The sequence below is a fragment of the Flavobacterium sp. genome (assembly GCF_036782315.1).
In the GTDB taxonomy this organism is placed as follows: domain Bacteria; phylum Bacteroidota; class Bacteroidia; order Flavobacteriales; family Flavobacteriaceae; genus Flavobacterium.
Map to the genome: position 1 here is coordinate 215,162 of NZ_DAIPZK010000002.1, position 57,671 is coordinate 272,832.

Annotated in this window: 55 protein-coding genes and 1 tRNA gene (2 of these 56 running past the window's edge); 24 read left to right on the forward strand and 32 right to left on the reverse strand. The window is 31.3% G+C overall.

Translation table 11 applies throughout. The annotated features are described in order from the left end of the window. From V7P59_RS02810 to V7P59_RS02820, 3 genes are all read left to right on the forward strand, one after another. Positions 1–18: the final stretch of an SRPBCC domain-containing protein gene (locus V7P59_RS02810; RefSeq protein WP_333808601.1), read on the forward strand. 420 nt of this gene lie to the left of the window's left edge; 18 of the gene's 438 nt are visible here — the last part of the coding sequence; its start codon lies beyond the left edge, outside the window; the stop codon is at positions 16–18. Between the two features lie 6 nt (positions 19–24). Further along, complete coding sequence (locus tag V7P59_RS02815) at positions 25–432, forward strand: DUF2721 domain-containing protein (RefSeq protein WP_333808603.1); 408 nt, start codon at positions 25–27, stop codon at positions 430–432. A gap of 139 nt (positions 433–571) precedes the next feature. Beyond that, a complete protein-coding gene (locus V7P59_RS02820) occupies positions 572–1,390 on the forward strand; it encodes a hypothetical protein (RefSeq protein ID WP_333808605.1) in 819 nt (272 codons plus the stop codon). A gap of 39 nt (positions 1,391–1,429) precedes the next feature. On the opposite strand, the gene V7P59_RS02825 is transcribed toward V7P59_RS02820, so the two are convergent. Then, positions 1,430–2,026 (reverse strand): murein L,D-transpeptidase catalytic domain-containing protein, encoded by a 597-nt coding sequence (locus V7P59_RS02825; protein WP_333808607.1) that lies wholly within the window; start codon positions 2,024–2,026, stop codon positions 1,430–1,432. Positions 2,027–2,170: 144 nt separating this feature from the next. Between V7P59_RS02825 and V7P59_RS02830 the strand changes: the two genes are divergently transcribed. The 6 genes from V7P59_RS02830 (at position 2,171) to V7P59_RS02855 (ending at position 7,247) form a co-directional block, all read left to right on the forward strand. Next, complete coding sequence (locus V7P59_RS02830) at positions 2,171–3,076, forward strand: DMT family transporter (protein WP_333808609.1); 906 nt, start codon at positions 2,171–2,173, stop codon at positions 3,074–3,076. A 33-nt stretch (positions 3,077–3,109) separates the two neighbouring features. After that, positions 3,110–3,712 carry an alpha-ketoglutarate-dependent dioxygenase AlkB family protein gene (locus V7P59_RS02835; RefSeq protein WP_333808611.1) on the forward strand — a complete coding sequence of 201 codons (603 nt, stop codon included), beginning with the start codon at positions 3,110–3,112 and terminating at the stop codon, positions 3,710–3,712. 138 nt (positions 3,713–3,850) lie between these two features. Next, positions 3,851–4,132: a TIGR03643 family protein gene (locus tag V7P59_RS02840; RefSeq protein ID WP_194094952.1), complete on the forward strand. Its 282-nt coding sequence runs from the start codon at positions 3,851–3,853 to the stop codon at positions 4,130–4,132. 56 nt (positions 4,133–4,188) lie between these two features. Then, complete coding sequence (locus tag V7P59_RS02845) at positions 4,189–4,470, forward strand: TIGR03643 family protein (protein WP_333808615.1); 282 nt, start codon at positions 4,189–4,191, stop codon at positions 4,468–4,470. 49 nt (positions 4,471–4,519) lie between these two features. After that, entirely contained in the window at positions 4,520–6,379 is a 1,860-nt protein-coding gene (locus tag V7P59_RS02850; RefSeq protein ID WP_333808617.1) for a M61 family metallopeptidase, read from the forward strand. A gap of 151 nt (positions 6,380–6,530) precedes the next feature. Beyond that, on the forward strand, positions 6,531–7,247 hold the full coding sequence (locus V7P59_RS02855) for a DUF4369 domain-containing protein (protein WP_333808619.1): 717 nt from the start codon (positions 6,531–6,533) through the stop codon (positions 7,245–7,247). Positions 7,248–7,420: 173 nt separating this feature from the next. Here the strand turns inward: V7P59_RS02855 and V7P59_RS02860 are convergent, their stop codons facing one another. The 7 genes from V7P59_RS02860 to idi form a co-directional block, all read right to left on the reverse strand. Continuing rightward, entirely contained in the window at positions 7,421–7,819 is a 399-nt protein-coding gene (locus V7P59_RS02860) for a GNAT family N-acetyltransferase (RefSeq protein ID WP_231836282.1), read from the reverse strand. A 264-nt stretch (positions 7,820–8,083) separates the two neighbouring features. Further along, positions 8,084–8,157 (reverse strand) — tRNA-Thr (locus V7P59_RS02865). Between the two features lie 75 nt (positions 8,158–8,232). Further along, positions 8,233–8,502, reverse strand: a complete 270-nt coding sequence (locus tag V7P59_RS02870; protein WP_026724519.1) for a hypothetical protein — start codon at positions 8,500–8,502, stop codon at positions 8,233–8,235. Between the two features lie 57 nt (positions 8,503–8,559). Then, the gene (locus V7P59_RS02875; protein ID WP_442902411.1) at positions 8,560–9,525 is read right to left on the reverse strand and encodes a type I phosphomannose isomerase catalytic subunit; all 966 of its coding nucleotides are present in this window, start codon (positions 9,523–9,525) and stop codon (positions 8,560–8,562) included. A gap of 63 nt (positions 9,526–9,588) precedes the next feature. Continuing rightward, positions 9,589–10,041 carry a peroxiredoxin gene (locus V7P59_RS02880; RefSeq protein WP_333808631.1) on the reverse strand — a complete coding sequence of 151 codons (453 nt, stop codon included), beginning with the start codon at positions 10,039–10,041 and terminating at the stop codon, positions 9,589–9,591. Between the two features lie 2 nt (positions 10,042–10,043). Beyond that, a complete protein-coding gene (locus tag V7P59_RS02885; protein ID WP_231836277.1) occupies positions 10,044–10,454 on the reverse strand; it encodes a 6-pyruvoyl trahydropterin synthase family protein in 411 nt (136 codons plus the stop codon). 91 nt (positions 10,455–10,545) lie between these two features. Then, positions 10,546–11,073, reverse strand: coding sequence for an isopentenyl-diphosphate Delta-isomerase (gene idi / locus V7P59_RS02890; protein ID WP_333808635.1), 528 nt, complete (start codon positions 11,071–11,073; stop codon positions 10,546–10,548). Between the two features lie 295 nt (positions 11,074–11,368). Between idi and V7P59_RS02895 the strand changes: the two genes are divergently transcribed. Then, positions 11,369–11,815 carry a cold-shock protein gene (locus tag V7P59_RS02895; protein ID WP_333808637.1) on the forward strand — a complete coding sequence of 149 codons (447 nt, stop codon included), beginning with the start codon at positions 11,369–11,371 and terminating at the stop codon, positions 11,813–11,815. A 97-nt stretch (positions 11,816–11,912) separates the two neighbouring features. Here V7P59_RS02895 and V7P59_RS02900 read toward each other — a convergent pair whose 3' ends face one another. Continuing rightward, a complete protein-coding gene (locus V7P59_RS02900; protein ID WP_333808639.1) occupies positions 11,913–13,475 on the reverse strand; it encodes an NAD(P)/FAD-dependent oxidoreductase in 1,563 nt (520 codons plus the stop codon). Between the two features lie 80 nt (positions 13,476–13,555). Here V7P59_RS02900 and V7P59_RS02905 point away from each other — a divergent pair, with 80 nt between their 5' ends. Together V7P59_RS02905 and V7P59_RS02910 are read left to right on the forward strand one after the other, a co-directional pair. Then, complete coding sequence (locus V7P59_RS02905) at positions 13,556–13,795, forward strand: hypothetical protein (protein ID WP_333808641.1); 240 nt, start codon at positions 13,556–13,558, stop codon at positions 13,793–13,795. 3 nt (positions 13,796–13,798) lie between these two features. Further along, entirely contained in the window at positions 13,799–14,161 is a 363-nt protein-coding gene (locus tag V7P59_RS02910) for a DUF983 domain-containing protein (RefSeq protein WP_333808643.1), read from the forward strand. A gap of 99 nt (positions 14,162–14,260) precedes the next feature. Here the strand turns inward: V7P59_RS02910 and recQ are convergent, their stop codons facing one another. After that, positions 14,261–16,456, reverse strand: a complete 2,196-nt coding sequence (recQ, locus tag V7P59_RS02915) for a DNA helicase RecQ (RefSeq protein WP_333808645.1) — start codon at positions 16,454–16,456, stop codon at positions 14,261–14,263. An 85-nt stretch (positions 16,457–16,541) separates the two neighbouring features. Between recQ and V7P59_RS02920 the strand changes: the two genes are divergently transcribed. From V7P59_RS02920 to lptB, 4 genes are all read left to right on the forward strand, one after another. Beyond that, positions 16,542–17,507: a KpsF/GutQ family sugar-phosphate isomerase gene (locus V7P59_RS02920; RefSeq protein WP_333808647.1), complete on the forward strand. Its 966-nt coding sequence runs from the start codon at positions 16,542–16,544 to the stop codon at positions 17,505–17,507. Next, on the forward strand, positions 17,507–18,328 hold the full coding sequence (gene tatC, locus V7P59_RS02925) for a twin-arginine translocase subunit TatC (RefSeq protein WP_333808649.1): 822 nt from the start codon (positions 17,507–17,509) through the stop codon (positions 18,326–18,328). Before V7P59_RS02920 ends, tatC begins: the two co-directional genes overlap by 1 nt. A 5-nt stretch (positions 18,329–18,333) precedes the next feature. Next, a complete protein-coding gene (locus tag V7P59_RS02930) occupies positions 18,334–18,687 on the forward strand; it encodes a carboxymuconolactone decarboxylase family protein (RefSeq protein WP_333808650.1) in 354 nt (117 codons plus the stop codon). Positions 18,688–18,797: 110 nt separating this feature from the next. Then, positions 18,798–19,595, forward strand: a complete 798-nt coding sequence (lptB, locus tag V7P59_RS02935; protein ID WP_333808652.1) for an LPS export ABC transporter ATP-binding protein — start codon at positions 18,798–18,800, stop codon at positions 19,593–19,595. A gap of 235 nt (positions 19,596–19,830) precedes the next feature. Here lptB and V7P59_RS02940 read toward each other — a convergent pair whose 3' ends face one another. After that, positions 19,831–20,682: a glycoside hydrolase family 25 protein gene (locus V7P59_RS02940; protein ID WP_333808654.1), complete on the reverse strand. Its 852-nt coding sequence runs from the start codon at positions 20,680–20,682 to the stop codon at positions 19,831–19,833. Next, positions 20,682–21,425: a CDP-alcohol phosphatidyltransferase family protein gene (locus V7P59_RS02945; protein WP_333808656.1), complete on the reverse strand. Its 744-nt coding sequence runs from the start codon at positions 21,423–21,425 to the stop codon at positions 20,682–20,684. The genes V7P59_RS02940 and V7P59_RS02945 overlap by 1 nt, the downstream gene beginning before the upstream one ends. A 167-nt stretch (positions 21,426–21,592) precedes the next feature. On the opposite strand from V7P59_RS02945, the gene V7P59_RS02950 reads away from it, so the two are divergent. Both V7P59_RS02950 and V7P59_RS02955 read left to right on the forward strand, forming a co-directional pair. Further along, a complete protein-coding gene (locus tag V7P59_RS02950) occupies positions 21,593–22,624 on the forward strand; it encodes a PorV/PorQ family protein (protein ID WP_333808825.1) in 1,032 nt (343 codons plus the stop codon). 65 nt (positions 22,625–22,689) lie between these two features. Beyond that, positions 22,690–23,808 carry a lipoprotein N-acyltransferase Lnb domain-containing protein gene (locus V7P59_RS02955; protein WP_333808658.1) on the forward strand — a complete coding sequence of 373 codons (1,119 nt, stop codon included), beginning with the start codon at positions 22,690–22,692 and terminating at the stop codon, positions 23,806–23,808. 125 nt (positions 23,809–23,933) lie between these two features. Here the strand turns inward: V7P59_RS02955 and V7P59_RS02960 are convergent, their stop codons facing one another. The 10 genes from V7P59_RS02960 to V7P59_RS03005 all read right to left on the reverse strand — a co-directional run bounded on the left by V7P59_RS02960 (position 23,934) and on the right by V7P59_RS03005 (position 38,169). Next, positions 23,934–25,316, reverse strand: coding sequence for an exopolysaccharide biosynthesis polyprenyl glycosylphosphotransferase (locus tag V7P59_RS02960; protein ID WP_333808660.1), 1,383 nt, complete (start codon positions 25,314–25,316; stop codon positions 23,934–23,936). A gap of 315 nt (positions 25,317–25,631) precedes the next feature. Beyond that, positions 25,632–26,648 carry a glycosyltransferase family 4 protein gene (locus V7P59_RS02965; protein ID WP_333808662.1) on the reverse strand — a complete coding sequence of 339 codons (1,017 nt, stop codon included), beginning with the start codon at positions 26,646–26,648 and terminating at the stop codon, positions 25,632–25,634. Beyond that, a complete protein-coding gene (locus V7P59_RS02970; protein ID WP_333808664.1) occupies positions 26,638–27,966 on the reverse strand; it encodes an O-antigen ligase family protein in 1,329 nt (442 codons plus the stop codon). Before V7P59_RS02970 ends, V7P59_RS02965 begins: the two co-directional genes overlap by 11 nt. Further along, the gene (locus V7P59_RS02975) at positions 27,956–29,050 is read right to left on the reverse strand and encodes a glycosyltransferase (RefSeq protein WP_333808666.1); all 1,095 of its coding nucleotides are present in this window, start codon (positions 29,048–29,050) and stop codon (positions 27,956–27,958) included. The genes V7P59_RS02970 and V7P59_RS02975 overlap by 11 nt, the downstream gene beginning before the upstream one ends. A 207-nt stretch (positions 29,051–29,257) precedes the next feature. After that, positions 29,258–30,430: a glycosyltransferase family 4 protein gene (locus tag V7P59_RS02980; RefSeq protein WP_333808668.1), complete on the reverse strand. Its 1,173-nt coding sequence runs from the start codon at positions 30,428–30,430 to the stop codon at positions 29,258–29,260. A gap of 66 nt (positions 30,431–30,496) precedes the next feature. After that, the gene (locus tag V7P59_RS02985; RefSeq protein ID WP_333808670.1) at positions 30,497–30,889 is read right to left on the reverse strand and encodes a response regulator; all 393 of its coding nucleotides are present in this window, start codon (positions 30,887–30,889) and stop codon (positions 30,497–30,499) included. 17 nt (positions 30,890–30,906) lie between these two features. Next, positions 30,907–31,662: a LytR/AlgR family response regulator transcription factor gene (locus tag V7P59_RS02990; protein WP_333808672.1), complete on the reverse strand. Its 756-nt coding sequence runs from the start codon at positions 31,660–31,662 to the stop codon at positions 30,907–30,909. 60 nt (positions 31,663–31,722) lie between these two features. Then, complete coding sequence (locus tag V7P59_RS02995; protein ID WP_333808674.1) at positions 31,723–32,916, reverse strand: GAF domain-containing sensor histidine kinase; 1,194 nt, start codon at positions 32,914–32,916, stop codon at positions 31,723–31,725. 170 nt (positions 32,917–33,086) lie between these two features. Continuing rightward, positions 33,087–34,019 (reverse strand): PorP/SprF family type IX secretion system membrane protein, encoded by a 933-nt coding sequence (locus V7P59_RS03000; RefSeq protein WP_333808675.1) that lies wholly within the window; start codon positions 34,017–34,019, stop codon positions 33,087–33,089. Positions 34,020–34,155: 136 nt separating this feature from the next. Next, on the reverse strand, positions 34,156–38,169 hold the full coding sequence (locus tag V7P59_RS03005) for a gliding motility-associated C-terminal domain-containing protein (RefSeq protein WP_333808676.1): 4,014 nt from the start codon (positions 38,167–38,169) through the stop codon (positions 34,156–34,158). A 291-nt stretch (positions 38,170–38,460) separates the two neighbouring features. On the opposite strand from V7P59_RS03005, the gene V7P59_RS03010 reads away from it, so the two are divergent. From V7P59_RS03010 to V7P59_RS03035, 6 genes are all read left to right on the forward strand, one after another. Next, positions 38,461–42,498, forward strand: a complete 4,038-nt coding sequence (locus V7P59_RS03010; RefSeq protein ID WP_333808677.1) for a PAS domain-containing protein — start codon at positions 38,461–38,463, stop codon at positions 42,496–42,498. Beyond that, positions 42,476–44,080, forward strand: coding sequence for an ATP-binding protein (locus V7P59_RS03015; protein ID WP_333808679.1), 1,605 nt, complete (start codon positions 42,476–42,478; stop codon positions 44,078–44,080). Before V7P59_RS03010 ends, V7P59_RS03015 begins: the two co-directional genes overlap by 23 nt. Positions 44,081–44,083: 3 nt before the next feature. Further along, positions 44,084–45,025, forward strand: a complete 942-nt coding sequence (locus V7P59_RS03020) for a sensor histidine kinase (RefSeq protein ID WP_333808681.1) — start codon at positions 44,084–44,086, stop codon at positions 45,023–45,025. A gap of 120 nt (positions 45,026–45,145) precedes the next feature. After that, positions 45,146–45,571 carry a response regulator gene (locus V7P59_RS03025; RefSeq protein WP_333808683.1) on the forward strand — a complete coding sequence of 142 codons (426 nt, stop codon included), beginning with the start codon at positions 45,146–45,148 and terminating at the stop codon, positions 45,569–45,571. 1 nt (position 45,572) lies between these two features. Further along, positions 45,573–46,535: a response regulator gene (locus V7P59_RS03030; RefSeq protein ID WP_333808685.1), complete on the forward strand. Its 963-nt coding sequence runs from the start codon at positions 45,573–45,575 to the stop codon at positions 46,533–46,535. A 17-nt stretch (positions 46,536–46,552) separates the two neighbouring features. Beyond that, positions 46,553–46,936, forward strand: a complete 384-nt coding sequence (locus V7P59_RS03035; protein ID WP_333808687.1) for a response regulator — start codon at positions 46,553–46,555, stop codon at positions 46,934–46,936. 9 nt (positions 46,937–46,945) lie between these two features. Here the strand turns inward: V7P59_RS03035 and V7P59_RS03040 are convergent, their stop codons facing one another. From V7P59_RS03040 to V7P59_RS03085, 10 genes are all read right to left on the reverse strand, one after another. Continuing rightward, on the reverse strand, positions 46,946–47,665 hold the full coding sequence (locus tag V7P59_RS03040) for an FkbM family methyltransferase (protein ID WP_333808689.1): 720 nt from the start codon (positions 47,663–47,665) through the stop codon (positions 46,946–46,948). A 133-nt stretch (positions 47,666–47,798) separates the two neighbouring features. Further along, the gene (locus V7P59_RS03045; protein WP_333808691.1) at positions 47,799–48,815 is read right to left on the reverse strand and encodes an ATPase; all 1,017 of its coding nucleotides are present in this window, start codon (positions 48,813–48,815) and stop codon (positions 47,799–47,801) included. Next, a complete protein-coding gene (locus V7P59_RS03050; RefSeq protein ID WP_333808693.1) occupies positions 48,815–49,807 on the reverse strand; it encodes a glycosyltransferase family 2 protein in 993 nt (330 codons plus the stop codon). Before V7P59_RS03050 ends, V7P59_RS03045 begins: the two co-directional genes overlap by 1 nt. A 1-nt stretch (position 49,808) precedes the next feature. Then, complete coding sequence (locus tag V7P59_RS03055) at positions 49,809–51,350, reverse strand: glycosyltransferase family 2 protein (protein WP_333808695.1); 1,542 nt, start codon at positions 51,348–51,350, stop codon at positions 49,809–49,811. A 4-nt stretch (positions 51,351–51,354) separates the two neighbouring features. Next, the gene (locus V7P59_RS03060; RefSeq protein WP_333808697.1) at positions 51,355–52,500 is read right to left on the reverse strand and encodes a glycosyltransferase family 4 protein; all 1,146 of its coding nucleotides are present in this window, start codon (positions 52,498–52,500) and stop codon (positions 51,355–51,357) included. 3 nt (positions 52,501–52,503) lie between these two features. Beyond that, a complete protein-coding gene (locus V7P59_RS03065; RefSeq protein WP_333808699.1) occupies positions 52,504–53,385 on the reverse strand; it encodes a hypothetical protein in 882 nt (293 codons plus the stop codon). Beyond that, on the reverse strand, positions 53,385–54,812 hold the full coding sequence (locus V7P59_RS03070; protein WP_333808701.1) for an MBOAT family O-acyltransferase: 1,428 nt from the start codon (positions 54,810–54,812) through the stop codon (positions 53,385–53,387). Before V7P59_RS03070 ends, V7P59_RS03065 begins: the two co-directional genes overlap by 1 nt. 3 nt (positions 54,813–54,815) lie before the next feature. Next, positions 54,816–55,694: a hypothetical protein gene (locus tag V7P59_RS03075; RefSeq protein ID WP_333808703.1), complete on the reverse strand. Its 879-nt coding sequence runs from the start codon at positions 55,692–55,694 to the stop codon at positions 54,816–54,818. Further along, positions 55,694–57,127: an MBOAT family O-acyltransferase gene (locus V7P59_RS03080; protein WP_333808705.1), complete on the reverse strand. Its 1,434-nt coding sequence runs from the start codon at positions 57,125–57,127 to the stop codon at positions 55,694–55,696. Before V7P59_RS03080 ends, V7P59_RS03075 begins: the two co-directional genes overlap by 1 nt. Position 57,128: 1 nt before the next feature. Then, positions 57,129–57,671, reverse strand: partial view of a UDP-glycosyltransferase gene (locus V7P59_RS03085; RefSeq protein WP_333808708.1) — the end only. 855 nt of this gene lie beyond the right edge of the window; 543 of the gene's 1,398 nt are visible here — the last part of the coding sequence; its start codon lies beyond the right edge, outside the window — the gene reads right to left on this strand; its stop codon occupies positions 57,129–57,131.

Here is a 57,671-nt window from a genome sequence, read left to right on the forward strand (position 1 = left end):
GAAATTGCTGAAAATTAAAATCTCATGACATTATCTATTGAAACTCCCGCTTTATTATTCTCAGCAACTTCGTTAATACTATTGGCTTATACAAACCGATTTTTAACAATTGCTCAAATCATCCGAAACCTAAAGAAAAACTACGACGATAATCATAACAAAAGCATTCTTTTAGAAATTAAAAATTTGAATTTACGATTAACATTAATTCGTTACATGCAACTTTTTGGAGTAATGTGTTTGTTCTTATCTGTTTTTGCCATGTTGCTACTTTATGTCAATAAAGAAAATTTAGGTATCTATTTATTTGGAGCAAGTTTACTTTGTTTATTGATTTCTCTAGGAATTTCATTTTGGGAAATTAGTATTTCAGTAAATGCCCTTCGAGTACATTTAAAAGATTTATCTGAAGAAAGTAAAGAGGAAGATTAAACTATTTTGTTTATCTTTAGTCTAATATTCAAAACTTAAATAAATATGAAATCGCCATTAATAAAAAGTTTGCGTACGCAAATACAAATATTAAAAAGGCGATACCATATATTAACCCTAAAAAATAAAATTTAAACATATGAAACTATTTAAAATTTGTTGCTTAATCATAGGTGTCCAACTTGCTTTTGTTTCTTGTAATAAAGAAGAAAACTTGGCAATGGATAGAGAATTAGTAAATGCTTCTGCAATGGTTGACTATTCTAACGAAATAGATTTTAAAACAGGTGTAGATGTTACTAGTGATAATGCGGTTTATTCGGATAGAAATCCAAACACTAACATTATTAATAGTTGTCCAACTGTGACCGTTAACAATACAACTCCTGGAGTTTTTCCTAAAGTATTTACTCTTAATTTTGGAACAGGTTGTATGATTAATGGTGTCAATCGTTCTGGAATATTAACTGTAACGGTTAGTAACTATGTAATGAATTATGGAAGTACCATGACCATTGAAAGAAATAATTACTATATCAATGGAGTAAAAGTTGAAGGTACTGTAGTATATGAAAATACAACAACAAATGCTGCTATCCCACAATGGAATAGAACGATTACAAATGGAAGAATAACAGCTTTAGACGGCACGATTTATAATCATTATGGTACAAGAACCGTAAAACAAATTGCAGGTGTTGCTACATTGGCATTGTTGGATAATATTTACGAAATATCATCAGGAAATCATACCATAGTAAAACCTAATGGAGCTACATTAACCCTTACTGTGGTTACTCCACTAATCAAAAAATATGCTTGTGGTTATATTTCTCAAGGTCAATTGAACTTACAAGGTCAGGTACTTGATGGGATTTTAGACTATGGCGATAATACTTGCGATAACTTAGCAACCTACACCCATTCAAACGGACAAGTTTATAATATCACTCTATAAAATTTAAATCCCGCTCCAAATTAAACGAGCGGGATTTTTTTATTCTATAATCCACAACAAAACAGGTTTTTCCGATTGCTGTAATCGCTCATCTAACTTTTCCATAAAAGCGTCAGAAACTGCAGGACAACCCCAACTTAACGGACTGTATCGTGGATAAATTTCTTGGTTTTTAACAGCACTCCACGAATGTAATACTACTACCCTCTTTACAGCATTTTTGTTGGAAGGCTCTAATCCGTGGAGCCAGTATTTTACATTAATTCCCCATGAACTATAATCGCGATTTCCAATTTTGTATTTGCCTTTCATAGAGCAATGACTATTTACCCGATGATCGAATTTAACTTTTTCCCATTTTTTAGGATTTTCCTCAAACTGATCACAACTTCCGTGAGTAACCAAATTTTTATCCACAACTTTATTCGTTTCAAAATCATAAATAAAAAATCGATTTTTTCCAGAATGCACACTCAAATCAATTAAAAAATAATAGTCTTCGTTATATTGATTTTCTTTACAAAAATCAGAAGCTTCTTTGTGAAATGAATTATAATTTTTAATCGCTACTGTTTCAACCTCCGAATTAGTACTACATAAAAATCCAACTACAATTGATAGTAAAAAATGTTTCATTGAAATGGGTTTTAAAATGATATAACTCCACTTTTGAACTTTTATTTAAAACGAGGATGTTAAATTCTTACTAAAGTTCCGAATTCTAAATTCTGAATTCTAAATTCAAATTCCCTATCTTTGCGCCCCTTAAAAATTTAGGACATGTCAAATAACAATATAATTAAAGGTGTTTTTTTAGTTGCATTAGGTGCTACGAGTTACGGAATGTTAGCGACTTTCGTGAAATTAGCATACAAAGAAAATTTCACAACAGCCGAGGTAACTTCTTCTCAATTCATTTATGGAATCCTTGGTATTTTAATCATCAACTTGTTTCAACGTACAAAAAATAAGAATAAAACGGTGAAAGCATCTCCAAAAAACATTTTACATTTAATGTTAGCAGGAACTTCTTTAGGAATGACCAGTGTTTTCTACTATTTAGCTGTAAAGTACATACCTGTTTCTATTGGAATTGTATTATTAATGCAAACTGTTTGGATGGGCGTTTTATTAGAATGGTTTTTAGATAAAAAAGCACCTTCTTTTCAAAAAATTATATCCGTAATTATTGTTTTAATCGGAACGGCTTTGGCCATTAATATTTTCAAAATCAACTTTAATGATCCAAACATTGATTGGGCAAACGGATTATTTTGGGGATTATTAGCTGCCGCTTCATTCACAACAACGATGTTTACAGCAAACAAAGTAGCGTTAGGAATTTCGTCTGCGCAAAGAAGTTTGTATATGTTATTAGGCGGAGCTGTCATAGTTTTTGGTTTCAGCTTATTCACTCAAGTTACGCCTTTCAACTTTGAAATTTTTGCGAAATGGGGAATTGTACTGGCATTATTCGGAACCATAATTCCACCTATGTTATTAAACGCAGGATTTCCTCATACTGGAATTGGATTAGGAAGTATTGTATCTTCTTTAGAATTACCTGTTTCAGTAATGATGGCCTTTTTTCTTTTAAACGAACAAGTTTTATTCATCCAATGGATTGGAATTATACTGATAATTACAGCAATTGTGATTATGAATATTCAATTCAAGAAAAAATAAAGTAAATTAGCGATGTAATTCATCGCTTTTTTTATGCTCGATTTATTCCCAAAAGAAAAAATAGTTTTACCATTACCTGATGCGGTTTTCGAATTCTACCCTAATTTCTTCAACAAAGATGAAGCGGATGAGTTATTTGAAAAATTATTAAACGAAACACCTTGGCAACAAGATGATATCATCATTTTTGGAAAGAAAATTGCACAACCCAGATTAACTTGTTTATTTGGAAATGAAGGAAAACCATATTCTTATTCAGGTTTGACTATGCAACCTCATAATTGGAACCCAACATTAATATTCATTAAAGATAAGATTGAACAAGAAGCAAATCAATACTTTACCACCGTTTTAGCCAATTTATACCGAAACGAAAAAGACAGTAACGGTTGGCATTCCGATAATGAAAAAGAATTGGGTAGAAATCCAACTATTGCCTCTATTAGTTTTGGTGAAGAACGCAAATTTCAACTGAAACACAATACAATTTCTGAGGCAAGAATAAACTTAAATCTCAACCATGGGAGTTTATTATTGATGAAAGAAGGCAGCCAAATTTACTACAAACATCAAATCCCAAAAGCAGTACAACCTAAAAACGCAAGAATAAATTTAACATTTAGAACAATTCTGTAAATATTTCTCAAAAACTAGGACCTACTTTAGAAAATTTTTAAAAATTTCAGAAAAAGTATTTGGCTTACTTTTTGAATTTATTTTTTTACTAATATTGAATTATTAACCAATAAACTAGACAGAAATAGTATTTACTTCATGAAAAAGAAGAAAATTTCAGAATTCGACAACGAAACATTAGATAGAGTTGTTGCTATGGCGCAAGAGGAAAAAAAACCTTTTGAAGTTTTAAAAGAGGAATTCGGAGTAACAGAAAACGAAGTTACCGAATTAATGCGAAAAAGATTGTCCAAAGATAATTTTGAACTTTGGAAAAAGAAAGTGACTGCTAGTAAGCCAAAACCGAAACCAATAAAATATAACGAATTGGAAGACGAAGACTTAGACAGCAAATATTATTTCAAAAATAAATTCGACTAAAAAAATTTAACTCTTGTTCAACAAGAGTTTTTTTATTTTATATAGAAATTTGTTTCATGGAAAAGAAACAATTTACCGACTCAGAAATCGATCGTATCATTGAGATGGCTTGGGAAGACCGAACTCCTTTTGAAGCCATTACATTTCAATTTGGAATTTCAGAGCAAGACACCATTGAAATTATGCGTCGCGAAATGAAACCATCAAGTTTCAGAATGTGGCGCGAACGTGTACAAGGTAGAACAACCAAACACGCAAAACTCCGTGTAAATGGTATCGATCGTTTTAAATGTAAACTACAAAGACAAATTACCGGTAACAAAATTTCTAAACGATGATGTAACATTTTATTAGTTTTACCTACTTATGTTTATAAACTAGAGTAAAATGAAAAAAATAATTCTTTCCCTTGCTTTTGTGGGATTTTTATGGAGTTGTAGCCCAACTCAAACAACAACGCAACAAAATGATGTAGCAGTTACTATTGATTTAATTAATGTAAAAGATGATAAAGTAATGGTTACCGTTACACCTCCAACTTTTACAAGCGAAACGGTTACTTTCCATTTCCCAAAAACAGTTCCAGGAACCTATTCTGAAGACGATTATGGCCGTTTTATCGAAAACGTTAAGGCTTTTGACGCAAAAGGAAATCCAATTAAAGTAGCTAAAATCGATGAGAATTCATATTCTATTTCAAACGCAACTAAATTGTCAAAAATCACATATTTAGTGAATGATACATTTGATACGGAAGGTGGTGCTGGCTTTGGAGAAAGCGAAGACGTATTCTCACCTGCTGGAACCAATATAAATGCTGGAGTTAACTTCATGTTGAACACACATGGATTTATTGGTTACTTCAAAGGAAAAGAAGAAACTCCATACAAATTAACAGTAACTCACCCTGAAAGTTTAATGGGTATTTCTGCCATGACAGATATGGATACAAGTGCCACATCAGATGTGTTTTACATGCCAAAATATGCCAACTTGGTAGAAATGCCAATCATGTATTCAAAACCAGATTATACTTCATTCATGGTAGATGATATGGAAATTATCATCAGTGTATATTCGCCAACAGGGAAATATACAGCGAAACAAATTACTCCTAATATGGAAACGATGATGAAAGCTCAAAAACGTTTCTTAGGACCAATCAACACTACAAAAAAATACGCCATCTTATTGTACTTATCAGACATGGCTGCAAAAGATGCTAAAGGTTTTGGAGCATTAGAACACCCAACATCTACAACAGTTGTAATGCCAGAAATGATGGGATTAGAAATGTTACAAGAGCAATTAAAAGATGTCGTTTCTCATGAATTCTTCCACATTGTTACGCCATTGACTATTCACTCAACCGAAATCCAATATTTCGATTTCAACAATCCTCAAATGTCTGAGCATTTATGGATGTATGAAGGAGTTACAGAATATTTCGCTAACTTATTCCAAGTAAATCAAGGCTTAATTGATGAAAAAGAATTTTTTGAAAGAATGGCTGGCAAAATTGCACAATCACGCCAAATGAATGACAATATGAGTTTTACAAAAATGAGTAAAAACGTATTGAATCCACCTTACAAAGACCAATACTTAAACGTATATCAAAAAGGAGCTTTAATTGCGATGTGTATCGATATTTTAATTAGAGAAAATAGCAATGGTCAAAAAGGAATTTTAAACCTAATGCAAGAATTATCTAAAGAATACGGAACTACAAAAGCCTTTAAAGACGACGAGTTATTTGCAAAAATCACAGCATTAACTTATCCTGCTGTTGGAGAATTCTTAAAAAACCACGTTGCAGGTGAAACTCCTATTCCTTACGAAAAATATTTTGCTAAAATGGGAGTTACTGAAGCATCTATCGAAGTAGCAGGAAATCCATTTTTAAAAGGTCAAAGAGAGCCTTATATTACTGTAAATCCAAGCACAAAAGAAATCATGATTTTACCTGAAATCGAATTAAATGTATTTATGAAAACCTTAGGTTTAAAAAATAATGATACACTTTTAGCTTTTAACGACAAAAATTACAATTTAGACAACATCTACGATTTAATTATGGCAAGCATGACTTGGAAAGATGGCGATGCTATTTCAGTTAAAATCAAAAGAGATGGTAAAGAACAAACTGTAAAAGGAAAAGTAGTAATGCCAAAAGAAAAACAAGACGGCTACCAATCTACTGACAATACTAAAAAAGCAGTTCGTGAAGCTTGGTTAAGAGGTTAAAATTTGAAATTGAATTTTGCAATTGACATTGCACTTGAAAATCCTCAAAGTACTTAGTATTTTGAGGATTTTTTTATTTACTTTGCGAACATAAATTAAATTCACAATAAAATCAAAGATTCACGAAATTCAAAATTCAACAAATAATATAATGAGTAAGAAAATATTTTTAGCCGTAATTGCCGTTATCACATTAATAGCTTGTAACAATAAGGAAACTGACGGAAACGTTCACATCACAGGAAATATAAAAGGATTAAGTCAAGGAAAACTATATTTACAAAGAATACAAGATTCAACATTAGTAACAATAGACAGTATTACTATCAATGGTGATTCAAAGTTTGAAAGTCATATTAATTTAGATAGTCCCGAAATGCTATACTTAATATTAGACCGTGGACAAACTAAATCAATAGACGATAATTTACCTTTTTTTGCTGAACCAGGAAATATTCATATAGAAACAACTTTAAAACACTTTTTTTCTGATGCCAAAGTTACAGGTTCAAAGAATCATGATTTATGGGTAAAGTTTGATAGTTTAAACAGTAAATTCAGAGATCAAAACTTAGCCATAATGGCAAAACGTTTAAAAAACGAATTAAAACCAAACCCAACCACAACAGATAGCATTGATAAAGCCTATAAAAACTTATTAACTAGAAAATATCGTTACACTGCTCATTTTGCAGTAACAAATGGAGACAAAGAAATTGCGCCTTATTTAGCACTTTCAGAAATTGCCGATATCAACACGGCTTATTTAGACACTATTCAAAAAAGTATGACGCCAGAAGTTGCAAAATCAAAATATGGAAAAATGCTGAATGAATATATTAAAGAAAGAAAAGCGATTGAAAAATAATAAAGTAAAAACATAAGGAACCACACACTAAAAGTTGTGGTTTTTTTATATCTGTTAATGAACCATTGCTATTAACAATAACGTTAAAGTAATAATTAAGTCGTTATAAGAACAACAAAATAACTATCAAACAAAAGAATAAAAACGTGTTAGAGGTAAAATAATTCGTAATATTATTTTGTCCTTAGTATCGAAAAAGCTCTTTCTTCTTTCTTCATCCCTATTTTCGGGTAATATTCCATTGCTGTTGGAACTGAAAGCAAAAGTATCATTGATTCTTCTCCTAATTTTTCTTTTGTCAAATAAACAAGTTTTTTACCAATTCCACCTTTTTTATAATCTGGATGAACAGCAAGATCGGCCAGATAACAGCTCCAAACCCAATCTGTAATTGAACGTGCAACTCCTACCAATACGTTTTTATCCCAAGCAGTAACTATTAAATTTGAACTATCATACATTTTTTGAATTCTATCTTTATCATTTGTTGGTCTTGGTAAACCAGCTTTATCATATAGATCAATTATTTGTTCTACCGAAGGTCGTTTGTCAAAACTAAATTCTAAAATCATATTTAAGTTCTTTTATTAATATCTACTACAAAAATACTTACTAAGAAGTATTAAACCCTTATCAAATAAATAAAAATTTCAACGATTAAGACGTAGTTAGCGGAAGCATCTTGCTCGTGACAACATATTTCAAACTTTTAAAAATCTTATTAAACTTTATGTGTACAAGCTTGACGTTTGTGCTAGCATTTAAAAATTCTGAAATAAACTCAAAATGGTATAAAACAAAAAACCACCACATTACTGTGATGGTTTCTACTTTAGAGCCGATGGAGGGACTCGAACCCACGACCTGCTGATTACAAATCAGCTGCTCTAGCCAGCTGAGCTACACCGGCAACTCTATTGCGGTGCAAATATACTTCTGAAAATTAAATTTCCAAAAAAAATATGCACTTTTTTATCGCAATTTTTTAGTTTAATTCGTTTATTTTCGCAACAAATTGATTTGCAGCCGCTTCGTAATCCTTACGGATTTGTTTAAAATGCGCTTTTTTGTTTTCAACGTCTTTTTGATTTGCTCTAGTCATTAAAGTATCAAAAGTTTCGTAGATTTCATCAACTAATTTATCAGATGCTTCAGTTGGTTTTCCAGCTGTAGACATTTCCCAAATGTAAACGATGTTTACAATATCCCCTAAAACGTAGTTGATTTCTTTTTTCAAGTTTTTAACGCTTGCCATTTTGTATAAATTTAAAATTTGAAGCAAAATTACATAATATATTTTGTTCTCAATACACTATATAGAAATTTCTAACAAAGTAGCCTTTCCTCTCAAAGTTAGATTTTCTATACAAGCCGGAATCAAAATTGTATCGCCCATTCGGTATCGTAAGATTTCGCCATTTACTATCATTTCAAATTGACCGTTAGTACACATGAAAACCGTGAAAGCTTCTTTGACTTTTTTCCAAATATAAGTTTCTTGTAAGGCAATGATATTCGTAACAAAGTAGTGGCAATTTACAACAGCTGCACTTTTATTTACTTCTTCTTTGTAGTCAATTTTAGAATGTGTTGTTTGGTAATTTATAGCATCTAAAGCTAATTCTGTATGCAATTCTCTTCCATTTCCATTAGCATCTACTCTATCCCAATCGTAAATACGATACGTAACATCACTAGTCTGCTGAATTTCTGCCACTACTACTCCTGCTCCAATGGCATGAATCGTTCCAGTTTCCAAAAAGAAAACATCACCTTTTGAAACGGGATATTCATTTAGCAAATCAATTAGATTTTTATTTTCTAAATACGCTAAATATTCTTCCTTATTGGAATCTTTTTTAAATCCAACAACCAAACGTGCTGATTCATCTGCTTGCATCACATACCACATTTCAGTTTTCCCGAAAGAATTATGACGTTCTTTAGCTAAAGTATCATTGGGATGTAATTGAATGGATAAATCCTCCTTAGCATCAATAAATTTAAAAAGTAAAGGAAATTGTTTTCCAAAACGACTAATGACCAATTTTCCTAAAATTTCTTCGGGATATAAATCGATAATTTCATTAATGTTCTTCCCTTTTAAAACACCATTATTAACCACACTAATATCACCAGGAACAGTTGAAATTTCCCAACTCTCGCCCGTAGTTTCAGAAACTATAGGTTTGTTGAGATAAGTTTTCAACTTGGTTCCGCCCCAAATGCGGTCTTTAAGTATTGGTGTAAACGTTAATGGATAAAACTTCATAGTCAAATAGTGAAGTACAAAGATGCGAAAAAAGTATTAAAATCCTAAAATTTAGATTTTTTGGATGATTTATTTCGCTTTCTGAATGGCTTTCAAAGCTCTTTCAATATGATTTTTCGCACTCATGCTATCAAAAATATAAATACAATAACCTTTTGCATCAAAAACATATGTTACACGTCCAGGCAACAACCCAAAAAGTGCAGTTGGAACTCCAAACAAACGTCGTAGTTTTCTATCTGAATCTGATAACAAAATAAAAGGCAATTTATATTTCTGTTGAAAATTCTGATGAGAAGTAGCTGAATCACCACTTACACCAATCACTTCAGCGCCTAAATCTTGAAAATCTTGATAAGCATCTCTAAAATTGCAAGCTTGAGTAGTACAGCCTGGTGTAAAATCCTTTGGATAGAAGTAAATCACAACAGGTTTCTGATGAATTTCATGACTATCAAAAGCAGTTCCATCCTGCTTAGTAGCTTTAAAACTTGGTAATTTATCTCCTATTTGAATCGCCATAATTAGTTTCCTTTATAAGTTACAAAATTTCTAGGTGTTTCGTATAAAGTAATTTCCAACTCTTTATCAGCAGCAATCAAAACGCGAAGTTTGTTCCAGATAATATAAGCGATATGTTCCGCTGTTGGATTCAAATCTTGGAATTCTGGAACATCTTCGTTTAAATTTTTATGATCAAATGCTTCTTCAATATGTTCTTTAATTAAATCAGATAAGATTTTAGTATCAATTACATAACCTGTTTCCTTATCTACTTCACCTGTTACCGAAACAATCAGTTCGTAGTTGTGCCCATGAAAGTTGGGATTATTACATTTTCCAAAAACTTCCTGATTTTTTTCCATAGACCAATCCTTGCGATACAAACGATGCGCTGCATTAAAATGGGCTTTTCTTGAAACAGTTACTCTCATAATTTGGGTTTTAGGTAATGGGTAAAAGGCTTTGGGTTTTAATTTTTTAAAATTTATCCAATTTTATCAATCTGTGTTCCTGAAATAAAATTTACAATTTATGATCTTCTAGATAATGATAAAACTCGTCAAATATGATTTTAAACCAAACAGTATAAGCATCCGGATTAACAACCATATCTTCTTTTATAGCTTCAATAGTCATCCATTTCCAGCTTTCTACTTCATCCTCATTAATAACAGGCTCTCCATTGTAATAACCAATCATTACATGATCTAATTCGTGTTCGGTTAAACCGTTATCAAAAGGGGCTTTGTAAATGAAATGAAACAACTCTTTTAATTCTGTTTGAAAACCCATTTCTTCAAACAAGCGACGTTTTCCAGCTTCTATATTGGTTTCTCCAGCACGTTGATGACTACAACAAGTATTAGTCCACAAAAGTGGCGAATGGTATTTGTGATGTGCACGTTGTTGCAACATTACCTCGTTTTTATCATTTAAAATGAATACCGAGAAAGCTCTGTGCAAAACAGCTTTTTCATGCGCTTCCATTTTATTCATAAGCCCAATTGGCTCATCTTGCTCGTTGACTAAAATTACTTGTTCTTCTATCATAATGGTATAATGCTTGTCAAAAATACGAAAAAAGATAGGATTAAATACTCGTTTTTAAGTTTGTGATAAGTTTAACTTGTGTTGAATAAAGCTCAAATCCAATCAGAATCATTTATTAAATCATGCTTTTCTATAATTGGAAGACTTTTTTCACTATCTTTGCACCATTAGTAATGATATGAATTTCTTCTCGCAATACTTTGAATAAAAGTACTTTATAAATTTCTTGTTTATTTCGCTTGTGTATTTTTATCCGTTTACTTTTAAAAAATACTAATTAAAATTATTGAATTTAATGGCAAGACCACAAGAAACCTTCAACAAAAGAGAACAAGAAAAACTAAGAGCACAAAAAAGAAAAGAAAAACAAGAAAAAAAAGAAGCTCGTAAAGCCAATCCTAAATTATCGGGAGAGGATTTATATGTTTATGTAGACGAAAATGGACACTTAACCAGCACGCCTCCAGACCCATCAAAAAGAATTGAAGTTGATGTAGAAAGCATTGAAATTGGTGTTTCAAGAAGAACAGAATCCGATGAAATTCCTACAGAACGCAGAGGAACCGTAGATTTTTTCAATGAATCAAAAGGCTTTGGTTTTATCAAAGAAGTAGAAACTGGAGAAAAATACTTTGTTCACATCAGTGGTTTGGTAGACAAAGTTAAGGAAGGCAACTTAGTAACATACGATTTAGAAAAAGGCGCTAAAGGCATGAATGCTGTAAACGTTAAAAAAATATAACCCCTTTTTATCCCAAAAATTAAAATCACAGCATACGTTGTGATTTTTTTGTTTATCAAAAGAAGACAATTAGTAAAAATTCGTGTAATTCGTGTTTTTATTCCCCTAAACTCTCCGCAATTTTTAAGGCACATTTTTCACCGTCAATGGCTGCTGAAATGATTCCGCCAGCATAACCTGCTCCTTCACCACACGGATATAAACCTTTGATTTGCACGTGTTCCAATGAAAAATTATCTCTTGGAATTCGTACTGGTGACGACGTTCTACTTTCTGGTGCATGTAAAATGGCTTCATTAGTCATGTAACCACGCATCGATTTTCCGAATTGTACAAATCCTTCACGCATGATTTGGGTTAAAAATCCAGGAAAAACTTGTCCTAATTCAACCGAAGTCGTACCTGGAACATAAGATGTTTTTGGAATAGCTGCCGAAACTTTATTTTGCGTAAAATCTACCATACGTTGTGCAGGAACTTTTTGCGTTTCACCTGCCAAATGCCATGCTTTTTGCTCGATAGCTTTTTGAAATTCCATTCCCGCTAGAGGTCCGAATTTTTGAAACGGTTTGAAATCTTCTAATTTTAATTCCACCACAATTCCCGAATTGGCTGTAGCTTGATCGCGTTTTGAAGGTGACCATCCGTTGGTAACTACTTCACCTGGAGCCGTTGCACAAGGTGCAATTACACCACCTGGACACATACAAAACGAATACATACCACGACCATTCACTTGTTTTACAATTGAATACGGTGCAGGTGGCAAATAATCACCTCTAAAATCGCATGAATATTGAATTTGATCAATTAATTCTTGAGGATGTTCTGCACGAACACCTAAAGCAAAAGGTTTCGCTTCAATATGAACCCCTTTTTTATGTAACAATTCAAAAATATCACGAGCCGAATGTCCGGTAGCTAAAATGACTTTGTTAGCCGAAATAACCTCACCGTTTTGGATAACAACACCTTGCATCTCGTTATTTTTGATAACAAAATCCGTCACACGAGTTTCAAACAGAACTTGACCACCACATGCGATGATTTTCTCGCGAATATCTTGAATAATTTGAGGTAACTTATTTGTTCCAATGTGCGGATGTGCTTCCACCATAATATCAGGTGTAGCTCCGAAGCCTACTAAAAGCGCTAGAATTCGATCTACGTCACCTCGTTTTTTAGAACGAGTATATAATTTTCCGTCAGAATACGTTCCTGCTCCACCCTCTCCAAAACAATAATTAGAGTCTTCGTTTACGATACCATCACGATTAATAGCTTTCAAATCACGTCGACGACCGCGTACATCTTTTCCGCGTTCTAAAACGATTGGTTTTAATCCTAATTCTATTAATTGCAAAGCCGCAAATAATCCCGCCGGACCTGCACCAACCACAATTACTTCTTGTTTGTTGGTAACATTAGGATAATCGGGTAATTCAATTTTAGATTCAACATATGCTTCTCCAACTAGAAAAACATTCGCTTTAATATTGATTTTTATCGCTTTCTGACGTGCATCAATCGAACGCTTTACAACCACTACTTTCTGAATTTCTTTAGGGCTAACCTGAAATAGCTTCGCTACATGTTGGGCTAACAAACTTTCGTTTGCGGCTACTTCGGGTGAAACTTGAAATTGAAATTCGCGTGGCATAGTGTATTCATGTTAATTATGCTGCAAAAATAGTAATTTGAAACTTGACTTTGTAACTTTGCTACTTTGAAACTTACAAAATGCGAAAAATAAAACTAATTTGGGATTTTAGAGGAGAAACCGCAGCCAAAACAGCGGAACATCATGATATTCATCTAAACGAGTACTTAGAAAAAGAGAAAATTACACTAGAAAAAACAGGCTTTGAAGTTATCAATGAAATGCATGCGATTGCTTTCATTGTGGTAGATGAAAAAGATATGATTACCTTTAGAGATATTTTAAAACCACACAGAGGAGAAGTTTATTCCACAACCTAAATTATGATTAGTACTATTATCAATATGTTTGGGAACAAATGTCCCAATTGCAATAAAGGAAAGATTTTTGAAAAAGGGTTGCTACATTTTAGCTTTAGTTTTCCAAAAATGCATGAAAACTGTTCGAATTGCGGAACAAAATTTGAAAAAGAACCTGGTTTTTTCTTCGGAGCAATGTTTGTAAGTTATGCTTTAGGAGTCGCCGAAGCTATTATAACCTACTTTATCTGCATGCCATTTTTTGAAGAAACCTTTGATTTACGCATTATTCCAATTATTGGAGTTGTAATTTTAAGTTTAACCTTAGCCAACATTAAACTATCGCGAATTATTTGGATTTATATATTTAAGGAGTATTCGGTGTAAAAAGAAAATCCAAACTCAATTTAAAAAAGAGTTTGGATTTATACTTTTAAAATTTCTCAAATTATTTCAATCTGTATTCCTTATTTCAAAAATTAAGAATTAATTCGCCACTTCACTAATAAACTTAATTCGCATTAAACGAAGTTCTTCGATATCATAATCTCCATCAAATTCTTTTAAAGCATCTTTAATATTGTCCGATTCAGACTCCATAAAATATTCGTGAATTTCTTCTTGCTGGTCTTCGTCTAAAATTTCGTCAATCCAATAACGGATATTTAATTTGGTTCCTGAATATACGATTTGCTCCATTTCCTTTAATAAACCATCCATATCCAAACCTTTTGCTTTCGCAATATCATCTAAACCTAATTTTCGATCGACATTTTGAATAATATACAACTTCAATCCAGAATTAGCACCTGTAGATTTTACCACTAAATCATCTGGACGGATAATATCGTTATCTTCTACATATCTACTAATTAAATCAACGAATGGTTTTCCGTATTTTTTAGCTTTTCCTTCTCCTACTCCATGAACATTGCTTAATTCATCAATAGAAATTGGATATTTTAACGCCATATCTTCCAAAGAAGGATCTTGAAAAATAACAAACGGAGGGACACCCAGTTTTTTAGCTTCTTTTTTACGTAAATCACGCAACATTGCCATTAAAGCTTCATCTGCCGTTCCAGTAGATTTGGCAGCCGTTACAATTGCCTCATCTTCATCTTCGTTATATTCGTGATCTTCTGACATCATAAAAGAAACTGGTTTTTTAATAAACGCTTCTCCTTTTTCTGATATTTTCAAAACACCATAAGTTTCAATATCTTTAGTAAGCAATCCATCCACTAAAACCTGACGAATTAAAGCCATCCAATATTTTTCATCGAAATTAGAACCACTTCCAAAGTACGATTGAGTATCAATTTTCTGGGCTTTGATAATAGCATTAACTTTTCCTACAAGCGCTAAAACCACTTCTTTAGACTTGAATAATTGCTTAGTATCGCGAACAACTTTCAATAAAGTAACCACTTGATCTTGGGCTTCGACTTTCTTTTTCGGATTACGAACGTTGTCATCCATATCAGCTCCTTCTCCGTTGACATCATCGAATTCTTCACCAAAATAATGCAATAAAAATTTACGTCGCGACATTGAAGTTTCTGCATACGCTACTACTTCTTGCAACAATGCAAAACCAATTTCTTGCTCAGCAACGGGTTTTCCTGAAAGGAATTTTTCTAACTTTTCAATGTCTTTGTATGAGTAATATGCCAAACAATGCCCTTCGCCACCATCACGACCAGCACGACCTGTTTCTTGATAATAACTTTCTAATGATTTTGGAATATCGTGGTGAATTACAAAACGAACATCGGGCTTATCGATTCCCATACCAAAGGCGATGGTTGCCACTACGACTTCAACATCTTCCATTAAGAACATGTCTTGATGTTTTGCTCTCGTTTTAGCATCTAAACCAGCATGATAAGGCACAGCGCTAATACCGTTTACTTGTAAAACTTGAGCAATTTCTTCTACTTTTTTACGACTTAAACAATAAATAACACCCGATTTTCCTTTATGTTGTTTGATGAATCGAATAATATCTGATTCTACATTTTTAGTTTTAGTACGTACTTCGTAAAATAAATTAGGACGATTAAACGACGCTTTGAAAGTGTTTGCATCAGGCATGTCCAAATTTTTCAAGATATCTTCTTGTACTTTTGGAGTGGCTGTTGCGGTTAATCCAATCATGGGCACATCACCTAACTGACGTACAATATTTCTTAAATTACGATATTCGGGACGAAAATCATGTCCCCATTCTGAAATACAATGCGCTTCATCAATAGCAACAAAAGATAATTTTACGCTATTTAAAAACTCAATATATTCTTCTTTTGTTAACGATTCTGGCGCCACATATAACAACTTCGTAATACCAGAAGTAATGTCTTTTTTTACCTTAGCAATTTCTGTTTTATTTAACGAAGAGTTTAAAACGTGTGCGATTCCAGGTTCAGAACTCAAACTTCGAATAGCATCAACTTGATTTTTCATTAAAGCAATAAGCGGAGAAACAACAATTGCTGTTCCGTCTAATACCAGTGCGGGTAACTGATAACACAACGACTTTCCACCACCTGTTGGCATTATCACAAAAGTATTGTTCCCTGTGATGATACTCTTAACTACCTGTTCTTGAAGTCCTTTGAATTGGTTAAAACCAAAATATTTCTTTAATTCTTTATGTAAATCAATTTCGTTTGGATTCATTCTCTATTAATATGATTTTACCTAAATTTGCAAACATAAAGATACGATTTTCTTTTACACATACAAATTTTTTAATATTTCTATTTTGAGCACAACAGAAACGATTTTAGCAACAGCAAAAAGAACCCTTCTTTCAGAAAGTAAGAGCATTGAAAACTTAGTAAATTACCTTGATGAAGACTTTGCAAAAAGTGTTTCCGAAATTTACAATACTAAAGGAAGACTAGTAGTAACAGGTATTGGTAAAAGTGCTATAATTGCTCAAAAGATTGTAGCTACATTAAATTCAACCGGAACACCATCTCTATTTTTACATGCAGCAGAAGCCGTTCATGGTGATTTAGGAATGGTTCAACCCGAAGACATTATTATTTGTATTTCAAAAAGTGGTAATAGTCCAGAAATTAAAGTTTTAGCACCTTTATTAAAACGTTTTGGAAACACTTTAATCGGAATGACCGCTGATAAAAATTCGTTCTTAGGAAAAGAATCACACTACGTTTTACATGCGTATGTGGAAAGTGAAGCTTGCCCAAACAACTTAGCACCTACCAACAGTACTACCGCTCAATTAGTTCTTGGTGATGCTTTAGCGGTTTGTTTGATGGAAATGCGTAATTTTAAAAGTGAAGATTTTGCGGTTTATCATCCAGGTGGTGCTTTAGGAAAAAAATTATTACTTCGCGTAAAAGACATGTTAGACACAACTCACAAACCAATGGTAACTCCAGATGCTTCTATCAAAAAAGTAATTATGGAAATTTCCGAAAAACGTTTGGGTGTAACAGCAGTTATCGATAATAATCAAGTAGTTGGAATTGTAACTGATGGAGATATCAGAAGAATGTTAAACAATCGGGATACTTTTGCAGATTTAACAGCACAGGATATCATGACAAAAAATCCAAAAAATATCAATTCTAGTATTTTGGTTTCAGAAGCATTAAATATTTTGGAAAACAATTCGATTACGCAATTAGTCGTAATTGATAACAACGAATACAAAGGAATACTTCACTTACACGATATTTTAAAAGAAGGAATCGTATAATGGCAGAAAAAAACATAAAAGAGATGTCGTTTTTAGACCATCTCGAAGAATTACGTTGGCTATTAGTAAGAAGTTCGGCTGCTATTTTAATTTGTGCGGTTGTAGCTTTCTTTTTTAGCGATTTTATTTTCAATGAAATTATTTTCGGGCCCAAAAGCCCTGATTTTATAACTTATCAATTCTTTTGCGATTTAGGAAAACAATTTGATTTAGCTGATACAATGTGCATCACCGAAATTAATCTTCCTATTCAAAACAGAGAAATGGGCGGGCAATTTTCAATGCATATGTGGACATCTATTACAGTGGGATTCATATTTGCTTTCCCCTTTATGTTGTGGGAAATTTGGAAATTTATTAGTCCGGCTTTATATGAGAAGGAGAAAAAATATGCTGCTTCGTTTATCATTATTTCTTCTTTTTTATTTTTCATGGGGGTTTTATTTGGTTATTATTTGATTGCACCATTATCTGTACAATTCTTCGCCAGTTATATTGTGAGTCCAGAAATCAACAATTCTATTGATATTGATTCGTATATCAGCTTAATGAAAACTTCAGCCATTGCCAGTGGATTGTTATTTGAATTACCTATTATTATTTTCTTTTTAACCAAAATTGGATTGATTAACCCTGAATTTTTGAGAAAATATCGAAAATACACATTGGTAATCGTATTGATTTTATCTGCCATAATAACACCGCCCGATGTAATAAGCCAAATTATTGTAGCAATACCTATTATGATATTATATGAAGCTAGTATTTGGATAAGTGTTTTAGTAATAAAAAGTCAAGAAAGAGAAAAATTAAAAGCATAAAAAAAATGGCCGATTTAGTAAAAGAATTCAACGATTATCGTTCTAAAATGAACGAAAAATTATTAGCCGACAATAACAAAGTCATCAAAAGAATTTTCAATGTTGATACCAATGCCTACATGGAAGGTGCTTTAGATGTAAAAACCAAAGAATTACTGGGTTTAGTAGCTTCAGCCGTTTTACGTTGTGATGATTGCATCAAATACCATTTAGAAACGGCTTACAAAAACGGTGTAAACAAAGAAGAAATGATGGAAGCTATGGGAATTGCCACGCTTGTTGGCGGCACTATCGTAATCCCTCATTTAAGAAGAGCGTATGAATTTTGGGAAGCTTTGGAAGAACAAAATTCAAAATAACAAATTCCAAAATCGAAGTTAAAAGTAGTAGTTCGTTGAATGTTTTTTGTTTATTTGCAATGTAATTTCACTTATAAACTCATAAACTTCTAAACTCATAAACTAGAAAAATGAAATTAAGAGCAGAAAATTTAGTTAAAACCTATAAAAAAAGAAGTGTAGTAAAAGGAATTTCCGTTGAAGTAAATCAAGGAGAAATCGTAGGTTTATTAGGTCCTAATGGAGCTGGAAAAACCACCTCATTCTACATGATTGTAGGTTTAGTAAAACCAAATAGTGGTAATATTTATCTTGATGATATGGATATTACCAACTTTCCTATGTACAAACGTGCACAAAACGGAATTGGTTATTTGGCACAAGAAGCTTCTGTTTTTAGAAAACTGAGTATCGAAGATAACATCTTAAGTGTTTTGCAATTAACATCACTTACCAAAGCAGAACAAGAAGCTAAAATGGAAGCGTTAATTGATGAATTTGCTTTACAACATATTAGAACCAATCGTGGCGATTTACTTTCAGGTGGAGAACGTCGTCGTACCGAGATTGCACGTGCTTTAGCCACCGATCCAAAATTCATTTTGTTAGACGAACCATTTGCGGGAGTAGACCCTGTAGCGGTTGAAGACATCCAAAGAATCGTTGCTCAATTAAAAAATAAAAATATCGGAATTTTAATTACTGACCATAACGTTCAAGAAACACTTGCTATTACCGACAAAACCTATTTAATGTTTGAAGGTGGAATTTTAAAAGCCGGGAAACCAGAAGAATTAGCTTCAGACGAAGTGGTAAGACGTGTTTATCTAGGACAAAATTTCGAATTAAGAAGAACTAAAATCGATTTTGAAGCTCCAAAAACTACTATCATTCACGGAAAAGGAGAATTGAACTTGGATAAAGAGTAATTTTTTTTAGAGCACAAAGTTTCTCAAAGTTTAGCACGAAGTCACACAAAGTATTTTTGTTTTTCATCTTATTTATGTTGTTCTGTAGATGTTTCACAGCATGGCAAACTATACTTACAATCTAATGTGAACTGTAGAAATCATAACGTTTAAAATCAACACAAAGTAAAACTATTTTGTCTGCCATTAAATAATTGTGTTCTTTGCGCCTTCTTTGTGAACCTTGTGGTTAAAATCATCGAATACATTTCAACAGCAACTTATTCTTATCGCCATTAAAAATATTAATGTCCACCATTCCTTCAATTCCTTGAATTTGGGCTTTCTCGGTGAATTGCCAAAACAACCAATCGTCTTCTAAATGATTACGCCAAAAATTATAATTCGCAATCCAAAGCGGATAATCGGAAAATTCTTTTTTTAAAAAATCGGTGTAATAGCTTTCACCTGAATAAATAATAGGTTTTACTTTATAATGCTTTTCTACTTTTTTCAACCATCGACGTAATCCTACTTTTAAGCTATCTATCGACTGTGATTTAGGTAGTTTTTCTATATCTAAAACAGGTGGCAAATCGCCTTTTTCAAGTTTGACATTTTTAATAAAATTTTCGGCTTGTGCAATGGAATTTTCATTAGGACGATAATAGTGATATGCACCTCTAATTAATTGACGCTCTTTGGAAGCTTTCCAATTTTCTTTGAATCGTTTATCCATTTTATCTTTTCCAGCAGTAGCACGAATAAAAACAAAAGACAACTCAAACGACTCATCAATATGGTAAGTTTGTTCCCAGTTAATTTCACTTTGATATTCCGAAACATCAAACCCTATAGCTTTGTCATCGTGTTTGTGCAAGACTTCATAAATTCGAATGTCGGCTAATTTTCGCTCTTCTTTAGAAAGTGTTGCTACGTTTTTATCAGTTTTAAAACCTAAATAATACAAAAATCCATCTCTAAACTTATATATACCGAAAGCTATAAAAAGAAATAATACAAAAGAAATTACATAAAAAATCCATTTACTACTAGAACTGGATTTTCGTTTAACTGTTGATTTTCTTCTGTAATTTTTAGAAGTCATTACGCTTTAGTAATCATTTTATTACTGATAACTGAAACCAATACGTAACTAATAATAATTAAAGGAATGGCAACAAATCCTAAAATAAAAAACGACAGTAATGAACCCATTAAGAACAAGATTTGCATTTTATATTTTGCCCAAGTAAATTCTTTTATTTTTAATGAAAATAATGGAATTTCAGCATTTAAGATATAAGAACTCAAAATGGTAATGAACAACAAAACGTAAGGATTATATAAAACATTCGTAAGCCATTCGAATTCATTTCCAAATTGAATCATTGGAATACTCATAATCACCAAAGCATTTGCTGGTGTTGGCAATCCAATAAAAGAATCTGTCTGACGCGTATCAATATTAAAATTAGCCAAACGATAACATGATGCCAAAGTAATTAGAAATCCTAAATAAGGTACAAATCCCATGTAAAAATACTCTTCTGTTAGATAGTAATCTGAAGTAGAATCTGCTTGAATATTTTGAAACAAAACAAACATCATTAATCCAGGAACTACACCACAGGTTACCATATCTGCTAAAGAGTCTAATTGTAACCCTAATGGTCCTGCAACGTTAAACTTTCGTGCTAAAAAGCCATCCCAAAAATCAAAGAATATACCCAAACATACAAAAAGAAATGCTTCGTCATAATATCCTTTAAATATGGCAATAATAGCTAATAGTCCAGCTGCTAAATTTAGCAAAGTAACAGCATTAGGAATGTGTTTTTTAATTTGCATACAAATACGTTTAAAAGGGCCAAAGTGAAGCCTTAAATAATATACCACAAATGTAATACAATAAGTTAATACTTTTAGAGTTTACTATTTGAGAAATTTATTTCATCTTTGTAAAAAAATTGGCATTGAAAAAGACCGTATTATATTTTCTAATTTGTTTTAGCTGGATGGCTTATGGACAAACCGTAAGAAAATATTCCAATGAATTTCTAAACATTGGAGTGGATGCGGCTGCCTTAGGAATGTCAAATGCTGTCGTGGCGCATACGGGCGATGTAAATTCGGGCTATTGGAATCCGGCTGGATTGTTAAAACTAGAAGACAAACAATTTGCCTTAATGCATGCTAATTATTTTGCAAATATTGCCCAATACGATTATGCTGGTTTTGCCATGCCAATTGACGATAGAAGTGCCGTTGGAATTTCGTTAATTCGTTTTGGTGTAGACGACATTTTGAATACGACTCAGTTAATCGATAGTGAAGGAAATATTGACTATAACAGAATTTCGCTTTTTTCCACTGCTGATTATGCGCTAACAGCTTCCTATGCGAGAAGCTTACCTATTGAAGGTTTAAATTACGGTGTAAATGCAAAAGTAATCAGACGTGTTATTGGAGATTTTGCAAATTCATGGGGTTTTGGTTTTGATTTAGGAATTCAATACATTAGTGATGATGAAGATTGGAAATTTGGTTTAATGGTTCGTGATATTACCACAACATACAACACATGGACTATAAATAAAGAAAAATTTCAAGAAATTGCGGATGCTATTCCCGGTGAAAATCAAGAATTACCAGAAACCAGCGAAATCACTTTACCAAAAGCACAATTAGGAATGTCAAAAAAATGGATTGTACGTTACGATTATAGCATTTTAGCGGCAACTAATTTAAACATGCAATTTGCCCGAACTAACGACATTATTTCAACTAATGCCGTAAGTGTCGATCCAGCACTTGGTTTTGAATTTGGCTATATCGACTTAGTATTTGTAAGAGCTGGTGTTGGGAATTTTCAACAAATTACACAAATCGACAATTCAAAAAAAGTAAGCTTTCAACCTAATATAGGAATCGGATTTAAATACAAAGGTATTCAAGTAGATTACGCGTTAACCGATTTAGGCGACCAAAGTGCCGCTTTATATTCGAATATATTTTCACTGAAAGTAGATTTTGATTTGTTTAGATAATAGAAGTTAGAGTTAAAACCCGAAACGAGCAACTCGAAACCCACAACTCGAAACAATAAAAAGGAATGACAAAAAAACTATTCTTACTAATTCTTTTCATTGGAACATCCATTTCTTTTTCTCAAAGTCTCTCGCTTTCAGAAAAAGCAAAAGTTAGTATTTTAACTTGTGGTTTAGGTCCAGAATCTTACGCCATGTATGGTCATACTGGAATTCGTATACAAGACAATGTAAAAGGAATTGATGTAGTTTATAATTATGGAGCCTTTGATTTTAGCACGCCAAATTTTATTGGAAAATTCATAAAAGGTGATTTACAATATTTTGTTACTTATGGAAGTTTTATTGATTTTTACTACAACTATCAATCTGAAAATAGAGAAATAATCGAACAAGAAATTGCATTATCACCAAAACAAATAAACACTTTATTTCAACAATTAAATCATTCCGTTTTCAGCGAAGATCGTTATTATACTTATAAGTTTATTGACAGGAATTGTACTACTATGGTAGTGGATAAAATTAATGGAATTTTAGGAAGCGAATACATAAAATCAGACACCTTAAATCAATCATATAGAGAAATTCTTTATCCTTATATGACAGATTTCTATATGAAACTAGGAATTCAATTAATTTTTGGAGCTAAAGTTGACGAACCTGCTTCACGATTATTTCTTCCATACGAATTTAAAGATGCCATTTCAGTAACAAAAGTTAATGGAAATACGATTGAAAAAAGCAATAGAAAAATTCTTGAAGTAAACAAACAAGAATTACCTTTTAATTGGTTAAACTCAATATATTCGTTAATTGCATTGCTACTGCTTTTAGTACTTTTAAACAAAAAATTGATAAAAATTAGTTATTTCGTTTTTGCAGGATTATTAGGGCTTTTCTTTTCTTTAGTAGGATTGTATTCCTTACATGAAGAAATTTTATGGAATTACAATATTTTATTATTTAATCCACTATTATTGGTTTTTGCTTGGTATCTAAAAAAGGGAATTAAAGAAAGAATTGTACTATTAGGAAAAATCATTTTGGCAATGCTGTTGATTTACTTAGCGTATATGACGACAAAAGTTCATCTAGAAATTGTTTGGCCTTTCATCGCTTTGCATTTTTATTGGATAGCAAAAATTGTTTTGCAAATTAAGAAATCAAACTTAGCACGCTGATAAAACGGATTTACTATTTCAAAAAGTTTGAAATACAAGGTTTTTAACTTGTTTTCTTCTACGTAAACTCTCTAAAACTGATAACTAACAAAACCGACAACCGACAACCGACAACTGAACACTAATTACTGCCCTCTAAAAAACAATACCGTACTTACAGTTTTTACGACAATATTGACATCTAAAAATAAACTTCTGTGCTTGATGTAATATAAATCGTAACGCAATTTCATTAAACTATCTTCTAAGTTTGATCCATAAGGATAATTTACTTGAGCCCAACCTGTAAGCCCTGGTTTAATAACATGTCGTGTTTGATACAAAGGAATAGAATTGGCAATTTGCTCAACAAAAACAGGACGTTCTGGTCGAGGACCAATTATTGCCATATCACCTTTTAATACATTGATAAATTGTGGAAATTCATCTAATCGTACTTTCCTTAAAAACCTACCAAATGGTGTAATTCTAATATCATTCGTAGTAGCAAAAACAGCACCATTTTGTTCGGCATCTTTAACCATAGTTCGCATTTTATAAATAGTAAATGGAACCCCATTTTTACCTATACGCTCTTGAGTATAAAAAAAACTTCCTTTATTAGCAAAAAGATTAATAATCCATAGCAAAGGAGCAATCATAAAGAAAGCAATTAATCCCAACAAAGAAAAAAGAATATCAAAAAATCGGCTGTAATAAACATACAGTTTATTTTGATTACTTCTACTAAACGGAAAGAACTTATACAATTCTCGATCTTCAAATTGAATAGGTAGTCGATAAGTACTATATTCATAAACCTGATTATACTTTCGAATAACAATACCTTTTTCTAGTAATCGCAACAATTTATTATACAAATCTAGAGAGGTCAATTTATTTTTAGAATTTGCCACTACAATTTCGGCAATATAATTTTGTCGTACAAAACCTTCTAAATCTTCTTCTAAAATACGAGGAACCAAAGAATCTGTGGGAACTTCATCAATTGCAATAAAGCCCAAAACTTTATAATGAGGATTAAATTTAGCCAATTCTGCAACTAAAGTATCGACTTCTTTACTAGTACCCACAAAAAGTACTTTTTTTACAAATCGATTAGAGGCAAAAAATATAATATAAAGATATCGCCAAACTGATAATGAAATTAAAATAGAAAAGAAAAAGAGGATAATTTGCAAACGATTAGACGGCAATACTGGCGTATAAAAAGGCGTAAGCAAATAAAACAAAACAGTAACCGAAGATGTAAGAATAATACTTTTTGAAATTTGAAAACGATTACTTGCAATTTGCAGATTATACATTTCAAAAATAGTTCCAAAAAAAACCAAATAAAGTGCTAAAACAATAGTCCAGTAAAAATTACTTTGCGAAACTCGGAAATAGTCAAATTGAAAATAATGACCAATTAAAGCCAACGTAAATACAGAAAAAAATACATCCATTAGACGCAATAAAACTTTGCGTTCTGAAATTTCAAAATGTATTCTTTGGGATGCACTCATTTTTTTATAATTCTACTGCAAAGTAAGTAATTTAAAAGAAATAAGAAAACATGTATTTTGTTTTTATTAAAAAGATAATATAGTAGTAAAATAAGTTCCCATTTTAAACTTAACCCTTATCAAATCTCCAAATTTTAAGAATATAAAAAAAACACCACGCTTTCCCTTTACTAAGTCCTCTCCAAGTATGACTTTACCCCTAAACTCACTTGTCCCAATTCTCCCTCTCTCCCATTCTCCAATTCCCCCAATCTCCAACTCCCCCAATCTCCCAATCTCCAAAACTCCCAATCACCTTTTCTCAAACCCCTCTAATCAAACCAACAATTCCTTCCAAATTTGCTTTACAGTCGCCCAATCCATTTGTTCTACATAAGCTCTTGCATTTTGCGCTATATTTGAAGCTTGTTCTTTATCTGAAATCAAACTAAAAATAGCGTTAGTCATTTCATCTACAGCATTATCATTAACTAATAATGCGTTTTCTTTATCAGATAACAAATAAGGAATTCCGCCTACATTGGTCGTGACAACTGGCAAACCTAAAGCCATGGCTTCCATGACACTTATGGGTGTATTATCAAAATGAGTGGTATTGATAAAAATATCGTGTTTAGCGGCTAATTGCCACCAGTCTTCTTTAGCTAGTTGTCCGGTAAAATTCACTTCACAATTAATACTTTTGGCAAAAGTTTTTGTAGTTTGTAAACTTCCGTCTTTATCAGGTCCAACCATAGTTAAAGTAGCTTTAGGATATACCTTTCTCACTTCAAACAAAACTTTAATTGCCATTTCTGGATTATAAATCGATGCAAAAGCTCTTACCCAAAGAAGATTAGGAGAAAAATTAGTTCTTTTTTTAAACTCATATTTTTCAATTTCAATAGTATTTGGAATATGGACTACATTGGTAAAACCTTCCTTCTCAAAAGTATGTTTTAAATAACCTGATGGTGCTACATTTTTATGAGCATGAGTAAATATCATTCTACATAAACGAGGATTTCTTTTGAGTCGACTAGGTAAATTACCTCCTCTCAAAATAGGAATATATTTAACAACAAATAATCTCGCCAACTGACTACAAAAAAAAGCATACCAAAAACTCGAGGTACTATAAGTATCTATCAATACATAATCTACTTTTCTTGCTTTAAACAAAGTGGTGAGAATCATATCTAGCAATCTAAACAACTGATTTTTCTTATCCGAAGTAAGAATTAAATCATAACCTTCTCCATCAAGAAAAACACCAAGAGTCTCTATTGATGTTTTATTATAACCATGCTTAGACAATTGGTTCCCTATGTATAATAGACGTTTATTCTTCATCTATAAATTTAACTTTTAAGAGTGATAAGGCATAAATAAATGAGGGGGCTGCAGTTCTCATAGCCGCATGGTTTATTGTCAAAGCCCAAAAAACAAAAAAAGACAACAAAAAAATATTTTGTTTATTATCAAGATATAAAAATAAAGGAGTTACAAACAATATTATCAATCCAAACAAACCAAATGAACCATGATCGGCTAACATTCGTGTAATCTCATTGTGAGAAGAAACTTTATGTCCAATTATTTCCTCCCTATATTCGGCGTTTTTACCTACTCCAATACCAAAAATCGGATTTTCTTTAAAAGCATCTAACTCGGTTTCTGCAATTAGCTCTCTTCCACCTAATTTATCTTCTTTTTCTCTTCCTCTTGCATCTTTATTAGCATAACGGTATTCAATCATCCCATTAGTTTTATAAACAGAATAGGTCCATAAAAAGCCCGCACCAATAATTGAAAAAAGAACAATCATAAGTAACTTACTTTTTATTTTTGGACTAGAATAATAATATAAAACTAAAATTAAAAAAACTATCATTGCTATACCAGTAATGACACCACCTCTAGAAAATGTTAATATTCCTCTGTAAGATACTATAACAAAAACGATTAAATTTAATAGTACAAGTCTTTTTGTATTTGAATAAAGTAGTGCTAATGTAAAAAAAGCGAACATGCCTAAACCTAAAGAAGTAGATACCTGATTGGGACCAAAACCACCAGAAGCGGAAAAATTAGACTGAGTACTGATAAAAATTTCTTTGTTAGTAGGAGTATACAAAAACAAATAAATTGTCATACTTAAAATTGGTAATCCTATAAAAACCAACAACTTATATATTTGCTCTTTTGAAACAACTCGCTGATAACAATATATTGCTGCAACTGCCAAACAAACTGGACCAGAAATATTAAAAGCAATTGCTTTTCTTACATTAGTATCAAAACTTAATTCATTAGCTCCAATAATAATACCTGGTATGAGTAATAATAAAAAAACAACATAGATATAACTATTTTTAGAAAAACCTTTGTAAAACATTCCAAAGACTAAAAAAAACATAACCAAATACTTCGAAAGCTCATGTACAGGATTCCCTTCTGTCATCCTTAAAAACACTTCTACACCAACAATATAACCACTTATCAATAATGCTTCATTATTTTTGTTTTTTGTTCTAAACATATAAATTACACCAAAAGCAAAAACAAAAACAGTATATAATTTAGCTAAAAAAGGAAGTAAATAAATTACTAAACCAATAATTACATGAATTATGATTAAATTAAAATATGTTAATTTATTATTTTTCATATATCCAATTTATATACAAATCAATATTTTTCTCTTCCGAATAAGTATAAATTATTGTTTCATTTAATTTTGCACCTAATGAAACTCTTAATGAAGGGTTTTCTATTATACTAATTAATGAGCTTGTAAAAGAATTTACATCATTGGAATTTACTAATAAACCATTTGTATTATTTTCGATTACAGATGATACTTCACCTACAGCAGTAGATACTACTGCTAATTTTTGAAACCCATATTCTAAAAGTGCTACTGGCAAACCCTCAGAATCTGATGTTAGAATACCTATTTGGCATTTTTTGAGAATTGAAGAAACATCATCACATGACCCATATAAAAAAACTTGATTTTGCAATCCATTTTCTTCAATAGTATCTTTTATTTTCTTTGAGTATGAGTCTTTAAAATCTTTACCAATCAAATGAAAAGTCCAATCTGGATGTTTTTCTCTGCATTTTAATGCAACTTCTAATAAAAGAAAATGATTTTTTTGAGGTCTTAAATTGGCTAAACAAACTATTCGTTTATTATCTAAGCCTTGCAATACAGTTTCTTTAATTGAATTATCTTTTGCTGTAATTGTAAAATTCGCTAAGTAAATTACTCTTTTACAAAACAAATTATCCTCAGACCATGATTTTAATTTTTGATTCACAGCCACTATGCCTGCTATAAATAAAGAAATTATTTTTAAAAAAAACTTTTCCCTTTTTTCTAGCATTTCACTTTTACCATAATGATCATGCCAAATAATATTAATTTTTGGTAACACTATTTTAATTAAAAAAGCAAAATATATAGAAGTACTATGAGCTTGAATATAACTTACCTTATTTTTTTTTAAAAAATCTCTGAATTTTAATATGGCTCTTAAATCTAAAATTCTTTTTCTATCTAAAAACAAATAGGATACCTCACTATCCAATTGTAACTTTAAACTACCTTCATTTCGAGTTACAACAATACCAGAAAAAGAACTTTTTTTTTGCAATGCATTTGCATAACTAACCGCCATACGCTCAGCTCCACCAGCTTCTAAACTATCAATTAATTGAACAATTCTGAGGTTTGTATTAGGGTTCACTATTAAAAATTAATGTTGCGTGTAAATATAGAAAAAAACAAAAGAACAAGAACAAAACAATGGTTCAAAATAACTTCATCTACCAAAAACCTTCATTCTATCCCTCTTTAAATATTCCAATTACCCCAGTCTCCAAATCTCCCAGTCTCACAATCACACACTCACCTAGTCTCCCACTCTCCCACTCTCACTGTCTCCTCACTCTCCTCACTCTCTTTTCAACAACTTTTTGATTTCAATTTCAAAGACATCAGTAGTAAATGTTCTTGACCAATTCATTCCTTCATCAGACATATTTACTATTTGTAATGGGTTTTCAATTAGTGATAGAATATGCTCAACATCAGTATTTAATTTTTCTGCTAACAAAAGTCCTCTTCTACCATTCGCTAACATATAAGGCACACAAGATACCGGAGTTACTAAGGGTACACAACCCCAAAACATCGCTTCGGCTACTACTTTTGGCCAACCTTCACTTTTGGATGGTAAAATTAAAAAATGACTATTTTGGTAAGCATACAAAACAGTTTCTTTTGCTTGATTACCTTTTAAATTTACAAAATGACTTAACTTATTTTGGGTAACATACTGTTCTAATTCATTACGCAAAACACCTTCACCATATAAATCTAGTGTAACTTTTTTTCCTTTATTATGTAATTGTTCCATGATTTGAATGGCATACAAAGGTTGTTTTCCTTTTGATAATGTTCCCACAAATAAAAACCTAACCTCGTCTCCCACTCCCCCTTTCTCCAAGTCACTCAATCTCCCTTTCTCCAAGTCACCAAATCTCACTTTCTTCCCTAGTCTATCTAAATCTTCTGCGCTGTAAGTAGCCGTAAAAAAAGGTTTTATGTTTTTAGTTTGGTTTTCCCATTCACCATATACCAGAACTTGCATGTTTTTAGTCAAAAAAGTATTGGATAAAATCCAACGTTGTAACTTGTAAGTAAAAGGTTGTGGACTTTTTGGATCCCAATTACCAGCATATTTTGCTGTTTTGGGCTTTCGAGGAAATAAAATTTGAACTACAGCGCCAATTAAACCCATATTCCCAGGACAGCGCAGATGAATATGGTCGACACTTTTCATGGCTTTATAAGTGACTGCAATAATCTTTGGTAATCTAAAAAGTGTTTTAACTACGTTGTAAGCCGAAGTAATATCAAATTCATTAACTCGATTAAATTGTATAGCGGAATGTAAATAAGGTTCATGAATAGGATTCAATTCTTTATTTACTATTGGAGCTACAATAATTACCTCATCAACATACTTTAGCCAAATATTCATTTCACGAATATAAGGTGCATAACCATAGTATTGATTATTTTTATGAATGTGAGTAACATGAGTTATAACGGCAAACTTCATTTTAAAAGATAAAATGTAAAGATACAACTATGTACAAACAATCCAATAAAGTCTTGAAAAGTTAAACTAATAAAAAATACTTTGTAAAAATTCTTTAGTAATAGGTTTGCTAGTAAATAGAATTGATTCGTTTACTTTTGCTTTATGAATATACATATCATCTACCGTTGTAGAAAGTATACATATTTTAGTATGTGATTTTATTACATCAGAAAATTCGTTGAATTTTTCAATAAAATCAAACCCGTCTAAAAGCGGCATGTAAATATCTAAGAAAATTAAATGGGGTAATTTTTCAGGGGAACTTTGAAACTCTTCTAAATATTGAATAGCAGTCAAGGAGGAGTTAAACTCCATAATATCAACTGTTGCATCAACGTTATTGATGACTTTTGATGTGATATAACAATCAAATTCATTGTCATCTACAATCATTATTTTTTTCACTTTATTAATCATTAACATTACTGTTTAATTTATAATTTCAGGAATTTTACAAATTCTTCTTGTCTTCTTTTGGCTACAGGAATAGAAATACCATTTGCAAACTCACAATACAATCCGTCTTTTTTATTAATCTTAAGAATATGTTTAACATTTACCACATACGAATGATGAATCCTAAAAAAATAACTGCTAAATAAGATAGAATTAAACTCTCCTAAATTTTTACTAGAAAGAATTTTTTGCTTATTTGCTAAAACAAACTCGGTATATTTCCCTTCAGCTTTACAATATACAATATCGTCTAATTTTACCAATTCAATTTTATCAGAAGAAGAAATGGCAATAAACCCATTGTCGTGAGATTCTAAGCCTACACCTTTCATTTGGCTAACTTTCTGATTTTGAAAACTAATTTCCATTTCTATTAACTTTATTACTTTGTAAATAGAAATAATAAGTTCATTGAAGTCTAATGGTTTTTTCTGAAAATCAACAGCATTGTATTGATACGCTTTGTAAGCTTTACTCTCATCAGAAGATATAAAAACGAATTTAGGAATATTAAAATCCAATTCTTTAATTAAATCAAAGGAAGATAAGTTATCTTCTGTAGGATCTAAAAAAATGAGCTCGGGTTTATGTTCTTTTATTAATTCAATAGCGTCTTTGAAGTTATCCGAAAAGCCGCAAATATCAATGATTACAGAATTTTCATCTGCAAACTTTGAAAGTTGACTAATGATTTCTGAATTGTTATCGATAACTAAGGCTTTTATTAATCTCATTTTTGGGCTTTAATTTTTTAAACCTCAATAAAGGTAATTATTTTTTGGAATATCTTGCAATTATTCTTTTGGAATTGAAACCGTAAAAGTACTTCCTTCATTCAAAACAGAACGAACAGATATTGATCCGCCAATTTTTTCCACTATTTTCTTTACCGTTGCTAATCCGAGTCCGCTTCCTGAAAACTCAGATTTGGTATGTAAACGTTTAAAAGGTTTAAAGATCAAATCAAAATACTCACTAGAAATTCCTATTCCGTTATCTGTTACTTCAAAAACATGAAAAAAACCATCATCTTTATAACGAACCTCTAATCGACTAACTTGATTTAGCTTTTTATATTTCAGTGCATTTTCGATCAAGTTATTAAAAATAATTCCAAAAGCCAATTTAGAAACACAAACAGTAGGCATCTGATCTATTATCAATTGTGAATTTTCGTTATTAGCATTTACATGATGATAAATATTGGTAATAAATGTATTCAAATCTAAAGTTTCCTTCTCATCGATTTTTTCATCTGATTTTGCAAATTCTAACAAATCGACAATCAATTCATCCATAATTTTTACATTATCAAAAACAAACTTGAAATACTTTTGGTCTTTTTCATCATATTCCGCTTCATTCTTAGATGCTATCAATTGTAAAAAAGAATTTACAGCTCGTAAAGGAGCTCTTAAATCATGAGCAGCCGTATGCGCAAACTCTTCCATTTGTGTAAGATAACTTTTTGTTTTTTCCTGACAAACAAATAAATCATGATTGGCTTTTCGCAACTCTAATAAATAAATAACTTGTTTGGCAAGTTTTTTTAAAATAGACATTTGCTCTTCAGAAATAGATTTAGGTTCATGCTGACTAACCACGCATAAACTGCCAAAATAAATTCCTTCTTTACTTTGTAGCGGAACACCATAATAAGAAACAATATTAGGATCTGAAGTAACTAATGGATTGTCTTTAAACCGAGAATCAGCTCTTAAATCGGGAACTTGAAAAATTTCATCTTTAGAAAGAATAGCATGATAGCAAACCGATTGTTCAATTGGAGTTTCATTAATATTTATTCCAATTTTCGATTTAAAAAATTGCCTTTTATCATCTACTAAACTTAGCAAAACAATAGGCATATTACAAATAAAAGAAGCAATCTGAATAATATCATCATACATCTGCTCTGGCAAAGTGTCAAGAATTCTATAATTCTCTAACACCTTCATCCTCAACTGCTCTTCTCTTTTTAAATTCATTTTTTTTCTTTTTTCTAAATTACAAAAAATATTTTAATCTTCTAACTACACAAACTTTCTTATTTCATTTTCTTGACTAACAATGTATTGCAAAACAACGAGTATCTTTTTTAACTAAATTTAGTATCACAAACTCAGTTAGTACAATCACAAATTTCCTTGAAATCATCTTAGAAAAAACGAGGTGAATTAATTTTAGTTTTTGATTTAAAGATTTCAAAACGCAAAAACATTTCATGCGAACCCGAATTGTAATTGGCTAATTTGGAAGCTTCTGTATCATACGAATAACCCGCAAAAATTGCATCTGAAATTTGGAAACCAACTAGTGCACTCAAAGCCCCATTAACACGATAAGCCGAACCTAAAGTTAACTTTTCAAAAAATAAAAAATTAGCGGTAATATCTACTTGCAATGGAGTTCCTGCAACTACTTTTGTTAAAAAGGCTGGTTTAAATTGGATTGAATCACTTAAATTGAAAACATAACCTCCCATAAAATAATAATGCATTCGCTCTTTAGCCAAAGAAGACATATTATTATCATCGTAATGCTTTGTTTCTAAAAAATTGGGAACCGAAAGTCCTAAGTAATATTGATCAGAGTACCAATAAAAGCCGGCACCCAAATTAGGAGCAAATCGATTATCAACATTATTTTGGAGCTGTGGATCTGTAGGATCATAAATACTCAATTTTGTATAATCTACATTCAAGATATTGGCAGTTCCCTTAAAACCAAATGACAAGGTGGACAAATTACCCAATTGTATGCGATAAGAAATGTCGACAGAAATAGTATTCTCAACAGAAGGACCAATTTCGTCATTTACTACAGATAGTCCTAATCCTAAATTAGAATCATTTAATGGAGAATGAATACTTACGGAAGAAGTTACAGGAGCACCATCTAGTCCTACCCATTGCGCTCTATACAAGCCTAAGATACTAACAGTTTCTCTTGTACCCGCATATGCTGGATTAATAACTGTAGTGTTGTACATGTAATTGGTATACTGAGGATCTTGTTGTGAAAACAAATTTTCAGTGTAAAAAAGTAGCAAAAAGGTCATAGCTACTAAAAGGGTAATGGAATGTTTCATTTCAATTTTGGGGGATGGATTAAAATTGTTTTTCAGCTTGCTTTTGGGTTTCGCTTTGCTTACCACTAGAAAGGAGATTTAAACTCCTTTCTTAGCAATAAGCTTCCCCAAAATTCAATATAAAAAAACTGAACCGTTAATTGGATGCTATATACAAGTATCCTGTTTTATTTATATTTTTAATATTATTTGAATTTCCGTTAATATAATCATAGGAGATAATGTAAAAATAAGTTCCTACTGGTAACGTACCTGATGATACATTCATGGAACTATCAGAAGAACCGGTAAAAACACGATTTTTATTATCATAACCTTGAGCCTCATATACTTTAGCACCGTAACGGTTAAATATTTCCACTTTATTGTTAGGATAACACTCGATACCTTCTAAATAAAAGAAATCATTTTTACCATCACCATTAGGAGTTAAAGCATTATAGATAGTAATACCACATGATAAAAAGATATCTTGAATTAAATAGGCAACATTCCCACAAGAATCTACTGCAGTCCATTTGCGAATAATTTTAGAGGTACTAACACAATCACCTGCTTCAGTCACTTCTTCAAAAGTAACAGTTACAGCTCCTGAGTTATCTTCCGCAACAACAGTGGTAGCTGCAGGCAAAGTTTCACAATCAGAATAAACAACTGGATCTAAACTAGTAGTAAAAACTGGAATTGTAGTATCAACAACAGAAACCGTTTGAGTAATTACACTTTGATTATCACAAACATCAACTGCAGTCCAATTACGAATAATAGTGTAATTGGAAGCACAAGTTCCTGCTACTATTTCTTCTTCGTAACGAATTGTTACTTGAGCCGAACAATTATCAGTTGCTTGTACATTATATTGAGGCAATTCATTAATATGGGTAATCGTTAAACTAGTTGGAATAGTTGTTACAAAAACTGGAGCAATAAGATCACTAATCTGAAAAACTTGACTACAAGTATAAATATTCAATACCGTATTAGGATTATCTCGATTATTGGAATCGTAGAAAACAATCGTATAAGTTCTTACAATCGTGCTATTACAACCCGGAGTTCCCGAATTAACAGCAGTTATTACCACCACATTACAATCATCACCTGATATACTACCCGTTTGATTTCCTAATTGTTCAAATTCTGATACGGTTAATGAAGTTGCTGTAGGAATTGATTCGAAACAAGAAACTGTTGTAACATCAAAAGTTGGACAAACCACACCAATTGTACAATTAGATTGCAGAATAATAGAAGCAGAATTAGACCAGTTCCCTTGAAAATCTTGAACTTTATAATATTGAATACTTGGTATACCAGTAAAAGTAGCTAACGGACTAAAAGTTACGATACCTGTTAAGCGCTCTAAAGACCATCTCCCTTGATTAGGAACATGCATATCAATACTAGTTGAGGATGTTGTTATAGTTGAACCTGGCACAGTAGAAGGAATAAACGCTACCGTTTCAGGATTAACAACATCTCCAGTATTATCATTTTGAATCAAATTCAAAGTTACAGTAGAACCAATTGTATAATTAGTCTGATCATTAGTTGCAATTGGCAGTAAATCAAAGCGAATAGTTGCTTCATTACTAATATTTTCATTAAAATCTCTGATGAAGTAAGTTACATTTGAGGGAGTTCCAAAAAAAGTAGCATCAGGAGTAAAAGTAATAAAACCTGTAACGATATCAATAGCCCAACGTCCTTCATTTGGCAAAGAAAAACCAATGATATTATTTTCTGCACAATAGGTAAAATTGGTAGCATTTTGAGGTTGTAAAAATCGAATTCGAGTAGGATTAACAGGTGCACCAGAATTGTCATTTTGAAATGCATTAATTACTACCGATGAATTAGGTTGATATAAAATTAAATCATCATTTGCTATGGGGCAAGTTTCAACAGTAACTTGCAAAGGAATAATAATTTGATTACTACAATTAGTAGCCAAATCAGTGCATATAAAACTATAGTTACCCGCTGTTAAATTACTAATTATAAAATCTGATGTTGTACCTTGATATACATTTCCAGTTACAGTTTCATTAATTCTCCAATTTGAAGGAAGATTGCTTACTCTAACACTTCCAAACCCACCATTACAACCTGCTGGAGTTTCCAATGTAAAAACAGGATTTGGGGCACGATAAACGTAAAATGATTGTGCAAATTCTCTACCGCAAGCGTCTTTGGTTTTTGCTAAATAAGTAGTTCCAGGGATTAAACCTGTAAAAACATTTGAACTTTGATAGTTATGAATTTGTTGATTTCCTGAGGCATCATACAAAGCATAAGTATAAGGAGCTTTACCACCTGTTGCAACCATATTTACAGTTGTATCGCAACCATTAATAGATTGAAATGTGAAGGTTTGAATAGTAGTTTCAAAAGCAAACTCATATAAAAAACCACCTGTCAATCTTGGTAAACTATTCAAACCACCAAGTTGAACTGGCTGAACCAAATTATTTATTCCTAATACACCTCCAAATCGAATAAAATAATTTTGATTTATAGGAGCATAAAAACTAATTGTTCCACCACCTGCACTTGAAAAAAAGAAAGGTGCAGCAGAGGTAACAGCACCAGAAAAAAGAATAGCCCCATCTGATTTGTAAATTGCAGCAAAAGTACCTTGTAGTCCACCTGGAACTTTCATTACTACTAAAACGTTAGATTGAATTTCTCCACAATTTTCTAACTCATAAGACATTTCTGTACTTCTGACACATGAAGCTTGTAAATCAAAAGTACGTGATTTTCCACAAGCATCAGTTACAGTAAAATTATAATTCCCCGGAGGAAAAGATTTAACCCCATCTTTAAGTAACAAAGAAGATACAAATGGATTATTAAGTTGCAAAGAATAAGGATATGCTATTGTATTTGAAGAAATTGTATTACCAACACCAAACTGCGTATTAAAACTCGTTGGGCCTGAATTAACGGTTATTGTTAATGGTGGAGTTGCCATACTTGAAACAGGCATCTCATTAAAATTTAAAAAAGTTACATCGTCAAAAAAGACAGATCCATCACGTGCGGAATTTGAAGTGGTACAAACTATTTCAGGTTGAAAAGAAGCTACATCTTGTCTGATTTCTTTTTGAGTAGTAAACCCACAAGCATCCGTTAATGTTATTCTATAATCTACACCATAACGCAAGCCAAAACTTATAGCAGCGGCAGCACCCATAGAAACACTATTAACATGAGACAAATTAACTTGCTGAGACAATATAGGATTCCCAAAAATATTAATTACCGGTTGCCCAGGATTATTAATTTCCTCCACACTAACCTGAACTGGATTTACAACATTATTTCTAAAAATCTTAACATCATAACCCATTTCACAAGGATTTGATGGGTCAGAAAATGCAGTAATTCTAGGAGTATCAAAAAACATCTCTTGAGCAGAAGGCAAATTTAAACTCCCACCTCTTATAGGCCCACAATCATTAAAACCAGTGTATGTTATAGTAGAATTATTAAAAAAGGAAATAGGAATATCAAAATCTGTTTGAAAATTTCTAATATTAGAAATAGAAGATTGCGGTATAACATTTACAATCTGAAAACTTTCACCCAAGGTATTTACAAAAGTATAAGTTGCATTCCCACTTGTTGTTCCAGATAAGGTTTTTATTCTAAATTTCAATATAGAACCACATGTAGCAGAGGACGGATTTGTAAATCTGTCAATTAATGATAACGTTGTTGTAACAATGGTGGCATTATTCAACCCATTTGGAACAACAATACTTTTATCAGAACTATTTCCGCCACATTGATCAATAATATCTACTAAATAAGTTCCAGCAGCAAGTCCAGTTAAGGTAAATGTAGAAGAGTTAAGAGGAATGCTATAGTTTCTTACACCGCCTGGCCCGCTCAAAATACGAACAGCATATTGTTGATTGGTAAAATCTGTAGTACCTAATGTACTGTGAATATTAGTTAATTGTATTTCACCATCAGAACCATTTAAACATCTTGGAGAAAATATAGCAAAATTAAAATCATCAGCTGGTCGAGCTGCCCCATTAGTACATTGTGAAAAAGTTGAGTAGGAACTTAATACCAATAAAAGAAAAAAAGCAGCTACTCTGATTTCATTCAATCTTTCTCTCAATAACTTTTTCATAACGCTGTATTTTAGGGAAATATTCAGTTAATTACCGAGGCAAAGTTGCGACATCATAAAACCAATCACTATGCAGAAGTAATAAGTGTAATGATTTTATTAATAAGTGTTACTTTAAACAACACATGTTAAAATAACCTGTAAAACAAAGACTTACAAAAAATAAAAATCGTTTCATATTAATATCCAACCTTGTTTTTTGTAAAACTTTTTTTGTAAATTTACCTTAGCTTAAAAATCCACCCTTACTAACTATTGGATAATTTAACCCGCTGTACTATCACAAATGTTATGTTAGAAAAATACAATGTCAAAAGCGAAACGATTGAACATTCAATAATCAATCAAACTGAAGTAATCGCAAAAACAGGTACTTGGGAATTAGACCTTGAAACAAACGAATTGTTTTGGTCAAATGGTGTCTATGAAATTCTAGAAAGAGAACCTAGTGCTAAAAAAATAAACACTAGTATTGAATTAGAAGCTGTTCATCCAGATGATAGAGAACTAGTTATTAAAAAAATACAACAAGCCATTGAAAAAGGGACGGAGTATAGAGTAAAAAAGAGATTTATAACTCAAAAAAACAACATAAAACACATTATTTCTTCTGGTAAAGTAATCAAAGATGAAAACCAAAAGCCTATAAAAGTTGTGGGGATTTTTCAAGATATTACAGAATTTGTGGAAACTTCAGAAAAATTCGAACTTTTAAACAAAATTACAGAAGATGTTATTTATGAATGGGACATTCAAAAAGATGTATTTACTTGGGGGGAAGGTTTTAATAAAATTTTTGGCTATGATACATCTGACTCAACTTTTAGATTGAAAGATTGGGCAAAATTAATGCATCCATTAGATGATGAAAAACATAAAAACGATTGGGAATCATTTTTAAAAGACAAAACTAAAAACAAATGGATTAAAGAGTTTCGATTTAAAAGAAAAGACAATACCTATGCGTATGTAGAAGAAACTGCTCTTTTAATACGAAATAGTGAAGGCATACCCATTAAAATGATTGGTATGCTAAAAGACACTTCATTAAAAAAAGTACTTGAAATTCAGAAAAAAATCCAAAATCAAATTTCATTGTTTTTTAAAGCTAACAAAAAAAAGCAAGAAATTTTAAAAGACATCCTAAATTTCCTAACCCACTATGATGATTTTTTAACTACTGAAATTTGGCTTTTAGATTCCTGTAAAAACAACATTTACTTAAAAGAATGGAATGCGAAAAATAAAGCCGTAGAAGATTTCTATGTTAAAACGAAAGACCACGTAAAGTTCGCAAAAGGGGAAGGATTACCCGGAACTGTTTGGGAAACTAAAAAACACCAACTTTGGAAAACCAAAGAAATAGAGAAAAAATTCCTTAGAGCATCCAGTGCTTATGAAATTGGTGTAAAATCTATTCTTGGTATTCCTTTATTTAATAATACAGATTGCAATGGTGCCTTGCTCCTTTTTTCTAAAGAAGACTTAACACTTGATGCACTCAAAATTGAACCCTATCTATCTTTAAGTGAATTCTTAGGAGCTGAAATCCATAGAAAAAAACAAGAAGATATGCACATTCTAATGTTTGAAAGTGCACCCGACATTATTGCAACGGTAAACTCTAGAGGATATTTCACTAAAGTAAATCCCGCCTTTTGCGAACTATTGGGGTATACATCAGAAGAATTAACAAGTAATCCCTATACATACTTTTTACATCCGGATGATTTAAAAGAAACCGAATCAGAATATATTGAAACCATCTCAGGTAAAAGAAAAGCAGACAACTTCATCAATCGATACCGCACTAAAAATGGCGAATACAAATGGATTGCATGGAGTTCTTCTGAAATATTTGGCGAAGAAAATACTTCATTTGCCTATGGTAGAAATATCACCGACATCACAGAACTTCAAAATTTATTTAGAGAAACCGCTAAATTAGCCGAAATAGGAAGTTGGGAATTCGAAAACACATCTAAAAATAAAAAGCTGTTCATTTCTAAAGTCGTTAGAGATATTTTAGAAATAAAAGAGGATATCGAAATAAATCTAAAATATTTATTGAGTTTCACCCATACCGATGACAAAAAGAAAACTAAAAATGCTTTTAACAATCTCATCAATAGAGGAGAAAATTTTGATATTGAGTTTAGAATTATAACCACTAACCAGAGCACAAAATGGGTACGATGCATTGGAAAGGCTGAATTTAATGATACTAATCAACAAATAAAAACGCTTGGTAGTATTCAAAACATAACCAAACAAAAAAATAACGAAATTGAGTTAGCACAAAAAAATATTTTCTTGTCTTCTATAACCAATGTGGTTACAGAATTAATACATGCAAATGATTGGCACGAATCATTAAGTAATGTGTTCCAAATTACGGGCTATACAATTGATGTAGATCGAATCTATTTCTTTGAAGTGGATAACAATTCAAACAAAGTAGAAGAAGAAACATGCAGCCAAAAAATGGAATGGGTAAAAAATGGCGTGAAATCACAAATTAACAATCCTGATTTACAAAATATTCCACTTCAAGAATTTGAATTATTCTTTTCTCCATTATTAAAGGGACAGTTATTCAAAGCAAATTTATCCGATTTGCCAGAAGGAAAACTCAAAGAAAACATTAAATCTCAAGGCATTAAATCGTTTTTAGTACTACCTATATTTGTTAATAATAAATTTTATGGTTTTATAGGATTTGATGATTGCCATAAAGAAAGAGTATGGACTAATAGCGAAATCAATTTCTTATCAAACATTACTTATAATTTAGCTACAACAATTCAAAGAAGAATTACTAGTTTAGAACTTGAAAAATCTTTAAAAGAAAAAAATAACATCCTGGAGAGTATTGATGACGCCTTCATTTCTTTAGATATAAACTGGATTGTAAAATATTGGAATAATAAATCTGAAAGCATTATAGGCCTAAAAAGAGAAGAAATACTAGATAAAAATTTCTGGGAAGTATTTCCACATTTAATTGGAACTATTTATGAAGACAATTACAAAAAAGCAATGTTAACGCAAAAAACAATAAATTTCCAAGACTTTTTTGAGCGTCTTAATGTTTGGTTAGATGTAACTGCATATCCTTCAAAAAGTGGTTTGTCTATTTATTATAAAGACATCACAACTAATAAAAAAAATGAATTTGCTTTAATTGCTTCAAATGATCGTTTTGAAAAATCAACAGCTGCTACAAATGACGCCATTTGGGATTGGGATTTAGAAAAAATGTCCTTATATAGAGGAGAAGGATTTTATAAATCTTTTGGTCATAAATTGCCGAGCTTTATTTACAACACCAATGAATACATACTCGACCTTATTAAATCAAGGGTAAAACCAGAGCAAGCAGATGAAGTTATTAATTCGCTTCTTGAAACCATTAACAATCCAAAAAAAGAAAATTGGAAAAAAGAATATTGGTATAAAAAAGCCGATGGTAATTATGCATATATTGCAAATAATGGAGTAATCATAAGAAATGAATCTGGTAGTGCCATAAGAATAGTTGGAGCGTTACAAGACTTAACCCATAGAAAAGAACAAGAAGACGCACTGCGAATTTTAAATAAAAAATTAGAGGCACAAACCAATGCATTAATTAAATCCAATCAAGAGCTGGAGCAATTTGCCTACATAGCCTCACATGATTTACAAGAACCATTACGAATGGTAACCAGTTTTTTAACACAATTAGAGAAAAAATATAACGACAAGCTAGACGAAAGAGGAAAGCAATACATTGATTTTGCTGTTGATGGAGCTTACCGAATGCGAAACATCATTTTAGATATTTTAGAATATTCTAAAATTGGCAAAATAGAAGAAGAAAATGAAAGTATCGATTTAAATAAAATAGTAGATGAAGTACTGAAAATGAATAGTAAAAAAATAGAAGAAACAAAGGCAATTATTTCCTATTCAAATTTACCTAATATTATATCAGCTAAATCTCCACTAGTTCAAATCTTTCATAATTTAATTGGCAATGCATTAAAATATCAAAAACTGAACAATCCCCCAATTATTAATTTAACCGTTACAGAAAATGAAAAAAATTGGCTCTTCAAAATTGAGGACAATGGCATTGGAATTGAAAAAGAATATCTAAACAAAATATTCATCATTTTCCAAAGACTCCATACCAAAAAAGAATACAGTGGCAATGGTATGGGGCTAGCCATAGTAAAAAAACTTATTGAAAATTTAAATGGAATCATCTGGGTTGAATCTGAAGTCAATAAAGGATCTACATTCTATTTTACGCTACCAAAAAATGAACCTACTAAAAAAAATTAATCAAAGCTTAGATTATTGGCCAAATCAGTTTGCCATTATATCCTTCTTTATCCTGCTAATGATTAGCATTTTTCTTACTTATAGAATCTACAACATTGAACATAGCAATGAGATTTTACAAGTAAAAGAAGAATCTTTTTATATTAAAAATCAATTAGAAAACACCATAAACTACAGTTCAAATGTGGTAAAAATAATGGGTTTTATTGCAGCTAAAGATCTTGAAGAAACAGAATTTGAATCCATAGCTGAAAACCTTCTGAAAAAAAACAAATCAGTTGATGCTATACAATTAGTAAAAGGTTATGAAATTTATAAGACCTACCCTCTGAAAGGAAATGAAAAAACAATCGGCTATAATATCACAACAAATAAAGACCATAAAAATGCAGCAGATGAAGCCATAAAACAAAACCGAATAGTATTTGAAGGCCCCATAAATCTCATCCAAGGAGGAAGAGGAATTGTAGGTAGAGAGCCTATTTATAAAAACAATACTTTTTGGGGATTTTCAGCAGTTGTTATTAAAACAGAAACGCTTTTAAAAGCAATGCACCTCAACAAATCAGGCGCAACAAAAAACTTTGAATATCAAATCGTTCAAAAAGAAACCGATTTAAATGGATTAAAATTTTTTAATAATAATGCCGATTTCAAAAAAGGAATAATTCACAAAACCTATCTATCATCGGGCAATTGGTACTTATATGTTAAACTAAAAAATCCTCAATATTTAAGTAAATCTGTCGAGTTTCTAATTTACGGAATTATTTTAAGCTTAATGATAGCTTTATATTTACGAAAACTAGTGGAAGAACCTATAAAATTAGAAACTTTAGTAGATAAGAAAACAGCCGATTTAGAAAAATTAAACCTCGAGTTAAAAACTAGAGCAAAAGAATTAACCACGGTTAATAAAGAACTAGAATACTTTGCCTATATCATTTCGCACGACTTACAAGAACCATTGCGAATGATTACTAGTTTCTTAACACAATTAGAAAAAAAATACAATGATATTTTAGATGAAAAAGGAAAAAAATACATCTTTTTTGCAGTGGATGGTGCGAAAAGAATGAAAAACATTATACTTGATATTTTAGAATTTTCGAGAGTAGGAAAATATACGGATAAAAAAGAAAGCATTAACCTTAACGAAATCATCAATGAAATTGATGTGTATTATAAAATTGAATATCCTCATGGAAAATTGATTTATGAAGAATTACCAACAATTTTTACCTATAAATCTCCTATTATTCAGATATTTCAAAACTTAATAAGTAATGCATTCAAATATTCTAAATTAGACGTTGCTCCAGTTATTAAAATAAAAGTGGTGAACGAAACCGAGAGCAACATCACTTTTGCAGTGGAAGATAATGGCATTGGAATAGAAAACGAATACCTAGAAAAAATATTTGTGCTTTTTCAAAGGCTGCATACCCGAGAAGGAGATAAAGGAAGCGGATTAGGTTTAGCTATTGTAAAAAAAATAGTAGAAAGTTTAAACGGAGCTATTTGGGTAGAATCTAAAATTAACGAAGGAAGTACATTCTATTTTACAATTCCAAAAGAATAAAATATGAAATCAGAACTAAAGATAACATTACTTTATATCATAATAGGAATAACTTGGATATTCTTAAGTGATCATTTTGTATTGTTATTTATTACAAAAAATGTTCAAAATCAAATAACCCATTTTCAATCGATAAAAGGAACTTTTTTCATTATTTCAACAGGTATTTTGCTTTTCATTTTACTTAAACGACACAATTCGGCCATCCGACAAAAAATAAATGAACTCAAAGAAAAATCTCTTGAACTAGAAAAATCAAATAAAGAATTAGAAAACTTTTTCTTCTTAGCTTCACATGACCTTCAAGAACCTAACAGAATTATTATTAGTTTTTTAACCAACTTAGAAAAAAAATACAAAAAGTCGTTAGATGAAAAAGGACTTAAGTATATACAATTTGCTATAAATGGAGCCTATTACATGAGGCAAAATATTTTAAACCTTCAAGAATACACGCGAATTGGAAAAAAAATTACAATAACGAATGTAGACTTAAACAAAACAGTAGAAAGTATATTGGATGACTATGATGAATCAATAGTAAATGAAAATACAACATTTACTATTCAAAAACTTCCCATTATAAAAACCGATGAAAATTTAATCTATCTTATTTTTAAAAATCTAATAGACAACGCCATAAAATATAAAAAAGAAAATCATAAACTAAAAGTAACCATAACTTGTTCTGAAGATGAGAGCAATTGGACTTTTACTTGCTCCGATAATGGCATTGGCATTCATCCCGACTATAATGAAAAAATATTCCAACTCTTTCAACGCTTAAATTCTAATAGCGAAAATAAAGGAGTAGGAATGGGATTACCAATCTCAAAAAAGGCTGTTGAAATTTTAGAAGGTAAAATAGGACTCACCTCCAACCCAAATGAAGGAAGCAATTTTTATTTCACTATACCTAAAAGATTAAAAACACAAATAACTTAAAATCAAAATTTTACTCATATTTCAACCTAAAAAAAACGTTAATTGTCGAATTTTTAGTACAACATTTAAAAAAAAAAAGTATCTTTATATCAAACAAACAACGAAAAAACTACCCTTATTATGAAAAAGAATCAAATATTACTTGTTGAAGATAATGAAGGTGACATTGTGCTTACTTCGGAAGCTTTTGAAGAATGTGATTTTAAAACAGATATTCAGGTAGCAAGAAATGGAAAAGAAGCTATTACTATTTTATTCGAAGAACACAATCAATCAGAACTGCCTACCCTTATTCTATTAGACATCAATTTACCTTTACTTAATGGTCATGAAGTGCTAAAAAAAATTAAAGAAAACGAGAAAACAAGACATATTCCAGTAGCAATTTTAACCACTTCTTCAGCAGTGAATGATATTAATTTAGCGTATGAAAATAACGCAAATTGTTTTATAACAAAACCTGCAGATATTAATGAATTCTTTGAAACCATTAATTCTTTAGGTAATTTTTGGTTTAACACCTGTAAGTTACCATTTAGTAAATAATATGATTAAAGACGAGAAAAATTATAATATTATTGTTATTGAAGACAACTTAGGCGATTTTTTTCTTTTAGAAGAATACTTAAATGAAAGAATTTATGAACCGCATGTAACCCATTTTGAGCGCTTTAGTCAATTGCAAGAAATGGCACCAGAAAACATCAATAATTTTGATATAATTTTTTTAGACCTATCATTACCTGATAAAAGTGGTACCGAACTAGTAGATGAAGTATTACAACTTGCTGGAAATATCCCAGTGGTAGTATTAACCGGATATTCTGATTTTTCTTTTGCCTTAAAAGCTATAGCGCTTGGAGCTTCAGATTATCTCTTAAAAGACGAATTAAACAGTGTTAATCTATATAAAAGTATTGTTTACAACATAGAACGTTTCAAAAATATTATAAAAATAAAAGAATCCGAACAACTATACACCGATTTATTTCAATTAAGCCCGCAACCCATTTTTGTAATCGATGCCGAAACACTTCATATTTTAGATGTAAACAAAGCCTGCGAAGAATTGTATGATTTTAAAAAAGAAGAATTAATAAACCAATCGATCCAAACAATTTTTGACGATAATGAAATCGATTTTGATAGTCACGAAACCATTATAAAACAAACACATTTTAAAAAAAATAAAGACGAAATCATTACTGAGGTAAAATATAACAAAATTATTCACAATGGTAAAGAAGCTATTATTATGGTGAGTAATGACATTACCAAAAGTATTGAACATCTAAACGAAATAGAAAATCAAAATATCAAATTAAGAGATATTGCTTGGATACAATCGCATATTGTAAGAGCTCCTTTAGCAAATATTTTAGGATTAATAAGTATCATTAACGACACAGAAAACTTTAATAATAAAGAATTACTGACACATTTAAATCAATCAGCCACAGAATTAGAAAAGATAATCAATGATATAGTTAACAAAACACATGATCTATAAGCTAAAACTCTTTGCTTATGAAACATATTTTAATTGTAGACGATGATCCTGTTTCCATATTGATTTTAAAAAAGAATTTGGAACTTATTCATGTTACAGAAGAAATAACCACTTTTAGTAACGGAAAAGAAGCCTTTGTGTTTTTTAAAGAGCAATATAACGAAGAAGAAAACTACTTCATTTTCCTCGATATCAACATGCCCCACATGAACGGATGGGAATTCTTAAATGAAATTGATCCTTTTGTCAAAAAAATAAACACCTACATTTTTATCTTAACTTCTTCAATTAACAAAGTAGACATGGACAAAGCCACCCAATACCTACTTATTGAAAAATACCTCACAAAACCTATTAGCAAAGACGCTTTAAAAGAAATAAAAGACAAGAATGATTTATAGAAATAAGCTTTATACAGATTTAATTCTATTAATAACAAAATCTAAATCTTTAATGAATAAAGTATTAAACTGTTTGGTATTTTTAAAATCAATCGCTGCAAAAGTTTTCGTTTCAAGATTAAAAACATAAGGCAAAAAGCCTTTATCTTTTAATAGTTGAATAATTTGTTCGTCTTGAATATTAAAATTCTTTCCTGATTCGTTTAACTCTATAAGAATCAACTTGAGATTAGGGCTTGACAAGGTATTTAATCCACCATTTAATACAAACCACTCATACCCTTCAACATCAATTTTTATAAAATCGGGAGCATATTGAGAACATATTTCATCTAAAGTCTTAACTGTAACTTTAATTCCGTATCCACTTGTCGAGACTTTATTCGTAGTGAATTGCTGATTAGTAAAAACTAGTTCTCCTGATTCATTAGACAGACCTATATTTAACAACTCTGGCTCATATTTCCATTTATTGAGTTTTATATTGTTTACTAATCTATCAAAAGTTGAAGGGATAGGTTCAATTGCAGTAACTTTACAATTTGAATACAAACCAGCAAGTAAAGTATAATGTCCAACATTAGCACCAATATCTAAAAAAGAATCTCCTTCTCTCAATAAATACATCAAAAAAAGAGAATCCGCAGCTTCATGTAACCCTGAATGATAATTTCCTACGATACCATCACCTTTTTTAACTTTGGCTTTTATACCATTCAAATAAGTCATTGTAACTTCTTTCTTTAAAACATAAAGCAAAAAATTAATATACAAATACTTTATTAGAGCCCAAATTGGATTTGACTTAGTTAAAGGATTCGTTTTAAAAGATTGATACCTCTTAATAACATATTTACATTTTTTAGACAAGGTCTTTAGCATCTTCATTTAATAAAATTAAAGGTTGAAATCTATTAGCTTCAAAATCATAATTCTTATAATACGTTTCGTAATAATCCTTTACATTCTTTTGAAGCTCAAAGTATTCTGAATCATTCATTTGTAAAGCTTTATCAATAACTTGAGAAATACTTGCTTCAGATTGGTAAAGTAACGCATTTATTTCATTCACCAAACTCGGATTTAACCAATTTTGATAATTAATAATCGGCACTACTCCTACTGACATCGCTTCTATTACATTATGACACATAGGCATTGTCATTCCAGGCGCACAAAATAAAAACTTAGCCGATGATAAGTAATGACGCCACTCTTCGGAAGGAATAGCACCTTGTTGCCACTTCATTACTACAAATGAATTCTTGTAAATACTAGATTCTAATTGTTCTTTAAACTCTGTTCCAGTAACCGTTACTACAGCTTTGTGTTTAATAATTTCGCTATAAATCTGCCATCGATTTATTAGTTGAAAATTTTTAGTAATCACATCTGAATCGTATATTTTAGCTTCAAAATTGCCACTTATAACAATTCCCACTTTTTTCTCAAGCAAACTTGGCTCTGGAATTAAATAATTACGAGGATGCATAATGTAAGGTAAGGCCTCTTTTACATAGGCATCAGTAGTATAAACCTTTTTATAATTGAAATTTACTTGGAAATCGGCATTTTTTTGATGCGAAAACAAACGATATATCTTAGGTTTTTGAAATGGTTTTGAGAAATAAATAAAATCCAGTTCCTTGAACCACTTAACCAATACAAAATAACGGAATAACGAAAACTCAATTACAATAGGTTTTTTATAATGTTGTTGCAACCTGAAAATAAGATTTAAATAGGTTCTTACTTTTGTATTTCGCTTTAAACTTAAAAACAACACTTCCTCTGTTCCGTTGTAAAAACGAACATGTTGGTAGTTTTCTCTAAACTCCTTAAGTTTTCGATTGATTTTCTTTTTAAGTAAATACAACATTATAGTGGAGGATTAAAAAATAAAGTGACCCATCCTGAAATTCGCCCTAAAGTTTCCGTGAATGCTTCTTTTCTTTTGGATGTGGTAGCAACATTCGTAAATCGTATAACGGTTAATAACAAAGTAATCAAATGCCATTTTATTTTCGCTCTAAAGGACGGATTTGGATATTTCACTCGCCAAACATAATACCCATTTCGCACGACCATTTTCCCATAATCATATTTATTTGGTCTTCCTGAGGCATCATGATAGTGTCCTAGTTGCGCATTGGTATTAATATATAATTTTCCAACTTTTGATAATCGTAGCGTAAAATCAGCATCTTCATACAAACCATATCCTTCAAAATAAGTAGAAAACTGAAATTCCTTAAAAACCGATTTTCGAAAAGAAGAAACACCTCCCATAAGTTGCTCTACTTCGTAAATTTTCCCTGAAGGCGGTAAAAAACCGATACTTCTTCCGTGAGAAAACTCAGGCAAACAACCTGGTGGACGATTACTATCTAAGCCTAATTTTTTTCGCCAAACAAATCGGGAACCATCTTTTCTTTTCCATCCATCGTAATAAAACTCATTTACTTTTGGCTGATAATCTGAAGTTGTTTTTGTCCAATTAGTTTCATTCGTAATATAGCCCCCAACACCTAATGCTTCAGGAAATAACTTGTAAGTTTTGATAATTTCTTTAAAATATTCAGGTTCCAAAACCGTATCATCATCTAAAAAACAAACTATTTCACTTGCTTTCTGGACTCTTGCAATACCATAATTTCGTTGTTTCGTTAAACCCCTATCTTCTTCATCTACTTTGAAATACTTCAAATCTTGAAACGAATTTTGAGTCAGCATTTCCTTAGTGAAATCATCGGGTGAACCATCAACAATCAAAATCTCATTTGGATACAACGTTTGATGCTGTACCGAAAGCAAAAGCTTCAATAGAGGTTGCGAACGTTTATACGTACAAATGATTAAAGTAAATACCATTTTATTTTGATTGCATTTTTAATTTTTCAGCCCATTTTTCACTTACTTCCCATTGCTTTTGCATGGTTTTGTAATAGTTAAACGGATTTTTTATCGACTGATTTTTATAGTATTTTAAAAATAAATTTAACTTATAACCTAAAATTTGCTCCTTGGTATGATACATCTTTTTAAATAACATGACCGTTGGCGAAGGTTTAGGTTGAAATTGTTCATCTTGCCAAGGGAAAATAGGTTTTACTCTAAATCCCCCAACAGGTGCTTTTAAATGTAAAATTTGAGGCTGTGGCAAATAGATAACATCAAAACCTTTATTACGTAATTGCATACCAAAATCGGCATCCTCTCCAAAACCATTTTCAAAACGCATATCAAATTGCAAACCTTCTAATGCTTCTCTTTTTACAATACTGCATCCAGAACCAAAAGTATCCCAATGCATTAGGTGATTAAAAACAGGAACTTCATTAGGTCTAAAGCAAGCTAAAGTAAATGCTTTTTCAGTAGTTTTTAAAATGGTTGTAAAACTTTCTTCAATAAAAGTTGATGTTAGTTTAATATCATCATCAGCAAAAAATACCCAATCACTTTTTACTTCCTTCAAAGCAATATTTCTTGCATTACAAGCACCTGTTTGATGAATAAAATGATGAATTATTTCAAATGGCCAAACTTCATTCTTCAAATAATCCAACTCTGACTGACTATTTTCAAGCGGATTTTGCTCTACAATGATGATGCGATTTGGAATTTTAGTTTGCGCTCTTAAATCACAAAGCACATCATACAAATATTTTTTTCTACCAATAGTCGGAATCAATACATCTAAAGTTACTTCTGAAAAATCTACATTTGAAATTTCTTGCTCTGTTATAGCACTTGGATCAAAAGCAATTCGCTTAACCGAAATCACACTTAGTAATGATACGATTGGTAATTGTTTTTCATACAAAACAAACAATAAAAACAACTGTAGACACTTTGTAAATCCATAATATTGAGCTGTCAAATGAAAAAGTTCTTTTGTAGTTCCAATATGCGAATTTACTGTCTTTACTTTATGAAGCAAATTAGGGTTGGAATACGTTCGTAATCCATTTCTATGACCAATTTTTGCCATAAGGGTTAAGAAATAACCAAAACTAAAACCATCCTTGATGAATCGACTTCCGAAACTCACAAAATCTTGAGCCAAAATAGTTCCTATAAAAATACTTGCTTGCCAACTTGCAAAGCAAACTTTTTTATTAATTTTTATAAAAGGAGAAGGCTCTACATAACCCATCTTATCCGATAAAAATTCCGTTTCAGATGGATTATAGAAATAAATTACTTTACTTGTAATATTATTTTCAATCCAATTATGATTTACTTGATTTACTAACGATTCGTGTACCCATATTAATTGAGCCATTGGAAACTGTTTCGCAAACTCAAAAAGTAATTCCTGAATATTTTTAGAAGAATCAAACGATGAAACCACAGCGAAATCTTGATAAATTGCTGTAACCTTTTTAAAATCATGTACAAAAGTTAGTTTCATTGTTTTACTTAATCAAATGCTGATAGTAATTAATATTTTCTACTACTTTTTTAGTAATGTCAAAATGAGCTTCAACATATAATCTAGCTTCATTACCCATTTTGGTATTACAATCTGTATCGCTTAAAATTGTGCTTATTTTTTGAGCAAACTCCTCATGATTAGCTGGATGCACTAAAAAGCCACTTTTTCCTTCTTCCATTAATTCTTTTGCCCAACCAATGTTACTATTTACCACCACTTTTTTCATTGCCATCGATTCGATAGTAACCATTCCAAGAGTTTCTGCATAAGTGGGAAAAACACAAACATTCGCTTTTTTAATGTATTCTTGCACTTCTGAATAAGGTATTTTGCCTAAATAAGAAACTTGTTCCAAATCCTGTTCAGGAAACTGTTGCTTGACTAATTCCCAAGTAGATTTACTTCCTGTGGTTACATCTCCAGAATCGCCTCCAATTAAAACCAACTTAGCTTCTGGAAACTGATTTCTTACTTTGTGGAAAATGTCAGGCAATTCAAAAACACCTTTTTTTCTTATGATAGTTCCAATGTACAAAATAAGTCCTTTTTCAAAACGTTCTGGGTGTTCGTTATCGAATTGAGTTAAATCCAAGCCGTAATGAATAGTTTTTACCTGCTCTTTGTGCAATCCAAAAAGTTCCGCCGAAACTTCACCTGCATATTTTGTTGGAGCAATAAACCCTTTTGCCTTTCTTATCGCTAAGGTTTCAAACAACCGATTTTTAAACTTCTGTTTTCTGTTTTCGATATGACAAAAATAAGTATCACTTCCGTGAAAACGAATTACTAATGGAACCGTAAAATTCATAAAAGCAGTAACGCCTGTCCAATCTGGCGCTTCAATTACCTCTATTTTTTCTTTCTTAACTACTGAATTGATATAATTTTGGAGGTATTTTCTATAAAAAAACCACTTACCTAATTGATATTTTTTATCTGAAATCAAATGAAAAACAATTCCATTTTCTTCAAAAACTTCCGATTTTGGTTGACCGTAGATAAATACCGTTACCTTTACCCCTTTTGCAACCAAAGCCACCACCAAGTTTTTAATACTGGTGCCCAAACCACCTGCATGTTTTATTTTTAAATGTGGATATTCTGGAGTTAAAAAAGCAATATGCATGAGTTAGGGTTTAAATTCTTTACAAAAGGCTAAAGTACAAAAAGTTCTGCCTTTACTATTCACGTGAATGTTATCGTAAAACAATTCTTCTGGTAAAATACTGGAATGATTGATTATTTTAAAATCTTTTGGACTTGGAAAAATAACATTAGTTCTGTGAATTGGAGACTGATAGACAACTAATTCAATTTTTTTCTCTTTACAAAGTTTTCTTATTTTTAAAAAAGAAGGATTTACATACTTAGTTTCAACATTACGAATAGCTCCTTTTTCGATATTATTTTCAATTTGTGGATACGTGTAATTTCCCTTATCATCAAATCGATTTCGTTTAGTAGGTTGTAGCAATGCAAACAAAGAAGGATAAAAAATTTCATTATTATAATAACTAACTCCTAACAATGGAAAATATCGAGAATAAGTAAGTACTTTTAATCCTTTTTGTTCCAATCGATTATAATAATTATAAATCAAAGTATCTTGAACCTCCGTTAAAAAACGATAATCATTATTATTTAATTCATTTACTGGATTTTGCAAATCTCCAGGTGTAACACACAAAATCAATTGATTTGTAGTTTTTCCCAAAGAAAGAAAGTACTGCAACATCAAATAATGCGAACTCAAAGAAGTATCGTCCATACTTATGTTTAATCCGGAAATATTCAATGTTTTATCGATTAATTTCGTGTCTAATGTAGTTAATCCAGTACTTGAACCTAAAACTACATAATCAAAATGATTTGCTGCAACTCCATTTTTTACAAACTGATTTTTATACAACTGTGATTTCCCTAAAACATATAGAGATAGTAAAGCAATTCCATTTCCAATCAAAAGAATGAAAAAAGTATAAAGCGTAATTTTAATAAGAAACTTTTTCATTAGAATTGGAAATAAATAAAGTCCATTTGATTTTTAAAACTTCCCATAAAGAAAATTAGAAGTACTAAAAGTAAAGCACCAAAAGCAGAAATTTTAGGCAATTCTCTTTTTTTGATGACCCAAATCAATTCTTGCAATGATAAAATTCCAACAGCCAAAACGCTTAAAACAAAAATCATCAAATTGGCATTGGTTTTATAAAACAAAGATAATCCTAAACTTTTCATTTCAAATAGTTGAGCTAAATACTGAAAAGCATTGGCAATAGAATCCGCTCTAAAAAATACCCAGCCAATACAAACCACAAAAAAAGTAAATCCTATTTTAGCAAAATCGAGCCAGCCATACGATTTGGTTATCAAATGACTTCTATTTACATTAAATAGTAATAAAGGTAGAAACATCAAAGCGTGAAATAACCCCCAAACTATATAAGTCCAATTGGCTCCGTGCCAAAAACCACTGACTAAAAAGATAATCATTACGTTTCGAATTTGAAACCACTGTGTTCCTTTTGAACCACCAAGCGGAATATAAATATAATCGCGAAACCAAGTAGATAAGGAAATATGCCAACGACGCCAAAATTCCGCAATATCTCTTGAGAAATACGGAAACTTGAAATTGACCATTAAATCAAATCCGAAAAGTTTTGATATTCCAATTGCGATATCAGAGTAACCCGAAAAATCACCGTAAATTTGAAAAGCAAAGAACACCATCCCTACAAACAATTCCCCACTAGAAAAAGCCTCGGGATTTTCAAAAATCTTGTTCACAAAAAAAGCACAATTATCCGCAACTACCACTTTTTTAAACATACCCCAAACAATCAATTTAACACCCTCAACCGCATTTTGATAGTGAAATATTCTGTGTCTGTAAAACTGAGGCAATAAATGCGAAGCTCTTTCAATAGGTCCAGCCACTAATTGTGGAAAAAAGGTAACAAAAGCAGCAAAATCAATAAAACTTTTGGTCGGTTGCATTTCATTTCGATACACATCAATAGTATAACTCAACGTTTGAAAAGTATAAAACGAGATTCCAACAGGTAGTATAACATTTAAAGTACTAGCTTCCATCGTAATTCCTACGCTTGACCAAGCTTCTACCCAACTTGTAACAAAGAAATTATAGTATTTAAAAAAACCTAACATTCCTAAATTTCCAAGAAGGCTCATTGCTAATAAAACTTTTCTCTTGGAGGAATTTTCACTCTTTTGAAGCGCTAAAGCAACAAAATAATCTAAAAAGGTACTCGCAATAATTAAGGATAAAAAACGCCAATCCCACCAACCATAGAAAATATAACTAGCTACCAACAACAATACATTTTGTGCTCGCAATTGATTTTTAAATACAAACCAATACAAGAAAAAAACCGTGGGTAGAAAAAGTAAAAATGCGGTCGAATTAAAAAGCATGTACTATTTTTTAAATAAATCTTCAATAATTTTAGCTGTGAACAACCTTGCTCCTTTATCATTCAAATGTCCGCAAGAAGAAAAATATTCATCACCTTCTACAACATGCTCGTATTCCTTAATTTCAGGATACAAAGCTTTTACTTTTTTAAAGTAGTCCATTCCTTTTACATTTGAACACATAGGAGTTGTTACTGCTATCAAATTGATACCATTTACTTTACAAATTTGCTTAATTTCTTCGAAATAACGGTTACGTAAAGGCACTAAACTTTCAATATTATTTTTCATATTGGCTTTCGGATTAAATCCAAGCGGATAATAGCCTTTATTGTCCAAAGTATTAGTAGGTTCGCTTATCAAGGTTTTATACCAAGCTCTAAAACCTACTTTAGCGTCAAATTGTATGTAACGATAAAACGGCACATAATACAATTGGGTAAAATCAGGTTCGTTTTTAAAATGGTCAGTAATGGTATTAGATGAATGCATGAAAGGCATAAAACGTCCGAATGTACCATCATCGCGTTTTTCGTTGGACAGATTTAAATCCGTTTCCACAATGACGTTTTTGATTTTCCAACCGCGTTCTACCAGTATTTTTAACATTAGAGAAGTTTCAAACAAATGAGCGCCACTCATACCGTAATTAAAAGTTTTCAGACCTTCTTTTTCAAACAATTCGGACACAAAATGATTATTCGCTCTTGAGGTTCCTAAAATAATAAGATCATATTTTTGCGGTTTCGAATTGATTACATTTTCTACTTTATTACGGCTTTCAGATTGGGCAAAAACAGTGGTGTAAATAAAATCCAATGCAAAAGCTGAGAGCAAAAGCACTAACAAAATTTTTCCGATAAAGACTAAAAACTGTTTCATTAGAATTGAAAATAAATAAATTCTTTATAATCGGAATACACACCTAAAGCCAATAACGCCATAATTGCTAACGTTACTTTTACCCAACTCGCTTTTCCCGACAAAGGTTCTACTTTAGAACGATTAAACCATTCTACCGTAACAAAAACCAATACTAAAAGTAGTAATTCAAAACTATAACGTTCGTTATTTAAATATTGTGCTTTAAAATGGAAATCGGTAACCATTTTTTGAATGTAACCAAACGCCTCTGAAATCGATTTAGCTCTAAAGAAAATCCAAGCAATAGTAGTTAACACAAAAGTTCCCAAAATATTCAAAATAGTTTTTACACTATTGAAATCCCAACCCATTTCGATGTCACCCAAATGGGAACGATTCTTATTTTGCAACAACAAAGGCAAGAAATAAATGGCATTCAACAATCCCCAAACAATAAACGTCCAGTTGGCTCCATGCCAAAACCCACTCACCAAGAAAATAATGAAGGTATTTCGCACTTTCATCCACATTCCTCCTTGACTTCCACCTAATGGAATATACAAATAATCTCGGAACCAAGATGACAACGAAATGTGCCAACGGCGCCAAAATTCCGCAATATCTCTCGAGAAATAGGGATAATTGAAATTCTTTAATAAATCAATTCCAAACAATTTGGAAGTGCCCAACGCAATATCGGAATACCCTGAAAAATCACCATAAATTTGAAAAGCGAAATAAACAGCTCCTAAGATTAAAGATAAAGAATTCATGGATTCGTAATTATCAAAAACGGCATTGGCATACGTAGCACAACTATCCGCAATGACTACTTTTTTAACCAATCCCCAAATAATTTGATAAACTCCTTCTTTGGCTTTTTCAAAATTAAAATGGCGTTTGATTTTTACTTGTGGTAATAAATGGGTAGCTCTTTCAATTGGTCCAGCTACTAAAAGCGGAAAGTAACTTACAAAAAGTGAATAATCTATAAAATTGCGTTCGGCAGTAATGCGTTTGTAATAAATATCAATTACATAAGACAAACCATGAAACGTATAAAAGGATATCCCAACAGGAAGTATTAATTTTAATAAAATGGGATTCGTTTGAAATCCGAAACCATTTAATAAATCAGCAAACGATTGGGCAAAGAAATCGTAATATTTAAAAACCCCTAAAAATCCCAAGTTAATTCCAATAGTTAACCACAACCAAAACTTACGCTTTTTGTCGGACGTACTATTTTCCATCATGATGGCACTGAAGTAATCCAACAAAGTAGAAAACACCAACAAAAACAAAAAACGCCAATCCCAACACGAATAAAAATAATAACTCGCAATAATTAATACTGCATTTTGAGTGGTTTTGTTTTTATTAAACACGAACCAATACAGTAAAAAAACTATTGGTAAAAATATCGCAAAGGATAAGGAGTTGAAAAACATATTATTTTTTTACAATACTGTTAATCATATTCCAAATTTTCTCCGAAGCTCTTGTGGGTTCAGTTCCCACCACTACATCAAACCATTTTTTTCCCACAGGAACATTGGATAGTTTTCCATCTAAAATGTCTTTTACAATTGAAGTCAATTCTTTTTTATCATAAACAAACAAGGCAGCTTCTTTTTTTGGCATTGAACGAAAATGAATGTACTTGTAATTTTGCCCGATATCTCGAATTCCTTTTTGTAATTGCGGTTGTTCGTAATCAAAAAACAAGCACGATTTATCATGAGCAACAAAATCAAACACCATGGAAGATGCTATATTTCCAACAAATTCAGTATGATGACAAATATTTGCTTGTAAAGCAAAATCTTCTTTGGTTGGCATAATCTCACTCCAACTCGTTCCTACAGGTCTCCATAAAGGATCAATAGAAACAATAACATCTTGATATTGTTTTAAAATGGCATCATATCTATCAGTAAAATCTACTGGACATTTTCTGTAAATAATACCTAAGTTATAGCCTTGTTCGTTTAA

Coding starts and splice junctions, on each gene's coding strand:
- V7P59_RS02815 (WP_333808603.1), top strand. CDS start 25: ATGACATTATCTATTGAAACTCCCGCTTTATTATTCTCAGCAACTTCG.
- V7P59_RS02820 (WP_333808605.1), top strand. CDS start 572: ATGAAACTATTTAAAATTTGTTGCTTAATCATAGGTGTCCAACTTGCT.
- V7P59_RS02825 (WP_333808607.1), bottom strand. CDS start 2,026: ATGAAACATTTTTTACTATCAATTGTAGTTGGATTTTTATGTAGTACT.
- V7P59_RS02830 (WP_333808609.1), top strand. CDS start 2,171: ATGTCAAATAACAATATAATTAAAGGTGTTTTTTTAGTTGCATTAGGT.
- V7P59_RS02835 (WP_333808611.1), top strand. CDS start 3,110: ATGCTCGATTTATTCCCAAAAGAAAAAATAGTTTTACCATTACCTGAT.
- V7P59_RS02840 (WP_194094952.1), top strand. CDS start 3,851: ATGAAAAAGAAGAAAATTTCAGAATTCGACAACGAAACATTAGATAGA.
- V7P59_RS02845 (WP_333808615.1), top strand. CDS start 4,189: ATGGAAAAGAAACAATTTACCGACTCAGAAATCGATCGTATCATTGAG.
- V7P59_RS02850 (WP_333808617.1), top strand. CDS start 4,520: ATGAAAAAAATAATTCTTTCCCTTGCTTTTGTGGGATTTTTATGGAGT.
- V7P59_RS02855 (WP_333808619.1), top strand. CDS start 6,531: ATGAGTAAGAAAATATTTTTAGCCGTAATTGCCGTTATCACATTAATA.
- V7P59_RS02860 (WP_231836282.1), bottom strand. CDS start 7,819: ATGATTTTAGAATTTAGTTTTGACAAACGACCTTCGGTAGAACAAATA.
- V7P59_RS02870 (WP_026724519.1), bottom strand. CDS start 8,502: ATGGCAAGCGTTAAAAACTTGAAAAAAGAAATCAACTACGTTTTAGGG.
- V7P59_RS02880 (WP_333808631.1), bottom strand. CDS start 10,041: ATGGCGATTCAAATAGGAGATAAATTACCAAGTTTTAAAGCTACTAAG.
- V7P59_RS02885 (WP_231836277.1), bottom strand. CDS start 10,454: ATGAGAGTAACTGTTTCAAGAAAAGCCCATTTTAATGCAGCGCATCGT.
- idi (WP_333808635.1), bottom strand. CDS start 11,073: ATGATAGAAGAACAAGTAATTTTAGTCAACGAGCAAGATGAGCCAATT.
- V7P59_RS02895 (WP_333808637.1), top strand. CDS start 11,369: ATGGCAAGACCACAAGAAACCTTCAACAAAAGAGAACAAGAAAAACTA.
- V7P59_RS02900 (WP_333808639.1), bottom strand. CDS start 13,475: ATGCCACGCGAATTTCAATTTCAAGTTTCACCCGAAGTAGCCGCAAAC.
- V7P59_RS02905 (WP_333808641.1), top strand. CDS start 13,556: ATGCGAAAAATAAAACTAATTTGGGATTTTAGAGGAGAAACCGCAGCC.
- V7P59_RS02910 (WP_333808643.1), top strand. CDS start 13,799: ATGATTAGTACTATTATCAATATGTTTGGGAACAAATGTCCCAATTGC.
- recQ (WP_333808645.1), bottom strand. CDS start 16,456: ATGAATCCAAACGAAATTGATTTACATAAAGAATTAAAGAAATATTTT.
- tatC (WP_333808649.1), top strand. CDS start 17,507: ATGGCAGAAAAAAACATAAAAGAGATGTCGTTTTTAGACCATCTCGAA.
- V7P59_RS02930 (WP_333808650.1), top strand. CDS start 18,334: ATGGCCGATTTAGTAAAAGAATTCAACGATTATCGTTCTAAAATGAAC.
- lptB (WP_333808652.1), top strand. CDS start 18,798: ATGAAATTAAGAGCAGAAAATTTAGTTAAAACCTATAAAAAAAGAAGT.
- V7P59_RS02940 (WP_333808654.1), bottom strand. CDS start 20,682: ATGACTTCTAAAAATTACAGAAGAAAATCAACAGTTAAACGAAAATCC.
- V7P59_RS02945 (WP_333808656.1), bottom strand. CDS start 21,425: ATGCAAATTAAAAAACACATTCCTAATGCTGTTACTTTGCTAAATTTA.
- V7P59_RS02950 (WP_333808825.1), top strand. CDS start 21,593: ATGGCTTATGGACAAACCGTAAGAAAATATTCCAATGAATTTCTAAAC.
- V7P59_RS02955 (WP_333808658.1), top strand. CDS start 22,690: ATGACAAAAAAACTATTCTTACTAATTCTTTTCATTGGAACATCCATT.
- V7P59_RS02960 (WP_333808660.1), bottom strand. CDS start 25,316: ATGAGTGCATCCCAAAGAATACATTTTGAAATTTCAGAACGCAAAGTT.
- V7P59_RS02965 (WP_333808662.1), bottom strand. CDS start 26,648: ATGAAGAATAAACGTCTATTATACATAGGGAACCAATTGTCTAAGCAT.
- V7P59_RS02970 (WP_333808664.1), bottom strand. CDS start 27,966: ATGAAAAATAATAAATTAACATATTTTAATTTAATCATAATTCATGTA.
- V7P59_RS02980 (WP_333808668.1), bottom strand. CDS start 30,430: ATGAAGTTTGCCGTTATAACTCATGTTACTCACATTCATAAAAATAAT.
- V7P59_RS02985 (WP_333808670.1), bottom strand. CDS start 30,889: ATGATTAATAAAGTGAAAAAAATAATGATTGTAGATGACAATGAATTT.
- V7P59_RS02990 (WP_333808672.1), bottom strand. CDS start 31,662: ATGAGATTAATAAAAGCCTTAGTTATCGATAACAATTCAGAAATCATT.
- V7P59_RS02995 (WP_333808674.1), bottom strand. CDS start 32,916: ATGAATTTAAAAAGAGAAGAGCAGTTGAGGATGAAGGTGTTAGAGAAT.
- V7P59_RS03000 (WP_333808675.1), bottom strand. CDS start 34,019: ATGAAACATTCCATTACCCTTTTAGTAGCTATGACCTTTTTGCTACTT.
- V7P59_RS03005 (WP_333808676.1), bottom strand. CDS start 38,169: ATGAAAAAGTTATTGAGAGAAAGATTGAATGAAATCAGAGTAGCTGCT.
- V7P59_RS03010 (WP_333808677.1), top strand. CDS start 38,461: ATGTTAGAAAAATACAATGTCAAAAGCGAAACGATTGAACATTCAATA.
- V7P59_RS03015 (WP_333808679.1), top strand. CDS start 42,476: ATGAACCTACTAAAAAAAATTAATCAAAGCTTAGATTATTGGCCAAAT.
- V7P59_RS03020 (WP_333808681.1), top strand. CDS start 44,084: ATGAAATCAGAACTAAAGATAACATTACTTTATATCATAATAGGAATA.
- V7P59_RS03025 (WP_333808683.1), top strand. CDS start 45,146: ATGAAAAAGAATCAAATATTACTTGTTGAAGATAATGAAGGTGACATT.
- V7P59_RS03030 (WP_333808685.1), top strand. CDS start 45,573: ATGATTAAAGACGAGAAAAATTATAATATTATTGTTATTGAAGACAAC.
- V7P59_RS03035 (WP_333808687.1), top strand. CDS start 46,553: ATGAAACATATTTTAATTGTAGACGATGATCCTGTTTCCATATTGATT.
- V7P59_RS03040 (WP_333808689.1), bottom strand. CDS start 47,665: ATGACTTATTTGAATGGTATAAAAGCCAAAGTTAAAAAAGGTGATGGT.
- V7P59_RS03045 (WP_333808691.1), bottom strand. CDS start 48,815: ATGTTGTATTTACTTAAAAAGAAAATCAATCGAAAACTTAAGGAGTTT.
- V7P59_RS03050 (WP_333808693.1), bottom strand. CDS start 49,807: ATGGTATTTACTTTAATCATTTGTACGTATAAACGTTCGCAACCTCTA.
- V7P59_RS03055 (WP_333808695.1), bottom strand. CDS start 51,350: ATGAAACTAACTTTTGTACATGATTTTAAAAAGGTTACAGCAATTTAT.
- V7P59_RS03060 (WP_333808697.1), bottom strand. CDS start 52,500: ATGCATATTGCTTTTTTAACTCCAGAATATCCACATTTAAAAATAAAA.
- V7P59_RS03065 (WP_333808699.1), bottom strand. CDS start 53,385: ATGAAAAAGTTTCTTATTAAAATTACGCTTTATACTTTTTTCATTCTT.
- V7P59_RS03070 (WP_333808701.1), bottom strand. CDS start 54,812: ATGCTTTTTAATTCGACCGCATTTTTACTTTTTCTACCCACGGTTTTT.
- V7P59_RS03075 (WP_333808703.1), bottom strand. CDS start 55,694: ATGAAACAGTTTTTAGTCTTTATCGGAAAAATTTTGTTAGTGCTTTTG.
- V7P59_RS03080 (WP_333808705.1), bottom strand. CDS start 57,127: ATGTTTTTCAACTCCTTATCCTTTGCGATATTTTTACCAATAGTTTTT.